Origin of the sequence: Sphingomonas sp. PP-F2F-G114-C0414, assembly GCF_003688595.1 — a bacterium.
Taxonomy (GTDB): Bacteria; Pseudomonadota; Alphaproteobacteria; order Sphingomonadales; family Sphingomonadaceae; genus Sphingomonas.
On sequence record NZ_RCWT01000014.1, the window covers coordinates 56,329 to 112,733 of the forward strand.

At 66.7% G+C, this 56,405-nt stretch carries 51 protein-coding genes and 1 tRNA gene (2 of these 52 only partly in view); 26 read left to right on the plus strand and 26 right to left on the minus strand.

Translation table 11 applies throughout. From position 1 onward, the window contains the following. A protein-coding gene (locus tag C8J47_RS16330; RefSeq protein ID WP_121886569.1) for an SDR family oxidoreductase crosses the window boundary here: on the minus strand, positions 1 to 279 show its 5' end (the start). The gene continues 495 nt to the left of window position 1, outside the view; only the first 279 of its 774 coding nucleotides appear in the window; it begins with the start codon at positions 277 to 279; the stop codon falls past the left edge of the window. Then, positions 276 to 1,700 (minus strand): coniferyl aldehyde dehydrogenase, encoded by a 1,425-nt coding sequence (locus C8J47_RS16335; RefSeq protein WP_121886570.1) that lies wholly within the window; start codon positions 1,698 to 1,700, stop codon positions 276 to 278. Before C8J47_RS16335 ends, C8J47_RS16330 begins: the two co-directional genes overlap by 4 nt. A 165-nt stretch (positions 1,701 to 1,865) precedes the next feature. Here C8J47_RS16335 and C8J47_RS16340 point away from each other — a divergent pair, with 165 nt between their 5' ends. The 6 genes from C8J47_RS16340 (at position 1,866) to C8J47_RS16365 (ending at position 10,993) form a co-directional block, all read left to right on the plus strand. Further along, entirely contained in the window at positions 1,866 to 3,101 is a 1,236-nt protein-coding gene (locus C8J47_RS16340) for an amino acid deaminase/aldolase (RefSeq protein ID WP_121886571.1), read from the plus strand. A 71-nt stretch (positions 3,102 to 3,172) separates the two neighbouring features. Next, positions 3,173 to 5,440 (plus strand): TonB-dependent receptor, encoded by a 2,268-nt coding sequence (locus tag C8J47_RS16345; protein ID WP_121886651.1) that lies wholly within the window; start codon positions 3,173 to 3,175, stop codon positions 5,438 to 5,440. Then, positions 5,437 to 6,603, plus strand: coding sequence for an MFS transporter (locus C8J47_RS16350; RefSeq protein ID WP_121886572.1), 1,167 nt, complete (start codon positions 5,437 to 5,439; stop codon positions 6,601 to 6,603). The genes C8J47_RS16345 and C8J47_RS16350 overlap by 4 nt, the downstream gene beginning before the upstream one ends. After that, the gene (locus C8J47_RS16355) at positions 6,600 to 7,871 is read left to right on the plus strand and encodes a D-arabinono-1,4-lactone oxidase (RefSeq protein WP_121886573.1); all 1,272 of its coding nucleotides are present in this window, start codon (positions 6,600 to 6,602) and stop codon (positions 7,869 to 7,871) included. The genes C8J47_RS16350 and C8J47_RS16355 overlap by 4 nt, the downstream gene beginning before the upstream one ends. A gap of 100 nt (positions 7,872 to 7,971) precedes the next feature. Next, positions 7,972 to 8,559 carry a TetR/AcrR family transcriptional regulator gene (locus C8J47_RS16360; RefSeq protein WP_162237259.1) on the plus strand — a complete coding sequence of 196 codons (588 nt, stop codon included), beginning with the start codon at positions 7,972 to 7,974 and terminating at the stop codon, positions 8,557 to 8,559. Between the two features lie 310 nt (positions 8,560 to 8,869). After that, positions 8,870 to 10,993, plus strand: coding sequence for a TonB-dependent siderophore receptor (locus tag C8J47_RS16365; RefSeq protein ID WP_183129148.1), 2,124 nt, complete (start codon positions 8,870 to 8,872; stop codon positions 10,991 to 10,993). A gap of 293 nt (positions 10,994 to 11,286) precedes the next feature. Here the strand turns inward: C8J47_RS16365 and C8J47_RS16370 are convergent, their stop codons facing one another. The 6 genes from C8J47_RS16370 to C8J47_RS16395 all read right to left on the minus strand — a co-directional run bounded on the left by C8J47_RS16370 (position 11,287) and on the right by C8J47_RS16395 (position 17,658). Further along, positions 11,287 to 12,207 carry an NAD(P)/FAD-dependent oxidoreductase gene (locus C8J47_RS16370; protein ID WP_121886575.1) on the minus strand — a complete coding sequence of 307 codons (921 nt, stop codon included), beginning with the start codon at positions 12,205 to 12,207 and terminating at the stop codon, positions 11,287 to 11,289. A 517-nt stretch (positions 12,208 to 12,724) separates the two neighbouring features. After that, positions 12,725 to 12,799, minus strand: a tRNA-Glu gene (locus tag C8J47_RS16375). Positions 12,800 to 12,846: 47 nt separating this feature from the next. Continuing rightward, positions 12,847 to 14,598, minus strand: coding sequence for a single-stranded-DNA-specific exonuclease RecJ (recJ, locus tag C8J47_RS16380; RefSeq protein WP_121886576.1), 1,752 nt, complete (start codon positions 14,596 to 14,598; stop codon positions 12,847 to 12,849). Positions 14,599 to 15,028: 430 nt separating this feature from the next. Then, positions 15,029 to 15,712, minus strand: coding sequence for a 2OG-Fe(II) oxygenase (locus C8J47_RS16385; protein WP_183129149.1), 684 nt, complete (start codon positions 15,710 to 15,712; stop codon positions 15,029 to 15,031). Between the two features lie 117 nt (positions 15,713 to 15,829). Continuing rightward, positions 15,830 to 16,792 carry an RcnB family protein gene (locus C8J47_RS16390; protein WP_121886577.1) on the minus strand — a complete coding sequence of 321 codons (963 nt, stop codon included), beginning with the start codon at positions 16,790 to 16,792 and terminating at the stop codon, positions 15,830 to 15,832. Between the two features lie 320 nt (positions 16,793 to 17,112). After that, positions 17,113 to 17,658 (minus strand): (2Fe-2S)-binding protein, encoded by a 546-nt coding sequence (locus C8J47_RS16395; protein ID WP_121886578.1) that lies wholly within the window; start codon positions 17,656 to 17,658, stop codon positions 17,113 to 17,115. A 103-nt stretch (positions 17,659 to 17,761) separates the two neighbouring features. Between C8J47_RS16395 and C8J47_RS16400 the strand changes: the two genes are divergently transcribed. Beyond that, the gene (locus C8J47_RS16400) at positions 17,762 to 19,057 is read left to right on the plus strand and encodes a sugar MFS transporter (protein WP_121886653.1); all 1,296 of its coding nucleotides are present in this window, start codon (positions 17,762 to 17,764) and stop codon (positions 19,055 to 19,057) included. Between the two features lie 79 nt (positions 19,058 to 19,136). Here C8J47_RS16400 and C8J47_RS16405 read toward each other — a convergent pair whose 3' ends face one another. The 4 genes from C8J47_RS16405 to C8J47_RS19255 form a co-directional block, all read right to left on the minus strand. Then, positions 19,137 to 20,282 (minus strand): CaiB/BaiF CoA-transferase family protein, encoded by a 1,146-nt coding sequence (locus C8J47_RS16405; RefSeq protein ID WP_183129150.1) that lies wholly within the window; start codon positions 20,280 to 20,282, stop codon positions 19,137 to 19,139. A 132-nt stretch (positions 20,283 to 20,414) separates the two neighbouring features. Next, positions 20,415 to 21,599 (minus strand): acyl-CoA dehydrogenase, encoded by a 1,185-nt coding sequence (locus tag C8J47_RS16410; protein ID WP_056055772.1) that lies wholly within the window; start codon positions 21,597 to 21,599, stop codon positions 20,415 to 20,417. A gap of 67 nt (positions 21,600 to 21,666) precedes the next feature. Next, complete coding sequence (locus tag C8J47_RS16415) at positions 21,667 to 21,993, minus strand: hypothetical protein (protein WP_220683394.1); 327 nt, start codon at positions 21,991 to 21,993, stop codon at positions 21,667 to 21,669. Then, positions 21,990 to 22,166, minus strand: coding sequence for a hypothetical protein (locus tag C8J47_RS19255; RefSeq protein ID WP_165899516.1), 177 nt, complete (start codon positions 22,164 to 22,166; stop codon positions 21,990 to 21,992). Before C8J47_RS19255 ends, C8J47_RS16415 begins: the two co-directional genes overlap by 4 nt. A gap of 89 nt (positions 22,167 to 22,255) precedes the next feature. On the opposite strand from C8J47_RS19255, the gene C8J47_RS16420 reads away from it, so the two are divergent. Next, entirely contained in the window at positions 22,256 to 22,888 is a 633-nt protein-coding gene (locus C8J47_RS16420) for a S24 family peptidase (RefSeq protein WP_121886580.1), read from the plus strand. 185 nt (positions 22,889 to 23,073) lie between these two features. Here C8J47_RS16420 and C8J47_RS16425 read toward each other — a convergent pair whose 3' ends face one another. Further along, positions 23,074 to 23,271 (minus strand): hypothetical protein, encoded by a 198-nt coding sequence (locus C8J47_RS16425; RefSeq protein ID WP_121886581.1) that lies wholly within the window; start codon positions 23,269 to 23,271, stop codon positions 23,074 to 23,076. Between the two features lie 182 nt (positions 23,272 to 23,453). On the opposite strand from C8J47_RS16425, the gene C8J47_RS16430 reads away from it, so the two are divergent. The 3 genes from C8J47_RS16430 (at position 23,454) to C8J47_RS16440 (ending at position 30,636) form a co-directional block, all read left to right on the plus strand. Further along, complete coding sequence (locus C8J47_RS16430; protein ID WP_121886582.1) at positions 23,454 to 25,454, plus strand: autotransporter assembly complex family protein; 2,001 nt, start codon at positions 23,454 to 23,456, stop codon at positions 25,452 to 25,454. A 62-nt stretch (positions 25,455 to 25,516) separates the two neighbouring features. Continuing rightward, on the plus strand, positions 25,517 to 29,596 hold the full coding sequence (locus C8J47_RS16435) for a translocation/assembly module TamB domain-containing protein (RefSeq protein WP_121886583.1): 4,080 nt from the start codon (positions 25,517 to 25,519) through the stop codon (positions 29,594 to 29,596). Positions 29,597 to 29,634: 38 nt separating this feature from the next. Next, a complete protein-coding gene (locus C8J47_RS16440; protein ID WP_121886584.1) occupies positions 29,635 to 30,636 on the plus strand; it encodes a glycoside hydrolase family 3 N-terminal domain-containing protein in 1,002 nt (333 codons plus the stop codon). Between the two features lie 314 nt (positions 30,637 to 30,950). On the opposite strand, the gene map is transcribed toward C8J47_RS16440, so the two are convergent. Both map and C8J47_RS16450 read right to left on the minus strand, forming a co-directional pair. Beyond that, a complete protein-coding gene (gene map, locus C8J47_RS16445) occupies positions 30,951 to 31,724 on the minus strand; it encodes a type I methionyl aminopeptidase (RefSeq protein WP_121886585.1) in 774 nt (257 codons plus the stop codon). 1 nt (position 31,725) lies between these two features. Beyond that, positions 31,726 to 31,932: a ParD-like family protein gene (locus tag C8J47_RS16450; protein WP_056055789.1), complete on the minus strand. Its 207-nt coding sequence runs from the start codon at positions 31,930 to 31,932 to the stop codon at positions 31,726 to 31,728. Positions 31,933 to 32,038: 106 nt separating this feature from the next. Between C8J47_RS16450 and C8J47_RS16455 the strand changes: the two genes are divergently transcribed. Genes C8J47_RS16455 through tatC form a run of 5 tightly spaced genes read left to right on the plus strand, consistent with a single transcriptional unit; the run spans position 32,039 to position 35,087 of the window. Then, on the plus strand, positions 32,039 to 32,761 hold the full coding sequence (locus C8J47_RS16455) for a ScpA family protein (protein ID WP_121886586.1): 723 nt from the start codon (positions 32,039 to 32,041) through the stop codon (positions 32,759 to 32,761). Then, on the plus strand, positions 32,758 to 33,372 hold the full coding sequence (gene scpB, locus C8J47_RS16460) for an SMC-Scp complex subunit ScpB (RefSeq protein WP_121886587.1): 615 nt from the start codon (positions 32,758 to 32,760) through the stop codon (positions 33,370 to 33,372). The genes C8J47_RS16455 and scpB overlap by 4 nt, the downstream gene beginning before the upstream one ends. Positions 33,373 to 33,407: 35 nt before the next feature. Beyond that, positions 33,408 to 33,653 carry a Sec-independent protein translocase subunit TatA gene (locus C8J47_RS16465; RefSeq protein WP_056055794.1) on the plus strand — a complete coding sequence of 82 codons (246 nt, stop codon included), beginning with the start codon at positions 33,408 to 33,410 and terminating at the stop codon, positions 33,651 to 33,653. Between the two features lie 38 nt (positions 33,654 to 33,691). Further along, the gene (gene tatB, locus C8J47_RS16470; protein WP_121886588.1) at positions 33,692 to 34,246 is read left to right on the plus strand and encodes a Sec-independent protein translocase protein TatB; all 555 of its coding nucleotides are present in this window, start codon (positions 33,692 to 33,694) and stop codon (positions 34,244 to 34,246) included. Between the two features lie 43 nt (positions 34,247 to 34,289). Continuing rightward, positions 34,290 to 35,087: a twin-arginine translocase subunit TatC gene (tatC, locus tag C8J47_RS16475; RefSeq protein WP_121886589.1), complete on the plus strand. Its 798-nt coding sequence runs from the start codon at positions 34,290 to 34,292 to the stop codon at positions 35,085 to 35,087. A 59-nt stretch (positions 35,088 to 35,146) separates the two neighbouring features. On the opposite strand, the gene C8J47_RS16480 is transcribed toward tatC, so the two are convergent. From C8J47_RS16480 to C8J47_RS16490, 3 genes are all read right to left on the minus strand, one after another. Beyond that, positions 35,147 to 35,281: an entericidin A/B family lipoprotein gene (locus tag C8J47_RS16480; RefSeq protein ID WP_056055798.1), complete on the minus strand. Its 135-nt coding sequence runs from the start codon at positions 35,279 to 35,281 to the stop codon at positions 35,147 to 35,149. 272 nt (positions 35,282 to 35,553) lie between these two features. Further along, positions 35,554 to 37,107 carry a sensor histidine kinase gene (locus tag C8J47_RS16485; RefSeq protein WP_056056072.1) on the minus strand — a complete coding sequence of 518 codons (1,554 nt, stop codon included), beginning with the start codon at positions 37,105 to 37,107 and terminating at the stop codon, positions 35,554 to 35,556. Positions 37,108 to 37,193: 86 nt separating this feature from the next. Continuing rightward, positions 37,194 to 37,403, minus strand: a complete 210-nt coding sequence (locus tag C8J47_RS16490; RefSeq protein ID WP_056055800.1) for a NepR family anti-sigma factor — start codon at positions 37,401 to 37,403, stop codon at positions 37,194 to 37,196. Positions 37,404 to 37,631: 228 nt separating this feature from the next. On the opposite strand from C8J47_RS16490, the gene C8J47_RS16495 reads away from it, so the two are divergent. After that, positions 37,632 to 38,435: a response regulator gene (locus tag C8J47_RS16495; protein WP_056055802.1), complete on the plus strand. Its 804-nt coding sequence runs from the start codon at positions 37,632 to 37,634 to the stop codon at positions 38,433 to 38,435. 348 nt (positions 38,436 to 38,783) lie between these two features. Then, entirely contained in the window at positions 38,784 to 39,437 is a 654-nt protein-coding gene (locus C8J47_RS16505; protein WP_056055804.1) for a sigma-70 family RNA polymerase sigma factor, read from the plus strand. A 19-nt stretch (positions 39,438 to 39,456) separates the two neighbouring features. Here C8J47_RS16505 and C8J47_RS16510 read toward each other — a convergent pair whose 3' ends face one another. Continuing rightward, on the minus strand, positions 39,457 to 39,708 hold the full coding sequence (locus tag C8J47_RS16510; protein ID WP_259467606.1) for a hypothetical protein: 252 nt from the start codon (positions 39,706 to 39,708) through the stop codon (positions 39,457 to 39,459). A gap of 111 nt (positions 39,709 to 39,819) precedes the next feature. Here C8J47_RS16510 and C8J47_RS16515 point away from each other — a divergent pair, with 111 nt between their 5' ends. The 7 genes from C8J47_RS16515 (at position 39,820) to C8J47_RS16545 (ending at position 47,020) form a co-directional block, all read left to right on the plus strand. Then, positions 39,820 to 42,429: a bifunctional [glutamine synthetase] adenylyltransferase/[glutamine synthetase]-adenylyl-L-tyrosine phosphorylase gene (locus C8J47_RS16515; protein ID WP_404969290.1), complete on the plus strand. Its 2,610-nt coding sequence runs from the start codon at positions 39,820 to 39,822 to the stop codon at positions 42,427 to 42,429. Beyond that, positions 42,419 to 42,874, plus strand: coding sequence for a peroxiredoxin (locus C8J47_RS16520; protein ID WP_183129151.1), 456 nt, complete (start codon positions 42,419 to 42,421; stop codon positions 42,872 to 42,874). Before C8J47_RS16515 ends, C8J47_RS16520 begins: the two co-directional genes overlap by 11 nt. A 238-nt stretch (positions 42,875 to 43,112) precedes the next feature. Beyond that, entirely contained in the window at positions 43,113 to 44,312 is a 1,200-nt protein-coding gene (locus C8J47_RS16525) for a M23 family metallopeptidase (protein ID WP_121886594.1), read from the plus strand. A 320-nt stretch (positions 44,313 to 44,632) separates the two neighbouring features. Further along, a complete protein-coding gene (gene erpA, locus C8J47_RS16530) occupies positions 44,633 to 44,971 on the plus strand; it encodes an iron-sulfur cluster insertion protein ErpA (protein WP_056055811.1) in 339 nt (112 codons plus the stop codon). A gap of 7 nt (positions 44,972 to 44,978) precedes the next feature. Further along, positions 44,979 to 45,749: an exodeoxyribonuclease III gene (gene xth / locus C8J47_RS16535; protein ID WP_121886595.1), complete on the plus strand. Its 771-nt coding sequence runs from the start codon at positions 44,979 to 44,981 to the stop codon at positions 45,747 to 45,749. A 95-nt stretch (positions 45,750 to 45,844) separates the two neighbouring features. Beyond that, positions 45,845 to 46,612 carry a transporter gene (locus C8J47_RS16540; protein WP_121886596.1) on the plus strand — a complete coding sequence of 256 codons (768 nt, stop codon included), beginning with the start codon at positions 45,845 to 45,847 and terminating at the stop codon, positions 46,610 to 46,612. A gap of 81 nt (positions 46,613 to 46,693) precedes the next feature. After that, complete coding sequence (locus C8J47_RS16545; protein WP_121886597.1) at positions 46,694 to 47,020, plus strand: hypothetical protein; 327 nt, start codon at positions 46,694 to 46,696, stop codon at positions 47,018 to 47,020. A 211-nt stretch (positions 47,021 to 47,231) separates the two neighbouring features. Here C8J47_RS16545 and C8J47_RS16550 read toward each other — a convergent pair whose 3' ends face one another. Continuing rightward, positions 47,232 to 48,383: an N-acetyltransferase gene (locus C8J47_RS16550; RefSeq protein ID WP_121886598.1), complete on the minus strand. Its 1,152-nt coding sequence runs from the start codon at positions 48,381 to 48,383 to the stop codon at positions 47,232 to 47,234. A 223-nt stretch (positions 48,384 to 48,606) separates the two neighbouring features. On the opposite strand from C8J47_RS16550, the gene C8J47_RS16555 reads away from it, so the two are divergent. Continuing rightward, on the plus strand, positions 48,607 to 49,704 hold the full coding sequence (locus C8J47_RS16555; protein WP_121886599.1) for a fatty acid desaturase: 1,098 nt from the start codon (positions 48,607 to 48,609) through the stop codon (positions 49,702 to 49,704). 63 nt (positions 49,705 to 49,767) lie between these two features. On the opposite strand, the gene lptG is transcribed toward C8J47_RS16555, so the two are convergent. From lptG to C8J47_RS16585, 6 genes are all read right to left on the minus strand, one after another. Continuing rightward, positions 49,768 to 50,865 (minus strand): LPS export ABC transporter permease LptG, encoded by a 1,098-nt coding sequence (gene lptG / locus C8J47_RS16560; RefSeq protein WP_121886600.1) that lies wholly within the window; start codon positions 50,863 to 50,865, stop codon positions 49,768 to 49,770. Continuing rightward, positions 50,862 to 52,055, minus strand: a complete 1,194-nt coding sequence (gene lptF / locus C8J47_RS16565; protein WP_183128819.1) for an LPS export ABC transporter permease LptF — start codon at positions 52,053 to 52,055, stop codon at positions 50,862 to 50,864. Before lptF ends, lptG begins: the two co-directional genes overlap by 4 nt. A gap of 110 nt (positions 52,056 to 52,165) precedes the next feature. Continuing rightward, positions 52,166 to 54,079: an ATP-binding protein gene (locus C8J47_RS16570; RefSeq protein ID WP_121886655.1), complete on the minus strand. Its 1,914-nt coding sequence runs from the start codon at positions 54,077 to 54,079 to the stop codon at positions 52,166 to 52,168. 168 nt (positions 54,080 to 54,247) lie between these two features. Further along, positions 54,248 to 55,510, minus strand: a complete 1,263-nt coding sequence (gene spt, locus C8J47_RS16575; RefSeq protein ID WP_121886601.1) for a serine palmitoyltransferase — start codon at positions 55,508 to 55,510, stop codon at positions 54,248 to 54,250. Positions 55,511 to 55,660: 150 nt separating this feature from the next. Then, positions 55,661 to 55,903 carry an acyl carrier protein gene (locus C8J47_RS16580; protein ID WP_056055832.1) on the minus strand — a complete coding sequence of 81 codons (243 nt, stop codon included), beginning with the start codon at positions 55,901 to 55,903 and terminating at the stop codon, positions 55,661 to 55,663. Positions 55,904 to 55,961: 58 nt separating this feature from the next. Next, positions 55,962 to 56,405, minus strand: partial view of an NAD(P)-dependent oxidoreductase gene (locus C8J47_RS16585; protein ID WP_121886602.1) — the 3' end only. 456 nt of this gene lie beyond the right edge of the window; 444 of the gene's 900 nt are visible here — the last part of the coding sequence; the start codon falls outside the window, past its right edge; the stop codon is at positions 55,962 to 55,964.

The window sequence follows — 56,405 nt, forward strand, 5'->3', positions numbered from 1 at the left end:
AGCGCCGCCGACGTTCATCAGCAGCAGGTCGATGCGACCGAACCGGGCGATCGTCGCCTCGACGACCGCGGCGGCTTCGTCTTCGCACAGTGCGTCGGCGGGGTGGATCATGCAGACGCCGCGGTCGAGCGCGATCTCGGCCGCGAGGCTTTTCAGTTCGCCCACCCGTCGCGCGGTCGCGACGATCGTTGCGCCTTCTGCGGCTAGCCGTCGTGCGACACCGCGGCCCATGCCGCTCGACGCGCCGACGATCAGCACGACCTTGCCCGCGAAGATCACCGGCCGTCGCCGAGCGGCTTCAGCCCGGCCACCAGCCGCATCGTCAGCCGCGCGGCGGTGCCCCAGGGCGGGCCGATCCGTTCGAACATGTTGATCGGCCCGGCCTTGTGCACCGCGCGCGCGTGGCTGAACCGGAGGAAGCCGTCGCGGCCGTGATAGGCGCCCATGCCGCTGGCGCCGATGCCGCCGAACGGCAGGCTGTGCTGCGCGACATGGAGCAGCGTGCCGTTGATCGTCACGCCGCCCGAGGTCGCCCCATCGAGGATCCTGCGCTGCGTCGCCGCACCATCCGCAAAGCAGTAGAGCGCGAGAGGTCGCGGGCGGGCGCGGACGAAGGCCAGCGCCGCGTCGAGCGTGTCATAGGGCTTCACCGGGAGCACCGGGCCGAAGATCTCCTCGCGCATCAGCGTGCAGTCGTCGGGCGCGCCGAGCACCACGGTCGGCGCGATCCGGTGCCCGGTTGGGGCTGGCGCCGGGTGGGTGAGGATCTCCGCACCACCGTGCCGCGCCTCCTCGATCGCGTCGGTCAGCCGCTGGTGGTGCCGCGCGTCGATGATGTTGCTGTAGTCGCCGTTGCGCTCGATCGTCCGATACCGGTGCACGGCCGCAGACAGCACCCCGTCCGCGAACCGGCGCGCCGAGGCGGCCGGCACCAGCGCGTAATCGGGGGCGACGCAGGTCTGGCCGGCGTTGAGATAGCGACCGAAGGCGATCGACCTGGCGGCCCGGTCGATCGCGAAATCGGGGGCGACGATCGCCGGCGACTTGCCGCCAAGCTCCAGCGTCACCGGCGTCAGATGCTCAGCGGCGGCGCGCAGGATGTGGCGCCCGACATCGGTCGATCCGGTGAAGACGAGGTGATCAAACGGCAGTCCCGACAGGGCCTGCGACACCGCGACGCCGCCCTGCACGACGGTCAGGCGATCGGCGTCGAACCGGTCCGCCACCAATCGTGCCAGCAGGGCGGCGAACGCCGGGGAGGCTTCGGACGGCTTGACGATCACGCGGTTGCCCGCCGCCAGCGCATCGATCGCCGGTCCCAGCGTCAGGAACAGCGGATAATTCCAGGGCGCGATCACGCCGATGACGCCGAGCGGCTCGTAGCGGACCCACGCGGTGCCCGGTTGCAGGCTGAGGTCGACGCGGCGCGGCGAGTCGCGCATCCATGTCTTCAGGCGCGCGCGGCTGTGGCCGATCGCGGTGATCAGCGGCACGATCTCGAGGATGTCGGTTTCGGTCCTCGACCGCCCGCCGAAATCGTCGGAGATCGCCTCCACCAATGCGGCGCGTCCCTCGATGAGCAGCCCGTGCAGCGAATCGAGCAGCGCCTGACGGATCGACGCACTTGCCGCGATGTCGTTGCGGGAGGCGCGATGTTGGCGATCGAACGCGGTTCGCAACGCCTGCACTTCGGGGGTCATGGCAATCCTTTCATAGCGTCTCGACGACTTCCTTTGATCGTATGGCGAACGCTATTCCCTAACAAGAGCGATGATCATATTTAGATATAGCTATATATATCAAGCTTGATAAGATGATCACATCGACTCGCCAAAGAGGTCGATGACACGAGGGAGAGGATCGCTATGGACGACCGCGACAGGTTCGCGCCGGCAGCGACTGGTGCGCCGACGTCCGATCCCTATCGGCGCTATGTGGATGCGCTGGGCGCGGTGCGGCTGCCAGCAGCGTTCGTCGATCTCGACGCGCTCGACCGCAATGGCGACCGTCTGGGCGTGCGGGCGCGCGGCATGCCCGTCCGGCTCGTCACCAAGTCGATCCGGTCGGTCGGCGTGCTTCGCTATCTGCTCGACCGGTTCCCCTATCTGCAAGGATTGCTGTGTTTTTCGCCGGCGGAGGCGGCCTGGCTTGCATCGCAGGGGTTCGACGATCTCGTCGTCGCCTACCCGACGGTCGAGCCGAGCGAGATCGCGCGCGTCGCGGCGGCGGTGCAGGGCGGCGCGTCGATCACGCTGATGGTCGACGATGCCGCGCAGCTCGACGTCATCGATCGCTGTGCGGCGGCGGCGGGAACCTCGCTCGCGGTGGCGATCGACATGGATGCTTCGACCAATTTCCCCGGTTTGCGCTTCGGCGTCTATCGGTCGCCGGTCGCGACCGCGAAGGCGGCGCTCGCGCTGGCCGACGCTATCGCCCGGCGACGCCATCTGCGGCTCGACGGCGTGATGGGTTATGAGGGTCAGATCGCCGGGCTCAACGACGCGGTGCCCGGCCAGCGGGTGCGCAACCGCATTATCCGGACGCTCAAGGCGCGCTCGATCCGCGACGTGCATCGGCGGCGCGGCGCGATCGTCGCGGCACTGACGGCTGCGGGGCATCGCCTGCGGTTCGTCAATGGCGGCGGCACCGGCAGCTTCGAAAGCACCGCGCGCGATCCGAGCGTCACCGAGCTGGCGGCGGGGTCGGGCTTTTATCTGCCGGGGCTCTTCGATCATTATGCGGTCACGCTGGGCGAGCCCGCGGCCGGCTTCGCGCTGCCGGTGACGCGGCGCCCGGCACCGGGGATCGTGACCTGTGCGGGCGGTGGCTATCCCGCGTCCGGTCCGATCGGCCCTGATCGCCTGCCCAAGCCGTGGCTGCCGACCGGTGCCACGCTGATCGACAACGAGGGCGGCGGCGAGGTGCAGACGCCGGTGCGGCTCGACAGCGCCGACGCGCTGCCGATCGGGGCACCCGTCTTCTTCCGTCACGCCAAGGCGGGGGAGCTGTGCGAGCGGTTCGACACGCTGCTGCTCGTTCGCGGCCACGACATCGTCGACCGCGTCGCGACGTATCGCGGCGACGGGCAATGCTTCTTCTGACCTGCAACGACAGGCGGGCCGTCGACCGGACCCGCGAGGACCGACGCCAACGCAAAAAAAAGGGGATGACGATGAAACGGTCTATCTTGCACCATAGTGTGGTCCTCGTCGCGCTCGCCCTATCGGCGGAGGCGCACGCGCAGCAGGCCGTGGCCGACCAGCCTTCCAAGCCTGCGCCGGCGGCCGGGGACGGCGATATCGTCGTGACGGCCCAGCGCCGGTCCGAACGCCTGCAGGACGTGCCGATCGCGGTCACCGCGATCACCGGCGACGACCTGCGCGAACGCCGCATCGCCGACGTGCTCGACCTGTCGGGGCGTGTTCCGGGTCTCCAGATCCGCTCGGCGGACAATGGCGCCAACCCGCGCATCTTCATTCGCGGCGTCGGCCTCAACGACTTCAACCCGGCGACGGCGAGCGCGGTCGGCATCTACGTCAACGGCGTCTACGTCGCCTCGACTCTGGCGCAGCGCGATGCGTTCTTCGATCTCGGCCAGGTCGAAGTTCTGCGCGGACCACAGGGAACGCTGTACGGCCGCAACACCACCGGCGGCGCGATCAACGTCACCACGCGCCAGCCGGGCACGACGCCCGAAGCCGACCTGTCGCTCGATTACGGCCGGTTCAACGCAGTGACGCTGCAGGGCGGGATCAGCGCGCCGGTCGCGACCGACCTGGCGGCGGTCCGCATCGCCGGTCTGTATCAGCGCGACGACGGATACATGCGCAACACGCTGACCGGCAACCGCGGCAACAACGTCGACCGCTGGGCCCTGCGCGGCAGCGTCCATCTGACGCCGTCAAGCGCAATTACCGACGATCTCACCGTCAATGCGAGCCGCTCGACCGGCGGATCGCTCCAGGCGTATGCGCGCACGCTGATCCCGCAGACTGCGGCGGCCACCGGCGCGGATGGCCTGTGCACCCCCGCCTTCTACACCTCGGGCCAGTGCACCAACATCCTGGGTTACGCCAACACCAGCCGCAATCTGTACGAAGGGGCCTATCGCTTCGAAGGGCGCGACCGGGTCAGCCTGTTCGGCACCGGCAACACGCTGTCGATCGATCTCGGGCCGGTCAGCCTGATCGCGGTGACCGGGTTCCAGCATGCCAGCCGCAACGATCAGGAGGATACCGACGCCAGCCCGGTACCGGTCGTCGCCGCCTCCTACATCAGCCGGCAGGACACGGTCAGCCAGGAACTGCGCGTGCAGTCCAACGGCCACGACCGGCTGCGCTACGTCGCCGGCGTGTATTACGCGCACGACCTGATCCGCAATGCGTCGTCGCTCGACGTGCTGCCGGTATTGCGCGCGCCGACGCCCGACAATCCGAGCGGGGTTGATCTCGTCGCGGGGATCGGCGACTTCGCGTGGCCGTCGCGGCAGGTGACGAACAGCTATGCCGGTTTCGGGCAGCTCGATTTCGACCTTACGCCGCGGCTGACGCTGACCGGCGGGCTGCGCTATTCCGCCGATCGCAAGCGCTTCGACTATCGCGCCGAGGCTGCCGGCGGAACGATCCCGTTGTTCACGTATGCCGACGCCAAGACGTTCGGGTCATGGTCGGGGCGCGCCGGGCTGCAATATCGCTTCAGCGATGCCGCCAACGTCTATGCGAGCTACAATCGCGGGACCAAGAGCGGCGGCTTCTTCAGCGGCTTCGCGCAGGACCCCTCTCTGATCGGGCCCTACAAGGACGAGACGGTCGACGCGTATGAAGTGGGGGCCAAGACGCAGTGGCTCGACCGACGGTTGGGGCTCAACGTGTCGGCCTTCTATTACGACTATGAGGATCTGCAGGTCTTCACGTCGGTGGTGCAGGGGCTGATCACCACGCAGCTCTTCACCAACGCCTCGGCGGCGCGGATCTACGGCGCCGAACTCGAACTGACCGCGCGACCGGTCGATGGCCTCAACCTCAGTGCGTCGACCTCGCTGCTCAGCGCGACCTATCGCGACTTCATCTCGCAGGGTGCCGACTATTCGGGCAACCGGTTGCCCTCGGCGCCCAAGGTCAGCGTGCAGGGGAGCGCCGAGTATCGCAAACCGATCGCGACCGGCGCGATCGTCGCGCGCGCGGATGTCTCCTATCGCAGCAAGGTGTTCTTCGACACGTCCAACGACGCGCGGCTGACCGATCGCGCGCGCGCCTTCGTCGACGGGCGGATCGGCTGGCAGTTCGCCAAGGATCGCTACGAGGTCGCGCTGTGGGTCCGCAACGTCTTCGACGTGCCGGTCATCTCGGACATCACGCCGCTGCCCGCGCTGGGCTTCGATGCGGTCGTCGTCGGACGGCCGCGGACCTTTGGTCTGTCGTTGCGGGCGAACTATCGATGATCGCGCCGGATACGACCCGTTCGGCCTATGTCGCCGCGTTCGTCGTCGGCGTGTACGGCGTCCTCATGGCGGGCCTTGCGCCATTGCTGCTCGGTACGCTGGTCGCGGAAGGGCATCTGACCGCGGCGCAGCTCGGGCTCGCCGCCACCGCCGAGCTGGTGACGATGGGGCTCGCGGCGGGCGCGGCGGGCTTCGTGACCGAACGCGTCGCGCCGCGCATGCTCGCCTTGGCCAGCGTGGTGGCGATCATCGTGCTCGACGTCGCGACCGCCAGCGCGACCGGCGGCACAGTGATCCTGCTGCGCGCGCTGGCCGGCGCGCCGAGCGGCATGCTGGTCGGCATCGTCACCGCGATGATCGTCCGAGCGGCGCAACCCGCCCGCCAGGCCGGGATGTATCTGACGATCCAGACGGTCGCGCAGCTGGCCTGCGCCGCGCTGATCAGCGGTCTGGTCGCGCAGCACCACGGCGCGGCGACGGGGTTCTTCGCGATCGCCGCGCTCGGCGTGCCGGTCGCGATCGTCGCGATGGCGACGCCGGTGCGGCTGGCACCGTTCGCCGCAAACCACGGCATGGGACTGCCCGATATCCGGGGATGGCTCGCGCTCACGGCTGCGTTCTGCTTCTTCGCCGGCATCCTCGGCATCTGGATCTATCTCGAACCGCTCGCGCATCAGGCCGGACTCTCGTCCGGCACCGGCGGCCTCGCGGTGGTGCTCGCGCTTGCCGGACAGGTCGCGGGCGGTGTCCTGGGCGCGGCCACGGTCCAGCGCTGGCCGTGCCGGTTCGTGCTGATCGGCGCGACCGCGGCGCTGATCGTCGCAGCGGCGATATTCGCGACGTTGCCCGGTCGGACCGCATTTCTGGCGACCGCGATCGGCTTCGGGATGCTGTGGGCGTTCGCGAGCCCGTATTTCACCCGGCTGCTGATCGACGTCGACCCGACGCACCGCGCGGCGATGCTCGGGTCGGCGGCACTGCTGCTGGGGTGCGCGACCGGTCCGAGCGTCGCGGCGCTGAGTGTCAGCGACGGGGACGTCCGTGGTTGCCTCACGCTCGGTGCCGGACTGCTCATCGTCACCGGCGGCATCGTGCTGATGCTTCCCCTACTCCGGCGCGTGGGGTCCCCTGCGTTTGCCGTGCAATCGAAAGACCGATCATGACCGAGTGGACCAACTGGTCGGGCAGCGTCGTCGCGCAGCCCGCCACGATCGCGCGTCCGCGCGGGCTCGACGAACTGGCCGAGGTCGTCGCGGGGGCGCGGCAGCTGCGGATGGTCGGGGCAGGGCATTCCTTCATGCCGCTGTGCCAGACCGAAGGTACGCTGCTGTCGCTCGCCGATCTCGAAGGCGGGATCGACGTCGCCGCGGATCGCCGGTCGGTCTGGGCCCCCGCGGGCTGGAGCCTCGCACGACTGACCGACGCGCTCTGGGCGGAGGGGCTGTCGCTCTACAACCAGGGCGACGTCAATCCGCAGTCGCTCGCGGGCGCCGCCGGCACCGGCACGCACGGGACCGGCGAAGCGCTCGGCAGCATCTCGACGCAGGTGACCGGCGTCCGCCTGATGCGCGCCGACGGCACGCTCGTCACGTGCGACGCGCAGACCGAGCCCGCGCTGTTCCAGGCGCAGCGCCTCGGTCTCGGCCTGCTCGGGGTCGTCGTCGGCATGCGGCTCGCGGTGCTGCCCGCCTATCACCTCGAGGAACGCGTCGAACGCTGGCCGCTCGACATGGTGCTCGACCGGTTCGACGAACTGACCGCGGCGTCGCGGCATATGGAATTCTGGGTCTTTCCCTATGCCGACCACGTGATCCTCAAGCGGCTGCATCCGGTCGAGCCCGAAGGTCCGTACCGCCATGCCAACGACGTCAACGAGGGGGCTTTCCGCCTGGCGTGCAACATTTCGCGCCGCGTGCCGGGGCTGATCCCCAAGCTGCAGCGCGGCATGATGCAGGCGATCGGCGGGCCCAAACGGCGTGTCGGCCCAGCCTATCGGATTTTCGCGCAGGAGCGGACGGTGCGTTTCGAGGAGATGGAATACGAGGTGCCGCGTGCCGACGGGCTGGCGACTCTGCGGGAGGCGCTTCGCTATGTCCGTCAGGCACGGCTGCCGCTCGCCTTCCCGTTCGAGGTCCGTACCGTCGCCGCCGACGATATCTGGCTAAGCCCGTTCCATGCCGGGCCGTGCCTGTCGATCTCGGTGCATCAATATGCCGGCATGCCGTGGCAGAAGGCGTTCGCGGCGCTCGAGACGATCCTGCGTGATGCCGGCGGTCGTCCGCATTGGGCGAAGCGCCACACGCTCGATTCCCAGGCGGCGCATGCGCTGTATCCCCGGCTGTCCGACTTCCTGACCGTGCGTCGCGACGCCGATCCCGAGGGCAAGTTCGTCAATCGCTTCTTCGACCAGCTGTTCGCGATCGGCGGGTGAACGGGCGAACGGCCAACACCGGTTTGCGTTTGGCACCGGGGTGAGCCAGAGCGGCGGCGTTATGGTCGAACCCCGCCGCCTACCCATGCAGGAGCGCAGCATGCGCCGCCGCGAGGCAATCCTCGTCGCGGCGCAGGACCTGCTCGTCACCGAGAACCCCGAGGACCTCGCGATGCGCGAAGTCGCGCGCCGCGCCGAGATCTCGATCGGCTCGCTCTATCAATATTTCCCGTCGAAGCCGGCGATCCTGCGCGCGCTGGTGCTGCGCAACCTCGACAAGGTCGGCGCGCTGCTGCGGACCGAGGTACATGCGCTGCTCGAGGATCATGGCGGCCGCCCGACGATCGCCCAGGCGGTCGACCGGATCATCGACGCGTATGTCAGCCATTACCGCAGCCATCCGGAGGCGATCGCGGTGTGGGCCGGCGCGCAGGCCGATCTCGAACTGCGCCGGCTCGACGTGATCGACACGCGCGCGACCGCCGACTTCATGGTCGCGCCGATGATGATCCTGTTGTCGTCGTCCGACCGCGACAAGATCCTGTCGGCGGCGTTGCTCATCACCGAGCTCGCCGGCCATGCGATACGGCTGGCGATCGCGCTCGAACCGCCGCTGACCGACCGGATCGTCGCGCAATTCAAGACGATGGTGATCGCCGTCCTCGAAGCCAACCGCGAGCTGAACTAGGGCTGCGAACGACCAGTTCGCCGCCGATAGCGCGTGCGGGATCGAGGTTGGTCGCGCCGTCCTGCGAGTGGCGCCGCGTGAAATGGCGATGTCGTCGAGCAGGCGAAGTCGCGCCGGTCGTTCGCGCTCCGGTCACGGACAGTGGCAACCCTGCCAACCTGGGCGCGCAGGCGTCTGAGCACCGCCCGCATCATTCTTCATGATCGTGTCACCATAGTTTCATCTTGCGCCACTCCCTCCGCCGTTTATGAGACGATGTATCGTAACGCGAAAGCCTAAGAGCTTTGCGTTTCTGCATGAGATTGGAACAATGGTGGTCAGGGCAGTGTCTAACGTCGCGCGCTATTCGGAGCGAACGCGCTCGTCACGCCGGAGCCGCGTCGCGCGTGCCGCGCTCTGCGCGATAGCCTGTTCGGGGACGTCGGCGTTTGCGCAGGACGCGGGGCAGGGGCGAGATCCGACGGTGGACGACATCGTCGTGCTCGGCCAGCGTCGCCTCGATCGCACCAGCGGGTCGGACATCGTGACCGAGCTTATGTCGCAGGCCAGCATCGCGCTAGATCGCAGTATTCTGGACGACTACGGCGTGCGCCGCCTGGCCGATGCGCTGGAGCTGGTCAGCGGTATCTCGCAGCAGAACAACCTTGGCGGCCTGCGCGACAACTACGCGATCCGCGGTTTCCTCGGCACGCCGGACACGGGGGCCGAGTATTTCGTCGACGGCTTCCTCGCCAATCGTGGGTTCGGACCGCCGCGGGATCCCGCCAACGTCGAACGGATCGAGGTGCTCAAGGGGCCGGTGGGTGCGGTGTTCGGATCGGTGGATCCGGCGGGTGTGATCAACGTGGTCACCAAGAAGCCGCGATTTCGGAACGGCGGCAACGTGACGGCGAGCGGGGGCTCGTTCGGCACCTATCGGCTCGAAGGCGATGTCGAATCGGCGCTGTCCTCAACGTTCGCGATCCGCTTGGTCGGCGCGATCGAGAACAGCGACGGCTTTCGCGACCATGTCGATCTCAGGCGGCGCCTGTTCGCACCATCGGTAAGCTGGCGGCCAATGAACGGCACCACGCTGACGTATCAGGGCGAATATATTCAGTTCCGCGCGCCGTTCGACCGCGGCATCCCGGCGATCAACGGGAATAGCGAGGCCGTCCCGCGCGATCGCTTTCTCGGAGAACCCGGCGACGGGCGGGTATCCTCCAGCAACTGGCGACACGAACTGACGCTGGAGCAAAGTCTGGGCGGCAGCTGGACCTTCGTCGGCGGAACGGCCTATCGCGACGCTCGCATCCGGGGCTTCTCCAGCGAAGCGTCGACGCTGCTGGCGGATGGAACGGTTCGCCGTCAGCGCCGCTTGCGCGACTGGAACCTGACCGACTGGTCGGGGCGGGCGGAAATCCGTGGCACCGTCACCGCCTTCGGCACGCATCGACCAAGCGTGGGCGTGACGCTGTACGATCTCGACTTCGACACCTTCCAGACGCGATTCCGGCCGACCGCTGCCCAGCCTTACCCGATTGACGTCTTCGACCCGGTCTACGGGGGCGTCGCCGGGCCGCTGACGCCGTTCACCGCGACCAACGAACGCCGGAAAGCCGTCGCCGTCTATGGCCAGGATATGTGGGACCTGACCGACTCGCTCAGCGTGGTCGGAGGCCTGCGCTACGAGCACCTCGACCAGCGCATCGACAATCGACTGTCCGGGCAGCTGAGCCGTCTGGAGCGTGATCCGATCGAGTTTCGCGCCGGCATTCGCTACCGTCCCGATCCCCGGTTCGCCTTCCATGCGAACTGGGGCGAGGGCTCGCGCGCCAATTCGAGCGTCGGACGACTGGGCGACGCGTTCGCGCCCGAAACCGGCCGTGGCTACGAAGTCGGCGCAAAGCTGGTCCTGGCATCGCTGCGGGTTGGGGCCAGCTGGTTCGATGTCTCCAAGCGCAACATCCTCGCGACCGATCCAGCCGACGTGAACTTCCTCGCGACGGTCGGACGGATCAGGTCGCGCGGCGTCGAACTCGATGGCGAAGTCGATCTGGCGCCACGCGTGCGGCTGATCGGCAACTACGCCTTCACGGACGCTGCCGCCCGCGATCCTGCATTCCCGAGCGCCGACGTGCTCAACGTGCCGCGTCATGCCGGCACGCTGCAACTGTTCGCGACGGTTCCTCTCGCAGCCCGCGACCTCGCTCTGAGTGCGGGCGGAACCTATGTCGGCGCGCGTGCCGCTGCGCTCGATGGCGGCAACCTGCGATTGCCGAGCTATGTGAAGGCCAAGGCGAGCATCGCGTATCCGCTGACGAAAAGGCTGACCGCTCGCGTCGAGGTCGACAACATCCTCGACCAGACCTACGCGCAGAGCAGTTACAGTACCTTGTGGATTTCCCCCGGGGCGCCCCGATCGGTCCTGTTCTCGCTGGCGGCACGGCTCTGAGCGCTGGTCAGGGGAAATCGCTCGAGAACAGCAACTGCGCACGGCTCACGATAGATCCCGCATAGCGCGCAGCCTGTCACGTCGCGTGCGCGGTCAGGTTTGCCTCGATCCATGCGGTCACGTCGGTGACCGGAATGGCATGCGCTCCAAGGTCGCTGTCTCCCGAATTGATCGTATTAGGAACGCCAGCGAAGCTCGCTATCCGAACGCAGCCGGGCCGTCATCCGCGCTCTGAGGAGGCCGTGAGGGAACGACTCAGCCTCTCGGCATCAGCGACGGTTTGCAAGGACAAGTCATCTCGCAGGTCCGACGAACGCAGCGAGTTGCTGCCCGGACAGCCAGGCGGCTTCGATCCGCGGACCGAGCAGCCAGTCGCCGCACGCGCCCAGCCGAATCTCGGCGTTCCAGAACGCACCGCGCGCCGACGTCCCGGTCTTCGCATACCGCCAGCGGTGGACGCTGGTCGCGATGATGGTGGGCGAGAGGGCGCCGATGTGATCCGCGAACGCCGCAAGAAGCGCCCGCGCGATCATGTCCGGCTCGTCTTCGATGTGCGCACGCGACCAGCCGGCACTGGCCTGTAGCACCCAGGCCTCCGGTCCGGTCCGTCCCGGCTTGGCCGAGTTGCGGACGGCGGATCCGATGATCCCGATATCCGCAAATCGATCGCAATCGGTCGGCACCGGGCCATCGAACGCTGCCATGACGGTCCAGCACGGATCGGAAACCGCGGCGCGTGCCGCATCGGCCAACGCACCGTCATGGTCCGCGACCAAGGGCGCGACCTGCTCCGCCGGCACCGCGACGATCGCGGCGTCGAACCGTTCGTCGCCGATCCGCCATCCACCGTCATGGCAGAGACCGGCGATGGCGGTGTTCCAACGAACGTCGCACTCGGCCGCCATCGCGCGGATCGGCGCGTTCATCGCCGGTGTCCCGACCCATGCGTCGGGCCCTGCGGGCGACCAGCGCGCGACGTGGCGGTCCTGCGCCCAGCGCTCGACCTGCGCCACGAACGCGGGATCGCGCGCCGTCAGATATTGCGCGCCGTGATCGAACGCCGCCTCGCCCAGCGGTGTATCGACCCGGCGCGTCGACATCCTGCCACCCGGCCCGCGACCCTTGTCGAACAGGACCGGGTGATGACCCTGACTGCGTAGCGCGTGTGCGCAGGACAGGCCGGCCATTCCCGCACCGATGATTCCGATCCGCATGATACCCCCGTGCCGGCGTGCCGCGACAGAACGTGCCGCTGACCGGACACCCTCAAACGCGACGCGTGTCGATTGGAGCCGGACGGGTACAGATTTTTGGTGATATCCCAGGCCACCAGCCAGACCATCTTGCCTTGGCCTTGGCCTTGGCCCTGGACCCTTAGCCTTAAACATCGCTGCGACCGAAGATGATCTGGTTCCGCGCGACAGGATCGAACAGGCGTAGAGAAACGGCAGGCTGCCACCGCTCACCGCATCGAGCGTGGCACTCCGGCGTAGGTGAAGGCTGACTGCGGCGACATGGTTGGTCACCTGTTCGGGCCGGCCCACGCCCGCGCCGCTACCCGCTCCGATGATCAGCGTCGCGAACCCATCGCGGATTACGAGAAGCTTTATCCATCACCCGCAGCGAACTGCGCCTACCTGGCGGGAGGCGTATTTGGCCAACATCGTCTGGGAAATGAAACCATGAGACACGCTCGTTTCACCCACCAATCATTGCTTGAAAAGCCGATGATGGTGACCCCTACGGGAATCGAACCCGTGCTTCAGCCGTGAAAGGGCCGCGTCCTAACCGCTAGACGAAGGGGCCTGCGTGGTTGGAGGCGCCTAAAAGGAAGCCGCTTTGGCGTCAACCCCTCAATCAGCCCAGGCGGCGTCTTCGACGTGTAATTCCGCCGACGGCCGCGAGGACCAGTCGTCGATCTTCGCGCGGCCCGCCAGCCAGAGTTTGCGGTGGGGGGCGGCCCCTAGCAGCGCCTGGCCTAGCGCGCTTTCGGCCGAGCGGAACGCCATCGCCTTGATGCTGCGGCCGTCGTCGCCGGCGACGATCGTGCGGACGTGGCCGTTGCCGACGACGTCCGCCTTGATCACGCGGACCGGGCCCATCGCGACGCGGGGGGCTGGCCAGCCCATGCCGTAGGGGCCGCCGGCTTCCATCGATTCGACGAGGCCGGGGTTGACGCCGCCGGCTGCCAGCACTGCGTCAAGCAGCAGCGCGCGGTCGCCGTTCGAGCGCTCGACCGCGGCGGCGAGGCGCTCTTCGAGGAAGTCGGTGAAGGCAGGGATCGCGGCCTCGCTGATCGTCAGGCCGGCCGCCATCGCGTGGCCTCCGCCCGCCATCAGCAGTCCGTGTTCGCGCGCAGCCATCACCGCGGCGCCGAGGTCGACGCCGGGGATCGAGCGGCCCGAGCCCTTGCCGATGCCGTTCTCGTCGATCGCGATGACGATCGCGGGGCGGCCGAGTTTCTCCTTGAGGCGGCCGGCGACGATGCCGATCACGCCGGGGTGCCAGCCGTGGCCGGCGACAACGGCGACCGCGCGGTCTCGGCTGGAGAGGAGGTCGGCGGCCTCCTGCACGGCGGTTTCGATAGCGCGGCGTTCTTCGTTGAGGCGGTCGAGTTCGGTTGCGATCGTTCGCGCTTCGTCGGGGTCTTGCGTGGTGAGCAGGCGGACGCCGAGATCGGCGCGGCCGACGCGGCCGCCCGCGTTGATGCGCGGGCCGAGCGCGAAGCCCAGGTCGGTGCAAGTCGGGTTGCGGGTCAGGCGCGAGGCCTCGATCAGCGCGGCGACGCCGATATTCTTGCGCGCGCCCATGACCTTGAGGCCCTGCGACACGAACGCGCGGTTGAGGCCGCGGAGTTGCGCGACGTCGGCGACAGTGCCGAGCGCGACGATATCGAGCAGGTCGATCACTTTCGGCTCGGCGCGGTCGTTGAAGAAGCCGCGCGCGCGGAGCGTGCGAACGAGCGCGGCGGCGGCGAGGAAGCACATGCCGACCGCGGCGAGATGGCCGTGCGCAGCGCCTTCGGTCTCGTCGAGACGGTTGGGGTTGACCAGCGCGAGCGCGTGCGGGAGCGCGGTCGAGCATTTGTGGTGGTCGATGACGATCACGTCGACCTGCGCGTCGCGGGCGACGTCGAGCGCGTCGAACGCCTGCGCGCCGCAGTCGACCGTGACAATCAGCGTGGCGCCTTCGTCGGCGAGGCGGACGAGCGCTTCGCCGGACGGGCCATAGCCTTCGAGCAGGCGGTCGGGGATGTAGGGGCGGGCTTCGATACCGAGATCGCGCAGGACGAGGACCATCAGCGCGGCGGAGGTGGCGCCGTCGACGTCGTAATCGCCGAAGATCGCGACCTGTTCGTGCGCCTGCACCGCGTCGGCGAGGCGTTCGGCGGCGCGGTCCATGTCGCGGAAGATCGACGGGTCGGGCATGAATGCGCGGATCGACGGCGTGCGGTGCGCGTCGAGCGCGTCGCGGGGGCAGCCCCGGGCGAGCAGGAGCTGGGTGACGAGGTCGTCGCCGGTAAACCCGTCCCGGCTATCGGCAGCGAGTGCACGCCAGCGCCAGGGTTGGCCGAGGATCGAAGAGGTTACGCCGAGAACTGTCATGCCTCGGACGTAGTGGTTGCGGGGGGATTGTCGAGCGGGGAGGGGGCAGGGCGGTTGCTCGTACCGTCATCCTGACGAAAGTCAGGATCCAGAATTACGGGAGACGGGCGCTCATGGCTCTGGATCCTGACTTTCGTCAGGATGACGTGAGGGGGGCGTCGTTGGTAGGAGGCTGAACGAGGGCGAAGTCCCCGACACCCCCCGTTTGTGCTGAGTAGCGACCGAGAGCTTCGTAGAAGCGTATCGAGGGCGCGTATCGAAACAGGGTTCCGCGCGCCAACCTGTCCTTCGATACGCCGTCTCGATACGCCGCCTTCGGCGCCTACTCGACGGCTACTCAGCACGAACGGGGGGGGCGAGATAGGGAATCCGCGCCGGGCGGATCCGCAAAAGGGGATAGGCGAGCGATGTTGGAGTCGGTTTGCGCCCCTTACTTGATCCACGGTCGCTCGCGAAACCACTTCGTCACGATATACTTCACGCCCTCGACCACCGGCATGCCCTCGTGCAAAGTCAGCCCGTTCGGCGTCCCATCCGGGTTCATGTTGTTCCACGCGAGCAGCATGCCGCGTTTCGGCGCGATCTTGACGCCGGCCTGCGGGAACCACGTCGCGCCGCCCTCGGGGACGTCGTTGAGGAACACCATCGCGGTCCAGGTGCGCTGGCCGCCCTGCTCCTGCATCTTCGCCCAGTAGCTCTCGGACTCGTGGAAATAATCATGGTGTGCGCGGAATTGCTGGCCGGGGGCATAGCGCTGGCCCTGCATCGTCTCGCCGTGGAGCAGATCGATCCCGAGCAAGGTCGCGATCGCCTCGTCGGTCGGCTGCACCTCAGGCGACCAGCGATCCATGTCGCAGCTCTCGCTGGTGCGGAAATTGCTGTTCGGGCGATCGGAGAGCAAGGTCGACGGCCGCCGCTTGGAATCGATCATCGCGATCAGCTGCTTGCAGGTCGCGGGATCGAGGAACTTGTCCTGGTAATAGAATTGCACCGTGTCCATCGCGATGCGCTGCACCGCGGGATTGGCGTCGAGGCGCGCGGCGGCCTGCGATCCGAAGGCTTGGCGAAGCGCCGCGGCCGGATCGACCTTCTTGGCTTTTGAAAAGATACCCACGCCGCAGGATTTGGCGAACTCGCCCCGAAAGGCAAGAGGGGTAAACGCAAGAGCCCCGCGGCGATCTGGACCGCCGCGGGGCTCTCCCCCTGTTACCTCGTGCTGGCAAGCGGGAGCCTACCAGAAGATGTCATATACCGTGTCGACCACGCGGCCGCTGTCGAGATCGACTAGCAACGCGTCGTTGTAATAGCGCACCCAGCGATACGGGCCGTACGCCTCGGGCAGGCGATAGGTGTACGGGTCCTGGATCCAGTAGGACTGGTTGTAGAGAATCCGGTTCAGTGAGAAGCCGACGTTGAAGCGACGGTAGCCCGATCCCCAGCCGCTCGGTGCATAATAGCGCGGGAGGCGATAGGCGCCGCGGTTCGACGCGCGGTAGTTGCTCCAGGCGTAGCGGTTGTCGTTGCGCCAGCCGCGGTTCCACGCGCCGCCCTGGTTGAACCGGCCTTGGTCGTAGCCGCGCCGGCCAAAGCCTTGGACGTTGCCGTAGGCGCGGTTGGGCTGGCGGTTCTGATAGCCATCGCGGCCGTCGTTGCGCCAGTCGCCGCGGTCATTGCGCCAATCGCCGCGGCCGCCGTTGCGATCGAACTGGTTGCGATCGGCCTGCTGGTTGCCGCGATCGAAACCGGGGAGTCCCTGGTCGCGGTTCCAGTCGGGGCGGTTTTGGCCGGCCCGCGGGTCGGGACGGGTTTGGCCGTTCCAGCCCTGACCGTTGCCACGTTGGTCGTTCCACGCCTGACGGTCGGCACGCTGTCCGCCGCGCTGCCCGTTCCAGTCGGGACGGCCTTGCCCGTCGGGACGGTCGCCGCGGACTTGCGGTTGCGTGCCGAGATCGGCGCGTTGCGGACGCTGGCCTTGGTCGGGCGCGGCGGGGCGATCGGGGCGCTGTTGCTGGAAGGGTTGCCCGTATGGGCGCGGGCCGCGATCGCCGCGGTCGGGGCGCTGGCCACGATCCGGGCGTTGTCCGCGGTCGCCACGGTCCTGGTCGACCTGCTGTGCGGTGGCGGTCGTAGCCATTGCCACTGCCGGCACCAACGCGGAGGCCGCCATCAAGAGTTTGAAAAACTTGCCGGTCATCGCGGATGTCCTCGACTGCCGGCGCACGAGCCGACTCCTATGATATGTCGGGTATAGGCGCCGCGGCGTGTGGAGAGGCTGAATAGGTTCGTCAGTGATTAGACAGGTTGGGAGAGGGTTGGGCAGTAGTCGCCGCCAAGTCGTCTCTTGCCAATCCCGTAGCGCCCACCCCGGCGGAGGCCGGGGCCCAAGTGGGGACGGTAAGTAACGAAGCGCGCGCTTTATTACCTTGGACGTTCCAAATTGGGCCCCGGCCTTCGCCGGGGTGGTGGAAACCGCAAACGTCTTCATGGAGAACAAGCTTGGTTTTGAGGAAGCGCCTACCGCGCTGGCCGCGGCACCAGTGCCGGCACCAGCCGTGCGGAATCCGCCGGATCAATCCCCGGTCGCGGCCCGGCGGGGATCACCTCTTCCCCGCGCATCGCGCGCCCGGCGCGCTGGATCGCCTCGACCACGCGCGGATACACCCCGCACCGACACAGGTTGGTGATCTGCTCGCGGATCAGCGCTTCGCTCGGGTCTGCATTGCGTTTCAGCAACGCGGCCGCCGCGATGATCATCCCGGGAATGCAGAACCCGCATTGCGGCACCGACTCCGCGATAAACGCCAGCTGTACCGGGTGGTTACGCTCACGCGACAGCCCCTCGATCGTCGTGACGTACGCCCCCTCGATCGAGCCGATCGGCACGCGGCAACTCGGCATCGCGCGCCCATCGATATCGACCGTGCACGCGCCGCACTGCCCGGTGCCGCAGCCATATTTCGTCCCCGTGAGGTTCGACGCATCGCGCAGCGCCCACAGCAGCGGCGTAGCATTGTCGAGCTTGTATTCGATCGGCTCGTTGTTGACGGTGAAGCGGCTCATGCCGTCGTCCTAGCCTGACGTGACGGATCGCACCACGCGGCATTGCCACGCGTCGCCACCCCGGCTTATGTCGCGCGGAAATACCGCGAGAGGGCGCAATACGATGCACGTCGATACCAAATCCACAGCAGCAGCCGGAGGCGATGCCAGCCACGGCTATGACGCGCCCGACCTGCGCGTGTTCGTGTTCGCGCTGTTCTTCATCTTCGGCGGCATCACCTCGCTGAACGACATCATCATCCCGAAGATGAAGGAGCTCTTCACGCTCGACCACGCGACCGCGATGTTGGTCCAGTCGGCGTTCTTCCTCGCCTATGCGCTGTTCTCGATCCCCGCCGCCGCGATCGTGCGCAAGGCCGGCTACATGCGGACCGCCTCGATCGGCCTCGTGACGATGACCGCGGGCTGCCTGTTGTTCATCCCCGCTGCCGGGCAGGCGAGCTTCGGCATGTTCCTGTTCGCGCTGTTCGTGCTCGGCGCCGGGATCACCGTCGTGCAGGTCGTCGCCAACCCGCTGATCTCCGCGCTCGGCCATCCCAAGTCCGCCTCTAGCCGGCTGACCTTCGCGCAGGCATTCAACTCGCTCGGCACCACGATCTTCCCGTATGTCGGCTCCGCGCTGATCCTCGGCGGGCTGGCGACGGTCGACTCCTCGAAGCTCACCGGCGCCGCGCTCGACGCGTATCGGACCGAATCGTCGCGGACGGTTGTGCACACCTATATCGGCCTCGCGATCGCTCTGCTGATCGTCGCCGCGGTCGTGTGGACCCGCCGCAACCGGCTCAACGAGGAGCAGGACCAGACCGGCAGCATCTTCCACGCGTTCACGTTGCTCAAGCGTCCGCGCTTCGCGATGGGGACGGCGTGCATCTTCCTGTACGTCGGCGCCGAGGTCGCGGTCGGCTCGCTGATCGTCAATTACCTGATGCAGCCAAGCGTGATGGGCCTGACCGACGTCGCCGCGGGCAAGCACGTGCCGTTCTACTGGGGCGGCGCGTTGGTCGGCCGGTTCATCGGCGCGTACGTGCTGAACAAGGTGTCGCCGGGCAAGGTCCTCGCTGGCGTCGCGACGGGCACGCTGGCGCTGATCCTGATCTCGGCGAACACCGAGGGCGCGCTGTCGGGCTGGGCGTTGCTGGCGATCGGTCTGATGAACGCGGTGATGTTCCCGACGATCTTCAGCCTCGCGTCCGAAGGTCTCGGCAAGCGTGCGGCGGAAGGCTCGGGCGTGATCGCTACGGCGATCGTCGGCGGCGCGATCGTCCCGTATCTGACGGGCATGCTGGCGGACAAGTCGGGCAGCCTGCACTTCGCGCTGCTGCTCCCGGCGATCTGCTACGCGCTGATCCTGGCGTATGGGTTGTATGCCCGGAAGCCAGTGGCGGAGGTCGCGGCCTAACCCCATCCGTCATCCTGGGCTCGACCCAGGATCCAGAGCCAAGAACGCTAGCGCACGTGGCTCTGGATCCTGACTTTCGTCAGGATGACGGTGGTTTTGGCAGCATTGGCGCCGCCCGCCCGGTCGCGAGATCGGCATCGGAAAACCGGATCGGCGTACGCAGCCCCGGAACCAGAGACCCATCAGGCCGCGCGACGTCTATCGCCATCCCCCGCGCGACGACCTGCGGATCCTTGAAAGCCTGCGCCACCGTATTGATCGGCCCGGCCGGCACACCCACCGCCTCCAGCCGCGCCAGCAACTCGAGCTTAGGCACCCGAGACGTCGCCGCCTCGATCCCCGCGAACAACACATCCTTGAACGCCAACCGCCCGGCATTTGTCGCGAACCGCGGATCCTCGCGCATCTCGGGCAAGCCCATCGCGTCGCAGAACCGCCTAAACTGCCCGTCATTCCCGACCGCCAGGATGAACCACCCATCCGCGCACGGAAAGACCGCATACGGACACACGTTCATATGCGCATTCCCGACCCGCGTCGGCGACACGCCGCTGGCGAACCAGTTCATCGCCTGGTTGGCGAGCACCCCGGTCATCGTATCGAGCAATGCCATGTCGATCTGCTGACCCTTGCCGGTCCGCTCGCGCATTGCCAGCGCCGCCTGGATCGCGATCACAGAGTACAGCCCGGTCATGATGTCGGCGAACGCGACACCGATCTTCTGCGGCGCGCCATCGGGCTCGCCGGTCAGGTCCATGATCCCGCTCATCCCCTGGACGATGAAGTCGTAACCCGCGCGGGGGGCATAGGGGCCATCCTGGCCAAACCCGGTGATCGAGCAATAGACGAGCCGCGGATTGATCGCGGCGAGCGTGGCGTAGTCGAGCCCGTATTTCGCGAGCCCGCCGACCTTGAAATTCTCGATCACGACATCGGCGTCGGCAATCAGGTCGCGGACGATCGTCTGGCCTTCAGCGGTCGTAAAGTCGGCAACGACCGATCGCTTTCCGCGGTTGGCGGCATGAAAATACGCGGCGTCACGCGTGCCGTCAGGGTTGTCGATAAACGGCGGGCCCCATGTGCGGGTGTCGTCACCGGCGGGACTCTCTACTTTGACCACGTCGGCCCCGAGATCGGCCAGCACCTGCCCAGCCCAAGGACCCGCAAGGATTCGCGCCAGTTCGACCACCTTCAACCCGGCGAGGGGGGAGGGTTTGCTTTCCACGTTAGAGCACCACCCCGGCGGAGGCCGGGGCCCAATTGGAAAGGTCGGAGTAACAACGCGCAGCGTCAGCCAATACGCGTTCCCCAATTGGGCCCCGGCCTCCGCCGGGGTGGTAGGACGTCGGGGTTGAACTCAAAACGCAGCGATACCCGTGATCGCCCGCCCGAGGATCAGCGCGTGCACGTCATGCGCACCCTCATACGTATTCACCGTCTCCAGGTTCATCAGATGGCGCATCACCTGATACTCCCCCGAAATCCCGTTGCCGCCATGCATGTCGCGAGACATCCGCGCGATATCGAGCGCCTTGCCGACGTTGTTGCGCTTCACGATCGAGACCATTTCCGGCGCGAACCGGCCCTCGTCCATCAGCCGTCCGACGCGCAACGACGCCTGCAACCCGAGCGCGATCTCGGTTTCCATGTCGGCCAGCTTCTTCTGGAACAGCTGCCGCCCGGCCAAAGGCGTCCCGAACTGGTTGCGATCCAGCCCGTACTGCCGCGCCGCATGGAAACAGAACTCCGCCGCGCCCAGCGCTCCCCAGGAAATCCCGTACCGTGCGCGGTTGAGACACCCGAACGGCCCCTTCAGTCCCTGCACGTCGGGCAGCAGCGCATCGTCGCCGACCTCGACCTCGTCCATCATCACCATGCCCGTGATCGACGCGCGCAACGACAGCTTGCCCTCGATCTTCGGCGTCTCCAGCCCCTTCATCCCGCGCTCCAGGATAAAGCCGCGGATGCCGCCGCCATGCTCGTCGGACTTCGCCCAGATCACGAACACGTCGGCGATCGGCGAGTTCGAAATCCACGTCTTCGCGCCCGAGATGACATAGCCGTTCGCCGTCTTCTTCGCGCGCGTCGTCATCCCGCCCGGATCCGACCCCGCATCGGGCTCGGTCAGCCCGAAGCAGCCGATCCATTCGCCGGTCGCAAGCTTGGGCAGGTATTTGCGCTTCTGCTCCTCGGATCCGAACGCGTTGATCGGGTACATCACCAGGCTCGACTGCACCGACATCATCGAGCGATAGCCCGAGTCGATCCGCTCGACCTCGCGCGCAACCAGCCCGTAGGCGACATAGGACGCGCCGACGCCGCCATATTCCTCGGGAATCGTCGGCCCGAGCAACCCGAGCGCGCCCATCTCGCGGAAAATCGCGGGATCGGTATGCTCGTGCTGGAACGCATCGATGATCCGCGGCGCGAGCTTGTCATCGGCATAGGCCTTCGCGCTGTCGCGGATCATCCGCTCGTCCTCGCTCAACTGATCGTCGAGCAGGAACGGATCCGCCCAGTCGAACTTGCCCATCCCGGCCATATGAATCTCCTTCGTTGACCGCCGACTTCGTGGTTCGGCCAGCGAAAGTCCACCCCTGACGAGACGTTTACGCGTCGATCAGCGTGAGTACCGCGATCGTCACATGCTCGCGGTCGCCGATCGACTCGATGCCCTCGACCACCAGATCGGCGACGATATGCCCGCGCATCGCAAACTCCGCGTCGGGCAACGCGTCGATCCAGTCTCGAAGACCGGGTACGGGCATCGCCGTGATCGTGAGCCGGTGCAGCGTGCCGACGAACGTCGCGCTGGCCCAGGGTGTGCACGCGATCGACTCGACGTGCATCGTCAGGCCTGTCGCCCCAGCATGGCCCCGGAGTGCGCGGATCAGCAGCGTGCCCGCATCGGGGCCGCGGATCGCGTCCATCCTCATGATCCGTTCCGCGCGATGAACGACTCGATCCGCGCCACCATCGGTTCGCGCGCCTGCCGACCGCGGCGCAGGTCGTGCACCAGCCGCGGATCGCCGACCGCCAGCCGTCCGAACTTGGTCATCGGCATGCCCGTCTGCCGCAGATATCGATCGATCTTCATCAGAATCGTCACCGTCGTTCCTCCCGAGTCCCTTGTTCTGTTCTTGATCTGTTCCGTCAAATCCTACTTGTCTAGGAAATTTCCTGCGCTAGGGTCGCGTGATGTCGAAAACCGCATCCGATCCCGATCCGAGGACCGCGCTGGCAACGCTGGCGGCGGCGCGGGGCGACAGTCTGGCGGCGCTGTCGGCGATGCTCGGGCGCAACGCGGCGTATCTCCAGCAATATGTCCGTCGTGGATCGCCGCGCATCCTGGGTGAACGAGACCGGCGATTGTTGTCCGCCTATCTGGGCGTGAGCGAGACCGTGCTCGGCGCTCCACCCGATCGCGGGACGGGTTTCCGCATCCGCAAGCTCGACATCGCCGCGTCAGCAGGGCCTGGCGCGCAGGTCGACGGCGAGATCGTGCTCGGCACCGACACGCTAGACCCCGGCCTCGCGCGGAAACTCGGGCTGAGGGACGGGCAGGCGGCGATCATCCGTGTGCGTGGCAGTTCGATGGAGCCGGGGCTGTTCGACGGCGATCATATCGTGGTCGACACTGCCGACCGGACGCCGCGCGCGAAAGGCGGGGTGTATGTCATCCGGATCGACGACGCGGTGATGGTGAAGCGCGTCGTGCTGGCCGGCGGGACGCTGATGGCGACGAGCGACAACCCGGCGGCGGGACCGATCCCGGCGGGGCGGATCGCGGTGATCGGCCGCGTGGTGTGGCAGATGCGCGAGCCGCGTTAGGAGTGGCTACCGCCCTTCCCGTTCGTGCTGAGTAGCGACCGAGTAGCTCCGTCAGGAGCGTATCGAGGGCGCGTTCGAAGCATCGGTTCTGTGCGCCACCCTGTCCTTCGATACGCCGCCTGCGGCGACTACTCGACGGCTACTCGGGACGAACGGAAGAGGGGCAGACGAGCGGGACGAGCCCTCTACCGCCGGTCCCGCAACCACACCAGCACCGCCGCCAGCACGCCCACCCCGGTCCCGATCAGGAACCCTGGCGTCGCTTGGCCGACCGCAAAGCCGACACCCGCGCCGCCCAGCATGCCGAGCGCCACGAGGAACCCGCCCGCGGCGCTAGGGTCCTTGTGGGGAGGAAGGGTGTCGCGGGAAGTAGGGTCGGCCATCGCCCCGTCCTGCCACGCACCGCGCCGGGATGCCAGCCGCGCGCCGCGTATGTTCGCCCGCCTGCCCGGATCACTAGCGTTCCGACACCCCGCACCAGCGCAATCCCCCGCCCGGACGAAACGTGGCGGAAATGCGGCGTTAGATACTGTTCCGCAACGACAAGCCCGGCTAGGAGCCTGACATGGTGTTCCGCGTCGGGCGAGCCGGGCCGGCCGCCGCCTTTTTCGTTCTGACGACAGCGGGGGCGGTTTCCGGTGCCGGCGCATCTGCCGCGCGTGCCCAAACCGCACCAGCGCCCGCGCCTGCACAGACACCGGCCCCGCCGACCGCGGACACGCCGATGTCGCTCGACCCCAATTCGCCGCTCGCCGCGCTGCCCGATATCGGCGTCGCGTGGCCCGATCTCGCGAACTCGCCGATCGATCCGGCCGCCACGGTCGCCGCGGTCGATGCCAATACCGAAAGCCGCTATGCGTGGCGGATCGACGGTATCGACGGGATCGACGACACGCTGCTGCGGCAGCGGTTCGCGGCACTTTCGACGCTCGACGCGAACGATCACCAGGCCGCCAACGCCGCGCAACTCGATCGCCGCGCGCGCGAAGATGCCGACCTGCTCAACAGCCTGCTCCGCGCGCAGGGCTATTACGACTCCAACGTCGTCACGCGCGTCGAACCGGGCGCAAAGCCGATGGTCGTGTTGTCGGCCACCCCCGGCACGCTCTACAAGTTCAAGGGCGTGACGATCGACGGCATCGCCGCGGCGGGCGACAAGGCGCCGGGGCTCGCTACCGAGTTCGGCGTGAAGCCCGACGACCCCGTCAATTCGGATGCGATCGTCGCGGGCCAGGCCAAGCTGACGACGCAGATCGGTCGCGAGGGCTTTCCGTTCGCCAAGGTCGGCGATCCGGCGATCGTCGTCGACCACGCCACCCGCACCGCGACGCTCGACCTGTCGGTGCAACCCGGCGGCGCGCGCAAATTTGGGACGATCCGCGCGCTGCCCGGCAACCGCGTGTTCGGCGCGGACCATGTCGCCGAGATCGCGCGCTTCTCGCCCGGGGACCTCTATGATGCAGCGAAGCTCGACGATCTGCGCCGCGCGTTGATCCAGACCAGCCTCGTGTCCGCGGTCGACCTCAAGCCGGTGCAAGGGTCGACGCCCGATACCGTCGACGTCGCGGTGAAGCTCGACCCGGCACCGCCGCGCACCGTCGCGGGCGAGCTCGGCTACGGCACCGGCGAAGGCGCGCGCGCGGAACTCAGCTGGACGCACCGCAACCTGTTCCCGCCCGAGGGCGCGCTGACGGTACGCGGTGTGCTCGGCACGCAGGAACAACTCGGCTCGGTCGTGTTCCGGCGCAACAATTTCGAGGGCCGCGACCGGGTGCTGACGTTCCAGGCGTCGGGCGTGCATACCAACCGCGACGCGTATGACGCGAAGACCTTCACGCTCGCGGGCAGCCTCGAACGGCAGACCAACATCTTCTTCCAGAAAACCTGGACCTGGTCGGTCGGTGCCGAACTGCTGGCGTCGGACGAGCGTGACGTGATCGTGTCGACCGGCGCACCGCGGCGGCGGACGTTCTTCATCGGCGCGCTGCCGACGACGCTCAACTATGACGGCTCGGACGATCTGTTGAACCCGACCAAGGGGTTCCGGCTCGGCGCGCGGCTCAGCCCCGAGGTGTCGTTGCAGAACTCGGTGTTCGGCTATGCGCGCACGCAGTTCGACGGCAGCGTCTACCAGCCGTTCGGCGACCGCGTGGTGCTTGCCGCCCGCACCCGGCTCGGTACGATCGTCGGCGCCCCGCGTGACGAGGTTGCACCGTCGCGGCGCTTTTATGCCGGCGGCGGCGCGTCGGTGCGCGGTTATGGCTATCAGTCGATCGGCCCGCGCGATCCCAACAACGACCCGATCGGCGGGCGCAGCCTGACCGAATTCTCGATCGAGGCGCGGGTGAAGGCGTTCGGCAATTTCGGCATCGTGCCGTTCCTCGACGCGGGCAACATCTACACCTCGCCGCTGCCGAAATTCACCGGGCTGCAATACGGCACCGGCATCGGCGTGCGCTATTATTCGAACTTCGGCCCGATCCGCCTCGACGTCGGCACGCCGATCAACCCGCAGCCGGGCGACAGCCGCGTCGCCGTGTACGTCTCGCTGGGGCAGGCGTTTTGAGCGAGGCGGCCGCTCTTCCAAAGCGCCGGATCGCGTGGTGGCGCTGGATCGCCAGCGCGGTCATGGCGCTGCTCGTGATCGTCGGCACCGCGTTGCTGATCGTCGACACGGGGATCGGCCACCGCTTCGTTGCGGACCGCATCGCCGCGATCAGGGCCGCCAACGGGCTGCGCTTCACGGTCGGGCGGATCGAGGGATCGCTGTACGGCGATACGCGGTTGGTCGACTTGCGCGTGTACGATCTGGAGGGGCTCGTCTTCCAGGCGCCGAATGTCGAACTCGACTGGTCGCCGTTCGACTGGTTCTCCAACCGGCTGGAGATCCAGCGGCTGATCGTCGATCGCGCGATCCTGACGCACACGCCGCGTACCAAACCGTCCAGGACGCGTGGCCCGATCCTGCCTGATTTCGATATCCATATCGGCAAGCTGTCAGTCGGGCGGCTGACCTTGGCAAAGCGCGTGCTGGGAACGCAGCGGATCGGGACGCTCGAAGGCCGCGCCGACATCCGGTCGGGCCGAGCATTGGTCGACCTCAAGGCACGCGTCGCTGGCAGCGACGACCTGAAGCTCCGGATCGATGCCGAGCCCGCACGCGATCGCTTCGACCTCGACGTCGCCGCGAAGGGGGCCGCGGGCGGCGTGCTCGCGCGCATGGTGAAGGCGAAGGGGCCGGTCGCACTCGCGGTTACCGGTGACGGTAGCTGGGCGAAGTGGAACGGCCGCGCCAACGGCATCGTCGGCACGACGCGCGTCGTCGATCTCGCGCTCGCGCAGGTCGCCGGGCGCTACACGCTGTCGGGCACGCTCTCGCCGTCGTCGCTGCTCAAGGGGCGGCTGCAACGGCTGACGGCACCGCGCATTCTCGTCAACGGCAGTGCGGAGTTCGCCAACCGCCGGCTGGACGGGCAGCTCTCGCTCCGCACTCCCGCGCTGGCGATCGACACGACCGGCATCGTCGATCTCGGTGCGAACGCGTATCGTGACGTCCGGATCAAGGCGCGGCTGCTTCGCCCGCCCGCGTTGTTCGACAACATGACCGGCAACATGGTCGAGCTTCGCGCGATCCTCGACGGCCCGTTCGCGACCGCGGCGTTCGACTACCGCCTCGATGCGAGCCGGTTCGCATTCGACCAGACCGGGTTCGAGAACGCGCATTCCGCCGGCAAGGGGCGGCTATCCGCTGCGCCAGTGACGGTACCGATCCGCTTCACCGCCGCGCGCGTCACCGGAGTCGGCACGGTGGCGGGCGGGATCCTGCGCAACCTGTCGGTCGACGGCCTGCTTCGCGTGACGCCGACGCTGCTCACCGGCGACGCGCTCAAGCTCCGGTCGGACAAGCTCACCGGCAGCATCAATCTCGCGGTCGACCTGCGCAACGGCCAGTTCGAGGTCGGCATCAACGGCGGGCTCGGCCGCTATCTGATCCCCGGCCTCGGCATCGTCGACGTGAAGTCCACCTTGCGCGTCGTCCCCGGCCCCAACCGCCACGGCACGCGCGTCATCGGCCAGGGCAGCGCGCAGATGGTGCGGCTCGACAACGCGTTCTTCCGCAGCCTCGCAGGCGGGCTGCCGCGGATCACCACCAACCTCGAACGCACCACCGACGGCGTGCTGCATTTCACCAACCTCGTGCTCACCGCGCCGCAGATCCGGCTGACCGGCAACGGCTATCGTCGGCGCGACGGGACCTTCCATTTCGAGGGCGGCGGACGCCAGCAGACTTACGGCCCGGTTACGCTGAAACTCGACGGCCAGATCGAAAAGCCGACGCTCGACCTCGTCTTCGCCAGCCCCAATGCGACGCTCGGCCTGTCGAACGTCCGCGCGCATCTCGATCCGACGCCGCAGGGGTTCGCGTTCACCGCAGCCGGCGGATCGCGGCTCGGGCCGTTCACGACCAATGGCGCGATCCTGTTGCCGCCGGGCGCCGATGCAACGATCCAGGTCGCTGCACTGAACGTCGCCGGCACGCGGGCGAGTGGGAACATCGCGGTCGTCGATGGCGGCTTCAACGGCGCGCTCGCGGTTGCCGGCGGCGGTATCTCGGGCGAACTTCTGTTCCGTCCGGTCGGGACCGTTCAGCGCATCGAAGGCCATCTCGCCGCCAAGGCCGCGACGCTCGACACGGTCGCGCTGCGCGCAGGCAAGCTTGATTTCGTCACACTGCTCGACCCGGCAGGCACCTCGATCGAAGCGACCGCGACCGGTTTGGGCCTCCGCCACGGCGCGCTCAGCCTCGCCCGGTTCAACGGCGCGGCGTCGCTCAGAGGCGGCGTCGGCACGATCAAGGCGTCGATCGCCGGCTCGCGTGGCCGCGCGTTCGATATCCAGAGCGTAACGCAGGTCACCGCGACCAGCTACGCGATCTCCGCGCAGGGCACGCTCGACGGCCGCCCGCTGAAACTGCTCACCCCCGCGGTCTTGACCCAGGCCGAGGACGGCTGGCACCTCGCGCCCACCAAGCTCAGCTTCGGCGGCGGCGAGGCGCAGGTCGGTGGCCATTTCACCGGCACCAGCACGGCGGTCGACGCCAGCCTGACGCGCATGCCGCTCGCGCTGCTCGATATCGGGTATCCCGGGCTCGGGCTCAGCGGTTCGGCATCGGGCCGTTTCAACGTCGCCACCGCGAACGGCGCCGCGCCGACCGGCAAGGCCGATCTCACGATCCGCGGGCTCAGCCGCGCCGGGCTCGTCCTCTCGTCGCGCCCGATCGACGTCGGCGTCGCAGCGGTGTTGTCGCCCGACAAGCTCGGCTTGCGCGCGGTGATAGCGTCTGCCGGCAAGACGATCGGCCGCGCTCAGGCACAGCTTGCGCCGCTGGGGCAGGGGGACTTGGCATCCCGGATCAGTAACGCCCGCCTGTTCGGGCAGCTTCGGTACAGCGGTCCGGCCGATACGCTCTGGCGGCTGACCGGGGTCGAGTTGTTCGACCTGTCGGGTCCGGTCGCGATCGGTGCGGACGTCGTCGGCACGCTCGCCAACCCGACGCTGCGCGGTATCGTCCAGGCGAACGGCGCGCGGATCGAGAGTGCGACCACCGGCACCGTCCTCACCAACGTCCAGGCGACCGGGCGCTTCGGCGGCTCGCGGCTCGTGATCGACCGGTTCGGCGCGGACGCGGGCAAGGGCGGCCGCGTCACCGGCACCGGCCAGTTCGAATTCGCCGCCGCTGCGGGAGTAGGGCTCGACCTCAAATTGCAGGCCGACAAGGCGGTGATGATCAACCGCGACGACATCGGCGCGACCGTCTCGGGCCCGCTGACGTTCAAGTCGAACGGCTCGGGCGGCACGATCGCGGGCGATGTCGTGCTCGACAAGAGCCGCTACCGCCTCGGCCAGGCCACCGCTGCCAGCGCCGTTCCCCAACTCAACATCCGCGAGATCAACCTGCCCGACGGCGGCGAGGAAGTCGCGACGCCGACCAAGCCCTGGACGCTGGCGATCAAGGCGCGCGCGCCGAACCAGGTGATGGTCAGCGGACTCGGCCTGACCAGCGAATGGTCCGCCAATCTGCAGATCGCCGGCCAGCCCGAGAACCCGGCGATCACCGGCCGCGCCACGCTGATCCGCGGCGACTACGAGTTCGCCGGGCGACAGTTCGAGTTGGCGCGCGGCGTGATCCGCTTCGACGGGCAGGTGCCCGCGAACCCTGCTTTGGATATCGAGGCGAATGCGGACTCGACGGGCCTCAGCGCATCGATCCGCGTTACCGGCTACGCGCTCAAACCCGAGATCGGTTTCACCAGCACGCCAGCCTTGCCCGAGGACGAACTGCTCTCGCGGCTGTTGTTCGGCACCTCGATCACCAACCTGTCCGCCCCCGAAGCGTTGCAACTCGCAGCGGCGGTGGCGGCATTGCAGGGCGGCGGCAGCGGTCTCAACCCGATAAACGCGGTGCGCCGCGCCGCCGGTCTCGACCGCCTCCGCATCCTCCCCGCCGATCCGCAGACGGGGCAGGGCACCTCGATCGCCGCGGGCAAATACGTCACCCGGCGCCTGTATGCGGAGATCGTCACCGACGGTCAGGGCTATTCCGCCACGCAGGTCGAGTTCCAGGTCACCCGCTGGCTGTCGTTGCTGTCGAGCATCTCCACGCTCGGCCGCCAGAGCGCCAACGTCCGCGTGTCGAAGGATTATTGAAGGATGATCCTTCTGCGGCGCTGGGATAAAGACGAGACATGAAGCCCGTCATCTTCGGCCTGTCCGGCCCCGTCCTCACCCCCGCCGAACGCGCGTTCTTCGCCGAGTGCGAACCAGCCGGCTACATCCTGTTCAAGCGCAACATCGTCGATCGCAACCAAGTTCGTGCGCTGACGGACTCGCTCCGCGCGCTGGCCGGACGCCAGGACCTGGCGATCCTGATCGACCAGGAGGGCGGCCGCGTCGCGCGAATGGGACCGCCCGAATGGCCCGCATTCCCTGCTGGCCCGGTATTCGATGCAGCCTATGAACGCGCACCGATGACCGCGATCCAGGCAGCACGCGCCAACGCGCATGCGCTTGGCGTGATGCTCAGCGAAGTCGGGATCACCGTCGACTGCCTGCCGCTGCTCGACGTGTCGCAGCCGGACACCACCGAAGCCGTCGCCTCGCGCACGTTCGGCTCCGATCCCATGCGCGTCGCTGCCCTCGGCCGCGCGACGCTCGAAGGGCTGGCCGAAGGCGGCGTCGTCGGTGTCGTCAAGCACATGCCCGGCCACGGTCGCGCGAAGGTCGATACGCACCACCACCTCCCGACCGTCACCGCGACCGACGCCGACCTCGAGATCGATCTCGAACCCTTCTGCACGCTCAACCAGGCGCCGATGGGCATGACCTCGCACATCGTCTTCGACGCCTGGGACGCAGATCGCCCCGCGACGCTGTCGCCAATCGTGATCGACGAGGTCATCCGTCGACGGATTGGCTTCGACGGCCTGCTGATGACCGACGACATCGACATGAAGGCGCTGTCCGGCACCGCTGGCGACAAGGCGGCGGGCGCGATCGCGGCCGGGTGCGACCTGGTGCTCGACTGCTGGGCGCGTATGGACGAGATGGTCGAGATCGCCGGGCGGCTTGGGGAAATTTCGGAAGCGTCTCGCGCGAGGCTGGATCGAGCAATGGCGTCGGTCGGGACGGGCAAGGGTGACCTCGCGGAACTGATCGCGACGCGGGACGCGCTGTTGGCGCGTGCCTAGGCCGGTTTGGTATCGGCAGCGCGCTGTCCAGTGCACCTCCCCGGCGAAGGCCGGGGTCCAATTGGAGAGGTCGCAGTAACGGGGCGCGATCCCCAGTTACCACCGTCTCCCAATTGGGCCCCGGCCTCCGCCGGGGTGGTGTTGGTGGAGGGGCCCCCGTTCGTGCTGAGTAGCTGCTGAGCTTGGCGAAGCGGCGTGTCGAAGGACGCGCGGGGAACCTGTCCTTCGATACACGCCTTCGGTACGGCTCTGCGAGCCTGCTCAGTCGCTACTCAGCACGAACGGAATGGAATGAACGGTTGCGAACCTCGCGATCACCCCAACCCCCGATCCCGCTCGTCCCCGCGCAACGTCAGCACCTCGACCCCGCCCCGCGTCACCGCCACCGTATGCTCGAATTGCGCCGAAAGCTTGCCGTCGTCGGTGACCACCGTCCACCCGTCATCCTCGGTCGAGACCTTGCGCGTCCCCTGGTTGATCATCGGCTCGATCGTGAAGACCATCCCCTCGCGGAGCGTCATGCCGGTCCCCGCGCGCCCGAAATTGAGCACTTGCGGTTCCTCGTGCATCTCGCGGCCGATGCCGTGCCCGCAATAGTCGCGCACCACTGCATAGCCGTGCTTCTTCGCGTGCCGCTCGATCGCGAAGCCGATGTCGCCGAGATGCGCGCCTGCCCGGACCTGCCGGATACCCTGCCACATCGCCTCATGCGCGACCCGCACGAGGCGCTTCGCGGCGGGCGGAACGGTCCCCACCATATATGTCTTGCTCGAATCGGCGATGAAGCCGTTCTTCTCCAGCGTGATGTCCAGATTGACGATGTCGCCGTCGCGGATGACGTCGCGAACGTTCGGCACGCCGTGGCAGACGACATGGTTGATCGAGCTGTTCAGGACGTATTCGAAGCCATATTGCCCCTTGCTCGCGGGCCGCGCGGCGAGGTCGTTAGTGATGTAGCGATCGACCATGTCGTTGACCTGCAACGTCGACAGCCCCGCCAGATCCTGCACGTCGAGCATCTCGAATACCGACGCCAGCAACGCGCCCGATACGCGCATCAGCGCCAGTTCGGCCGGCGTCTTCACCATCTCAGGCTGCCGTTTTGTCGGCGACGCGCACCGACGCGGCGGCGAGTTGCGCAGTGACGATATCATTGAACGACAGCGTCGGGTTGGCCTCGGCGAGCATGCCGATCTTCATCCAGAACTCCGCCTGAGCGTTGATCGACCGGCACAGCACCTGGCTCGCCCGCCGCGCGTCCTCGTGCAGCGCGTCGTCGATCTTCACGATACCCATTCAAGCCTCACATTCACCGTGACCATATGAAACGTTTACGGTCCGTATGGTCAATCGTCAAACGTTGAGGGTGGATGCCCGGCAGCGTGCGCTGTAGCGTCAGGCGATGGACGACGCGCAACTGACCCTGGATCTCGACGGATGGGAGGGGCCACTCGATCTGCTGCTCTCGCTCGCACGCGGGCAGAAGGTCGATCTGCGAAAGATCTCGATCCTCGCGCTGGTCGAGCAGTATCTGGCGTACGTCGACTCCGCGCGCGCGCTGAAGCTGGAACTCGCGGCCGACTATCTCGTGATGGCAGCATGGCTCGCCTATCTGAAATCGGCGCTGCTCCTGCCCCGCGACCCACTCGCCGAGCCCGACCCGGAGGAACTCGCGCTGCGGCTTCAACTGCGGCTTGAACGCCTGAGTGCGATGCGCGAAGCCGGTGCGCGGCTGATAGCGCGCGATCGCACCGGGCGCGACGTGTTCCTGCGTGGTGCATCCGAGGGTCTGCGGACGGTGCGCAAGGCCGCATGGCAGGCCGAGATCTTCGACCTGATCGCCGCGTACGGCCGCATTTCCGCGCGGACGCGGCCGGTGATGCACGTCGTCGCCGACCGCGAGGTGATGACGCTGGAGGCGGCGCTCGAGCGCGTGTCGATGCTGGTCGGCGAGCGGATCGAGTGGAGCGTGATCGAAAGCTTTCTCCCCGAAGCGGGCGAGCGTCTCCGGCGGTCGGCGCTGGCATCGAGCTTCGTCGCAGCGCTCGAACTCGCGCGGCAGGGAAGGATCGAACTACGCCAGGCGTCACCCTTCGCGCCGCTGTATCTGAGAGCCCGCGCGTGACCCCACCGGACGACTTCATGCGCGCTGTCGAGGCGGTGCTGTTCGCGGCCGAGACACCGCTGACGCTCGACGGGATTCGCGCGCACGTCGGCACCGGCGACGTCCGCGCCGCGCTCGATCAGCTAACGGCCGACTATGCCGGCCGCGGCATCGCCATCGTCCGGCGCGGCGAACGCTGGCAGTTCCAGACCGCGCCCGACATGGCACACATGCTCCGCCGCGACCGCGAGGAACTGCGCAGGCTCAGCCGTGCCGGGATCGAGACGCTGGCGATCATCGCGTACCACGAGCCCGTGACGCGCGCGGAAATCGAGGCGATTCGCGGCGTGCAGATCTCGAAGGGGACGCTCGACGTCCTGATGGAGGCGGGCTGGGTGAAGCCGGCCGGACGACGCGAAGTGCCGGGACGCCCGCTGATGTTCGCGACCACGCCTGCATTCCTCGTCCATTTCGGGCTCCAGAGCCGCCGCGACCTGCCTGGGATCGACGATCTGCGCGCCGCGGGACTGCTCGACCCGGTCGATCTGGCGTTCGATCGCCTGGAAGGCGACGGCGATGGTGACCGCGACGCGGACGCCGATGGCGAGATGGCTGGCAATGAGACGGGATGAGGCTTAGATAGGGTCCAGTTTCCAGGAGAATTGCTATGGGCGGTTTTAGCCCGATTCACTTGCTAGTCCTCGCGGTCGTCGCGATCCTCCTTCTCGGCGGTGGCCGATTCTCGAACCTGATGGGCGACGTCGCCAAGGGCGTGAAGAACTTCAAGAAGGGCATGTCCGAGAACGACGACGAGACGCCCGCCAAGCCATCGGCCCGGATCGAAGCGCAGAAGACGGCCGATCCCGCGTTCGATCGCGACGGCAATCGCGTCCGCGACGACCGTCCTGCCTGAAGCCGGCAAAGTTGACGACCCTAGATAGGCGCGGCTGAATGTTCGATATCGCGCCCTCCGAGTTTCTGCTCGTGGCCTTCGTCGCGCTCGTCGTGATCGGTCCGAAGGACCTGCCCAAGGCGATGCGCGTGGTCGGCTATTGGGTCGGCAAGGCGCGCGGCGTCGCGCGGCAATTTCGCTCGGGCTTCGACTCGATGGTCCGCGAGGCCGAACTCGAAGAGATGGAAAAGCGCTGGGCGTCGGAAAACGAACGCATCATGCGCGAGCATCCGCAGACGGGTGGCGATGCTACGGCCGATACCACGCAGGTAGTGCATTCGCCGGAGACGGAGGAGCACCGTCGCGATTATCGGTCGCTCGACCACGCGGACGATCATACGGACGAGCCGGTGATGGTCGAGAAGCCGGTCGTCGCCCCCGCCGCGCCCGTTGATGCTTCGGGTCATGATGGCGGTCACGGCGATCGGCCTGGCATGGCCGCACTTTCGCCGGAACGCGCTCCCGACCTGTTCGATACGCAGACGCCGCCGCCGGTTGCCGCGCCAAAAGCGATCGACGACAAGACCGGCAAGTCCGACGTCGCGTCGTCGTGATCGGCCTCAATCTCCGCGCCCTCGTGGCGGCTGAAAGCATAACATGAGCGAGATCGACGCTAGCCGGGCACCGTTGCTCGACCATCTGATCGAGTTGCGGCGGCGGTTGCTGTACTGCATCGCCGCGCTGGTCGTGACGTTTGCGATCGCGATGTATTTCGCCGAGGATATCTTTGGGTTTCTGGTCCACCCGCTGCTCGCGGCGGGGCAGAACAAGGTGATCTATACCGAAATATTCGAGGCGTTCTTCGTCCAGATCAAGGTGGCGTTCTTCGCGGCGATGATGCTGTCGTTCCCGGTGATCGCGAACCAGCTCTGGCAGTTCGTCGCGCCCGGGCTCTACAAGAAGGAGAAGCGCGCGCTCCTGCCGTTCATCCTCGCGACCCCGGTGCTGTTCCTGACCGGTGCCGCTATGGCGTATTACGTCGCGATCCCGATGGCGCTGCACTTCCTGCTCGGGTTCGACGGGATGGTCGGCGGCATCCACCGCGAGGCGCTGCCGGGGATCGGCAACTATCTGTCGTTCACGATGCAGTTCCTGTTCGGCTTCGGCATATCGTTCCTGCTGCCGGTGCTGCTGATGCTGCTCGAGCGGGCGGGCATCGTCACGCGCAAGCAGCTGATCGGCGCGCGGCGTTATGCGATCGTCGCGGCGTTCGCGATCGCTGCGGTGCTGACGCCGCCGGATATCGGCTCGCAGCTGCTGCTCGCGATCCCGCTCGTCATCCTGTACGAAATGGCGCTGATCGGCATCTGGTTCACCGAGCGGAGCCGCGCGCAGGCGCAGGCGATGGACGGTGAGGACGAGACCGAGGCCGGTACCGATATCGTCGAGCGCTGATACGAAAACGGGGCCCGGTGCATGTGCACCGGGCCCCGCATTGCAATAAGCGTGAAGGCTTACTTGGCGTTGTCTGCGGTCTTCGCGACGGTCTTGCCGGCCGAAGCCACGTCCTTGCCTGCACCCTCGACGGTGTTGCAGGCCGATACCATCAAAGCGCTAGCCACGATCGCCAGTCCAACCAACTTACGCATAATACTTCCTCCAAGGGCTTGAATGCCACCGGAGATGCAATGTTCGGGCGGGAATTTCGTTCCGGCGGCGAAACTCGGCAACGCAGCGGTTTGGATAAATTAAAGGCCCGACAGCATCACCGGGGGGGGAAGGGTGATGCGGCCGGGCCTGTGTTCGGGATAGCGAGAGCGGGGGGCATAAATTCGCTATCCGAATTATCAAACGGTGGTCGCGGCACTCGGTTCCCAGTTTTTCCGAATTTTATCCTGCGAACCGGAAATACCGGGTTCGCTCAATCGCGACCGGTGACCGCGAAGGCGATCTCGTACGCGCCGACCAGTGGATCGTGATGGAGCGGCGAGCGCAACTGGCGCGAAAGACCCTCCATGACGCGCCCATAGCGCGAGACGGACTCGCGCAGCGCGTCGCTCTCGACCAAGGCGCGCGACACGACGCGCAGCAATCCGCGGTCGGGTTTGTCGGCGATCTTTTCGGCAGGTTTCACGACGATCCGGATCTGCGCGACCGGATCGCAACTGATCGCCAGCTCGATCATCTCGGTGACCAGGAACGCGATGGCGACGGCGACATCCTGATTAACGAGATACGGGTCGATATCGAGCGTGATGCCGAGGCCGTGCGACCGTTCGGACGCGGTCGCGCGGATGTTGGCCGACAATTCGCCGATCATCGTGCGCAGGTTGAGCCCGCGATTTTCCTCGAGCTCGGCAAAATGATTGCGGTGCACCACCGCCAGCGCATCGACGCGGCGCTGGATCGAGGAATAGGCCGCGGTCGCATCCGCGCTGGGGGCGCTGCGGGCGTGAAAGTTGATCAGGCTGGATATCACCTGGAGGTTGTTCTTAACCCGGTGATGCACTTCGCGCGTCAGCTTGGTCTGTCTGACTAGACCCTCGGCGAGCCCCGCTTCGTGCAACGCGACCGTTCGGCTGATCGACTGGAACGTCTCGCCGAGTTCGCGGATTTCCTGCGCGGGCAGCGTGCTGACGACCCCGAAATCGAGTTCCTCGCCCGGCGTGAACGCGGCGACCGCGCCGCGCAGCCGGCGCAACGGCCGGATCAGCAGTCGGTCGACCACGAACCAGGCGATGCTGGCGGCCGCTAGCCACATCAGCAGCGGCAACAGCATCGCGACGATCAGTGACGACGTGACCGGCGCGCTGCGGACGCTCGTGCGCAGTGCGAGGCCTGCGACGCCCAGGTCGGTACGGGTCGTCTCCATGCGATCGAGCGGCCGTTCGTCGGGGATGGTTTCGAGGTGGAGCGCCTCTTCGTCGAGGACGATCGCGCTGCTGACCGCTGAGGCGCGCGTTGACGGCGTTGCAATCTTTTCGAGGAACGCGCGGGGGAAATAGGCACGTGCGGAGGTGCCGCCGCGTCGGCCGGACGTGGGGCCGGAAATCGCCAGCAGCAGCCCGGTGTCCGGCACGATCGCCGCCGAGATCGGCATGTCGTCGCGGCGCAACGTCACCGGGTTGGGGAGCGCGACGCCGCACAGCACGTGGCCGGCGCGGTCGGTGATGATGAAGCGCGTCCCGGCCGAGGACTGCTGGGCGAAGACGCCCTGCGCGCGTGCGCAGCTCGGTGCATCGGCAGGATCATTGCCGAGTGCGTTCACGGCGACGCGCAACGCCGTCATGTCGCCCACCAGTTCGATCGCGATCGCACGCGCACTTTCGTTGGCGGTGACACGGAGCCGTGCCCGCGCTTCCTGATCGGCCAGCCGCGTGGTCTGCAGCGTCGCGAAAACCGCGATCAACGCGAGCGGCAGTAGCGCCGCACTAAGAATGAGGAAGAGTTTCGCACCGGTCGGCAGCCGCCGCATCGTTGCAAACAGTCGATGTTCGGGGAGTTCTGCGAGCGGCGATCGCTCGTCGGACAAATCGATCGGCGAGGCCATCCGGCCCGCCGTCAGTCTAGCTTGCCGAGAAGATCGAGCAGATCGTCCGGAATCGTCTCATCGACAGTTTTCTGGTAGACCGAGCGCAAGGCCGACCCCATTTGCTGATCCTTGTTGGGGATAGCCTTCGGAATCTTGGCAGACGAAGTCTTCTCCGTGTCGTGGCCCAAACTCAAAACTTCCCCCTGCACGACGCATACCGATGGTGTGGTTGCGAGCATGGCACGATCCCTGACACAGGTCGCCTACTCACAAAAAGCTGTTCGTGAAACCAAATAGCATCTCGATAGTTCCGTGTTCGAGCGAAATTTCCCCGTCTCCGTACAACGTTGTCATATGTTAAGACGATCGGGCGACGGATCCGGGCCATTTTCGACCGACGCCATTGTAATGCTGCGAGCCGCCCGACACATGAGGGGCCGCATAGGATCAGGGAGTATTCGTTACCCATGTCGCTTGGACAGCAACTCGCACCGCACCTTCCCTTTTTGCGGCGCTATGGCCGGGCACTGACCGGTAGCCAGATGCATGGCGACAAGTATGTTCGCGCCACGCTCGAGGCCATCGTCGCAGCCCCCGAGGAGTTTCCTCGCGATGTCGATCCTCGCCTCGGCCTGTACCGGATGTTCCAGGCGATCTGGAATTCGGCCAATTTCGACGAGGTCGCCGACGAGGGTGTCGACGAGGCGAAGGGTCATGAAGCCGTCGCGCGTGCGCGTCTGGCCCGCATGACCCCGTTGTCGCGGCAGGCCCTGTTGCTGACCGCGATGGAGGGTTTCACGCCCGAGGATGCCGCGTATCTGATCGAAGTCGAGCCGAGCGAAGTCGACGATCTCGTCGCCGATGCGCTGTCCGAGATCGAGAACCAGACCCGCGCGAAGGTGCTGATCATCGAGGACGAGCCGATCATCGCGATGGATATCGAGACGATCGTGCGTGATCTCGGCCATGACGTGACCGGTGTCGCGGTCACCCGCGACGAAGCGGTCGCGTTGGCGATGGAAATGCGGCCGGGCCTCGTGCTCGCCGACATCCAGCTTGCCGACGACAGTTCGGGTATCGATGCGGTCAAGGACATCCTGGCCGAGTTCGAGGTCCCGGTGATCTTCATCACCGCGTTCCCCGAGCGCCTGCTGACCGGCGAGCGGCCCGAGCCGACCTTCCTGATTACCAAGCCGTTCCAGCGTTCGACCGTCAAGGCGGCGATCAGCCAGGCGCTGTTCTTCGATCAGGCGACCGTCCCGGCAAACTAAATCGGTTGCGTCCGGGGCACTCAACGCCTTGATTAGGGCGTATTTATAATTCAGTATGGGTTCGTGTTCGTTACGGCTGCGGACCCAAAACTGTTCCCGGGGGTTAAACATATCATGGCTGACCCGAACGATCGTATCCACGTCAAAACCGACGACGCGCGCGCTGGGGCAACGCCTCATATGACGCGGTATATTCTGGCGATCTCCTTAGTGTTGGTGATCGTGATTTTCGGTTTTCTCGTCCTTCGTTAACTTTTGTTGGGTGCGCGTTGTTGGTAATGGCCACAGCGCATCCTTATGCTTGTCACGTGTCGACGGCATCGCTCCATCGGGATTGATCGGATTACCATGACCCAGCCTGCTCCACGCACCGATGTCGACGACGATATCGACGAAGTCGTCGTGCCGGTCGAGCATGTCTCGTTGTCGGATGCCGAGTTCAAGGTTCAGTTGGCGCAGGTGATCCCGCACCTGCGCGCGTTCGGTCGTTCGCTGTCAGGTAGCCGCGATCTAGCCGACGATCTGGTGCAGGAAACGCTGCTCAAGGCGTGGGCGGCGCGTCTGCGGTTCCAGGCCGGCACGAACATGCGCGCGTGGACGTTCATCATCCTTCGCAACCTGTATCTGTCGCAGATGCGCCGCGCTCGCTTCAAGGGCGAGTGGGACGATCTGGTCGCGGATCGCATCCTGGCAGCACCTGCTAGCCAGGACCGTCATGTCGAGCTTGGTGACATGCAGCGGGCACTGATGCACCTGCCGCAGCCTCAGCGCGAGGCGCTGATCCTGGTTGGCGCGGGCGGGTTCGCCTATGAGGAAGCCGCCGAAATCTGCGGTGTCGCGGTCGGGACGATCAAGAGCCGGGTTGCCCGTGGACGTGTGGCGTTGGAGACGATCCTCAACGACGGGTCGCTGCCGTCACGTCGCGATCATGAGACCGATACGACCAAGACTGCGCTGGATTCGATCATGGGCGACGTCGAGGAACTCAGCCGCGGTCGGTGATCGCGGCTGACAGATATCGTCAGTGCAGGCGACTGGGAACGGTGTCCAGTCTGTGCAGCAACTCTGTGAAGTCTGACGGCGTCCCGTTCGGTTCGTCGAATGCGCCGCGCAACGCATAACCGATCACGTCGGTGACCCGCGGACGGTACACGGTCTGTCGACCGTCCTCTTCGCGCTTGATCGTGAGAAATGCATAAGACATAGACTGATAACGGCCAAAAGTGCTTTTTGTTGCTTTGTAGTTACAGGTTGTCGCCGCGGTCTGTATCATTCCGACATGGCCGAAACATTCTCCGACCCTACGCGCGCTGAGCGTTCCGCTCCCGCTGATCGTATCGTCGACGCGACGAGCCGTGCCCGACACTGGTCGCCGTTCCTGTCGATGGTACTCGACCGCGAGCCGGTGCTGGCGACAGCGCTTGGTGAAGGGCGGCTCGATTTGTCGCTGTCGAGCGCCGAACCCGATATGCCGACCGCCAAGCGATTGCGGCTCGAACGTCGCGCGATGGCCTTGACGGTCGCGGTGGGCGATCTGTCAGGCGTCCTCGATCTGACCGCGGTGACGGGCGCGCTTACCAGCTTCGCGGACTATGCGCTCGATACCGCGATCCGTGCGGCGATCGAGGAGCGCACCCCTGGCGCCGAGGTCCGCGGCTTCACCGCGATCGCGCTTGGCAAGCAGGGGAGTAACGAACTCAATTACTCGTCGGATATCGATCCGATCCTGCTGTTCGATCCCGCCACGCTGCCGTGTCGTCCGCGCGAGGAGCCCGACGAGGCGGCGGTGCGGATCGGCAAACGGGTCGTCGAACTGCTGCAGGCGCGCGACGGCGACGGGTATGTCCTGCGCGTCGATCTGCGGTTGCGACCGTCGCCCGAGATCACGCCGATCGTCCTGCCGGTGGAGGCGGCGATCGGCTATTACGAGGCGCAGGCGCTGCCTTGGGAGCGGGCCGCGTTCATTCGCGCGCGCGCCGCGGCGGGGGATATCGCGCTTGGGACGAAGTTCCTGGAGACGATCCGCCCGTTCATCTGGCGGCGCGCGCGCGATTTCGGTGCGATTCGCGAAATCCGCGGCATGTCGCGACGGATCCGCGATCATCATTCGCAGGGGCAGGCGTTCGGCCCGGGCTATGACCTCAAGCGTGGGCGCGGCGGAATCCGCGAAGCCGAGTTTTTCGCGCAGATTCACCAGCTGATCCACGGCGGGCGCGATCCGGCGTTGCGGGCACCCGCGACGCGCGACGCCTTGGCGCGTCTTGCCGAGGCGGGCTGGATCGCGGCTGACGAAGCGACCGCGCTGATCGACGGCTACACGCTGCTCCGCACGATCGAGCACCGCGTGCAAATGATCGACGACCGCCAGACGCACATGCTGCCGACCGGCGATGCGCTCGACCGGGTGGCCAAGCTCCACGGCGTGCAGGATGCCGAGGCGCTGCTGGCGCTGCTCCGCCCCCGCGTGACCGAAACCGGGCGGATCTACGACGCGCTCGACGACACCGTGCGGCCCGCATTCTCGCACGATCCGGTCACGCTCGATGCGGATCTGACGCTCGCGGGATACGCCGACCCAGAAGCCGCACGACGCCGGATCGAGGCGTGGCGTGGCGGTGCCTATCCCGCGCTGCGCAGTCCTGCTGCGCGCGAGGCATTGGAGGCGGTGCTGCCGACGCTGGTGCCGGCGCTGGCGACCGCGCCCGAGCCGCAGTCCGCGCTGCTCAGGCTCGACGCGCTGCTCGAACGGCTGCCCAGCGCGATCAACATCTTCCGCCTGCTCGAGGCACGACCGGGGCTGGCGACGCTGCTTGCCGCGATCCTCAGCCATGCGCCGACGCTGGCGGGCGATCTCGGGCGACGCCCCGGTCTGCTCGACGGACTGATCGATGCGACCGCGTTCGACGCGGTCGGCGATGTCGCGGCGCTGGAGGCGATGATGCGCGCCGGCGATGCGGGCGCCGATTATCAGGCGCGACTCGATCATGTCCGCCGGGTGGTCGGCGAAATGCGGTTCGCGCTCGGTGCGCAGATCATCGCCGGAACGTCCGATCCGCTCGCCGTCGCGGCGGGCTATGCGCGGGTTGCGGAGGCGGCGATCGGCGTGCTCACGCGTGCGACGATCGACGAATTCGCCAAGGTCCATGGCCGCGTGCCCGACAGCGAACTGGTCATCCTGGCGCTGGGTCGGATGGGCGGGGCGATGCTGACCCACGCTTCCGATCTCGACGTGATCTATCTGTTCACCGGTGACTTTTCCGCCGAGTCGGATGGTGCGAAGCCGCTGGGGGCGACGCTCTACTACAACCGGCTGGCGCAACGGGTGACCGCGGCGCTGTCCGTCGCGACGGCGGCGGGGCCACTCTACCAGATCGACACGCGATTGCGGCCGTCGGGCGGGCAGGGGCCGCTGGTCGTCACGCTCGACAGCTTCGCACGCTACCAGCGCGAGGACGCGTGGACCTGGGAGCATATGGCGCTGACCCGCGCCCGGCCGGTGTTCGGATCGGCAACCGCGCGAAAGGCGGTGGCGACGATCGTACGCGATGTCCTCGCTGGCGACCGGCCGGCGCGCGACGTGGTGGCCGATGCACGGTCGATGCGCTCCGAGATGGCCGCGCACAAGCCGGCCAAGGGCCCGCTCGACGCCAAGCTGTTGCCGGGCGGGCTGGTCGATCTCGAATTCGCGGTGCACGTCGTCCAACTCGTCCACCATACCGGGTTCGACCCCAACCTCGGCGCAGCGATCGACCGGCTGATCGAGGCGAAACTGATGCCCGCGACGATGCGCGCGGCACACGATGTCCTGACCCGGCTGCTGGTGACGCTGCGGCTGGTCGCGCCCGATGCCACCGCGCCGGGGGCCGCGACCGGAGCGCTGATCGCGCGCGCGATCGGCGTGGCGGACTGGCCCGCGGCGATTGCCAAGCTCGACTCGACGCGGCAGGAGGTCCGCGAATTTTGGATGCAACTCACGGGAGACCATGATGGATGACGGTTCGCCAATCCCCGACGTGACGGTGACGATCGACGACACGGCGGTGTCGCTGGCCAGCCTCGGCGTGCCGCTCGTGGTCTATTTCTATCCGAAGGACGACACTACGGGCTGCACCACCGAGGCGAAGGACTTCTCCGCGCTCGCGGTTTCGTTCGCGGCGGCCGGCGTCAGTGTCGTTGGCATCTCCAAGGACACGCCCGCCTCGCATGCGAAGTTCACCGCGAAACACGCGCTCACCGTGCGCCTCGCCAGCGATGTCGACGGCGTGGCCTGCGAGGCGTTCGGCGTGTGGGTCGAGAAGGCGATGTACGGCAAAAAGTACATGGGGATCGAGCGCGCGACGTTCCTGTTCGGCGCCGACGGTACGCTGGCCAAGGCGTGGCACAAGGTTCGTGTGCCGGGCCATGCGGAGGCCGTCTTGGCTGCCGTCCGCGCGCTCTAAAAAGACCGCGATAACCCGCGAAGATCCGCGCATTTTTCCGGTCGTGACGTCACTGTTCCATCGACTCGCCGTACCGACGCGGCGCTCCGCCGCGCGGTGGGCCGCGTGCTATTGCTGAAATCCATTGTATCCGGCCTAAACCAAACTGTCTGACGCGCGGAGGGGCTGCGAATCAGGACCGCGTTTCGGAGCCGTCCGCTTGGGGGCGAACGGCCCTGTATTATTTTGTCGGGGACCAATGGTCGAAATTTCCGCTGCCGCTCTCGGAACGCGCCTCAAGGCGCTGTTCGCACCGCGCGATGTTCTCTTTCACAATGGTACGACGCTGCGGCGCATCCGCTTCGGCGGCAAGCGCCAGGCTGCGATTGCCGCCATCGGTGCCGTCACGCTCGGCTTTTCCGGCTATGGCGCAGCGCAGGCGGCCCATGACGCGGCTGCGGCAACCGGCGTGGTCGTCCCGCCGACCGCCGATATCAAGCTCGCCCAGATGCAGCATCAGATCGGGCAGATGCGCGAGCGCGTCGCGACGATCCGCGAAACCGCCGAGGCACACGCCAAGCGTATCGAACAGCGTCAGGCGCTGATCACCGCCGCGCTGACCGGTAGCGGCGATGCCAAGGCGCTGTCGCTCGCGACGCCGTCGATCGATCCGGCTGCCGACAAGCTCGCCGCCGAAATCGTCAAGCCGCTGGTCAAGATCGAGGGACGCCAGGTCAAGCTGGCCAGCGTTGCGCAGGACCTGCTCGATCAGCGCTATGCCGAGACGACCGCGACCGTGCGCAAGCTCGGTCTGCGTCCCGAACGGATCGCCAAGCGGACACGTGGAGCCAGATCGGCAACGGCGATGGGCGGTCCGATGATCGCCGCCAACAGCGAGGAGGCCTCGGCCGATCTCCGCGCCGATGCACAGTTCCGCACGCTGTTCCAGACTTGGAAGAAGCTCGACACGTTGCAGCAGGGCGCGATCGCGATCCCGTCCGTCCAGCCCGTGCATGCGCTGTCGTTCACCAGCAATTTCGGCATCCGCTCCGATCCGTTCCGCGGTACCGCGGCGATGCATGCCGGCGTCGACATCCCCGGCCCGATCGGCACGCCGATCTACGCGACCGCCGACGGCATCATCGCGCACGCGGGTCGCCAGGGCGGCTATGGCAACATGGTCGAGATCAACCACGGCAAGGGCATCGCGACGCGCTACGGCCATCTCTCGAAGATCCTCGTCGCGGATAATGCGCGCGTGACTCGCGGCCAGCTCATCGCGCTGATGGGCTCGACCGGGCGTTCGACCGGATCGCACCTCCATTACGAGGTGCGGATCGATGGCCATGCGGTGAACCCGGTGCCCTTCCTGACGACCGCCGATTACCTGCTCGCGGCGCAGGATCGCTCGGTGAATGCCATCCCGGTGTCCACCACCGGCCCCGCCGCGCAGGATTGATCTGATTTTGCTCCCCTCCCTGATAGGGAGGGGCTGGGGGTGGGTCGGTTTCCGCAAGCCGTGATCGTGGTGGCCAAAGCGGGCCTACCCACCCCCGACCCCTCCCTTCCAGGGAGGGGGGAAGCAGCCGATGAAAACAAACGTCGGTTTCAGCCACACCCCCGTCATCCCGGCGAAAGCCGGGACCTCGACCCACGGGGACGGACTCACAGTATGAGATCCCAGCTTTCGCTGGGATGACGGGGGTGGCGGCGGTTGCGGAGTTCGGCAGCGTCGCCCTTACGGTTGCCGCGGGTAGCGCGACCGCCTATCTCTCAGCCATGGCAACGCTGGCACCCGACATCATCCTCACCCCCTCCGCAGCGGCGCGCGTCGCGGCGATCGCCGTCAAGCAGGGGAAGCCCGCGATCCTGCGTCTATCGGTCGACGGTGGTGGCTGTTCGGGGTTCCAGTACAAGTTCGGGTTCGCCGATTCGGTCGAATCCGACGACGTGATCGCCGAGCATGACGGCGTCCGCCTCGTCGTCGACAGCGTCAGCATCGACCTCGTCCGCGGATGCGCGGTCGATTACGTCGAATCGCTCGCCGGCGCCGCGTTCAAGGTCGAGAATCCCAATGCCGCGTCGGGTTGCGGCTGCGGCTCCAGCTTCTCGGTCTGACCGCCGCATGAAAATCGTCACGTACAATGTCAACGGCATCAAGGCGCGGTTGCCGCGGCTGATCGAGTATCTCGTCGAAGAACAGCCCGATATCGTCTGCCTCCAGGAGTTGAAGTCGAGCGACGACACCTTCCCGATCGCGGACATCGAGGCGGTCGGGTACGGCGCAGTCTGGCACGGGCAGAAGGCGTGGAACGGCGTCGCGATCCTCGCCAAGGGGCGCGTACCAGAGGTGCGGCAACGCGGCCTCGACGGCGAACCCGATGACGAGCATAGCCGCTACATCGAAGCCGATGTCGACGGCTTGATCGTCGCCGCGCTCTATCTGCCGAACGGCAACCCGCAGCCGGGCCCCAAGTTCGACTATAAACTGCGCTGGATGGACCGCCTCGCCGCACGCGCGCGCGTCCTGCTGGACGAAGAGAAGCCAGCCGTTCTCGCGGGCGACTACAACGTGATCGCCAACGACGACGACACCTTCTCGGTACGAGCGATGCAGGACGATGCGCTGATGCAGCCCGAAAGCCGCGAGCATTACCGCGCGCTTGTCGCGCAGGGCTGGACCGATGCGCTCCGCACGCAATTTCCTAAGGGCGGCGTCTGGACGTTCTGGGACTATCAGGCGGGAGCTTGGCAGCGCGACGCCGGGTTCAGGATCGATCACCTGCTGCTCAGTCCCCAGGCGGCCGACCGGATGATCGATGCAGGCGTCGACAAGGCGTATCGCGGTCGGGAAAAGGCCAGCGATCATACACCAACCTGGGTTCGGTTGCGCTAGCAATCCCCATCGCCGACGCGCATGACGCTCCGAACAGGGGAGCGTTGGCGTTGGGACAGTTTGGGATAAGGGCCGTTTGCTGGACGGTGGCAGCGATGGTCGGCGCGGCACCGGCATTCGCGCAGGATGATCCGACATTCTGCCCGAACCGGCCCAGTCTGGGATCGTCCGCCTGCATCACCGCACCGGGGCATGTTCAGCTCGAACTGTCCGCGCTCGACTGGCAGCGCGACGACACTTCCGACGAGCGCGAGGACACGATTCTGGCGGGCGATTTCGAGGCTCGGTTCGGCGTCGCCAAGACGACCGAGCTTCAGCTCTCGTGGGCGCCGGTGGGCCGCGTGCGGACGCGCGACAAGACGACCGGCATGATCGACACCACGACCGGCATCGGCGACGTCCGTCTTGGGTTGCGGCAGAATTTTCGGAATCCCGACGGCAAGGGGCTGTCGTTCGGCGCGGAACCGTTCGTGACGCTGCCGATCGGTCGCGATCCCGTCGGGGCGGGCGACTGGGCGGCGGGTATCGTCCTGCCGGTCACGTACGAGGTGAGCGAAAAGGTCCAGCTGTCCTTCACCGGCGAAGGCGACGCGGCGGTCGACGACGACGGCGATGGGCGGCATCTGGCGTATAGCGGCATCGTCGGCGTCGGTTATTCGCTGACCGAGACGGTGACCGCGACCGCCGAACTGTTCGTGCTGCGGGACGATGATCCGATGGGGCACCACACGGAGACGGCGACTGCCGGATCGGTCGCATGGCAGCCGCGCAAGAATCTGCAGCTTCACATGCTCGCGGTGGCCGGGTTGAACCACGATACGCCGGATGTACGGGTCGTAACCGGCGGCGCGGTGTTGTTCTGAGCCGGCCTCGGTTTCACGCGGCTGTAGGGGTTGCCCGGTCACGCTTGACTTGATCCGCGTTAGGCCGTTCCTTCGGTTTCGATGCTCGCGATCCTGATCTTCCTGCTCCAGTCGGTGGCCGGGCCACCGGTACCGCGCGAGTTGCGCAAACCAACGCCGCGCGTCGCGATGCCGTGCCCGGTCACTCAGCCGGGCGAGGAGATCGTCGTCTGCGCGCGTCCGACCGATCAGCGGATAGCCCCGCTGCCCGCACCGACCCAGCCACCGCGCGGTGATCCGCTCTCGTTCCGGCTACCCGGTGGTGGCCGGGGTAACGTGCATATGATCCGAACCGAATTGCCGGGTGCGAGGGGGCAGGGCGCGGCAGTCACGCTGAAGATCCCGTTCGGCAAGGGTAAGCGCGACTAAGCGCGATTGCGGTGGGTCGACGGTCGAGCCGTCCACAGCGCCCCCCCTCCCTGGAAGGGAGGGGGGGCGGGTTCCGCACTACCGGACGTCGGCGGCACAAGCGGACCAACCCACCCCCGGCCCCTCCCTTCCAGGGAGGGGAGAGATTGCCGATTGCCAGCCCCATTCCTGGGAGTGGAGAGGATAGTCGGCCCCACCCCATCTAGCGCGACTAGAGCGTCTTCTCGTACACCTGGTACACCTTGTTGACGCGGCTCTCGATTGTTTCGGCGATCGAGCGCATTCCCTGGTTGTCGTCGAGGATCCAGCCGATCTCGCCGCGCACCGCACCGTAATGCTCGACCGAGGCGCGGCGGATGTATTCGATCATCATGAAGGCGAGCTGGCTGGCAAGCCGCGACGCCTGGAGTTCCTTGACCACCCCCATCAGCGGCACACGTACCGTTTTTGCCTTGGGTTTGCGCAACCACAGTAGCAGTTTCGCCCAGCCGAACGGCAGCAGGCTGCCGTTGAGCGGCTTGATCGCTTCGTTCAGGTCGGGGAGCGTGATCATGAACGCGGCGGGCTTGCCGTCGACCTCGGCGATCCGGATCAGGTCGTTGTAGACGATCGGCTTCAGCTTGACGCCGACATCCTTGACCTCGGGCGGGGTGAGCGGGACGAATCCCCAATTGTCCTTCCACGCGTCGTTGAGGATCGCCAGGATGATCGCCGCCTCTTCCGCGAACTTCGTCTTGTCGACCTTGCGGATGACGATCCGGGGATTCTTTTCGCCCGACTTGATGATCCGCTGGACGATCGGCGGGAACTGCTTCGTGATATCGACTTCATAGGTCAGCAATTGCTTGATCGGGCGATACTGCGCCCATTCGATCCAGCCGCGATATTCGGGCTTGGCATGCCCCATCATGATCGTCGGCGCGTGATCGTAACCGTCGATCAACAGGCCGGGCTCCTCCCAGATCGACATGCTGATCGGTCCGACCGCGCGTGTCATGCCCTGGTCGCGGAGCCATTGCTCGGCACGATCGAGCAGCGCCTGGAAGACGTCCTGCCGTTCGGCCTCCATCAGGCCCCATTGGCCGACACCGGGCCCGAAGCCCTGCTCGGGCGGCATCGTCAGCGCGAGCGTGTCGATATGCGCCGAGATGCGGCCGACCACGCGACCGTCCTCCTCGGCCAGGAACAACTGCGCCTTGGCATGGCTGAACCAGCCGTTCTTCTCCGGCGTGATCAGGCCGAGCGCCTCGGACTTCAGCGGCGGCACCCAGTTGGGATCGTCGGCATAGAGGCGGAACGGCAGATCGATGAAGATCTTGCGATCCTTCCTGGTCTTGACCGGTCGAATGGTAAGCTTGGCCATGTGTCGTTCCTGTGTGCCTGTCGCGCGTGTCTAGCCAGCCACAGCGACAAAGGCGAGCGACTCGCACGATGTCCGGGGCGCGTCCGAGAAACGGTCCGAACGGGGCCGGGATCGGCCATCGCCGCATGCGGTCACGGTGATCGCCTTTCCCGCGGAACTGGTGCATTCCCGGTGACTGTAAATGCCACGCTGCGGCCACTATGTTCGGACAATGGATACGCCCATGGACACTTCGCTCAGCCTGCCTCGTGGCACGGCCGCTCAAGCCTCGCCGGTTGCGGCGGTCAGCACCGTACGGATCGCCGATGACAAGGCGATGCTGCGCGCTGCCGCTGATCTCACCCGCGACCTCGTGAAGCCGCGACCGGCGGTCTATTGGGCCGATCTGATCGGCTCGGTCGTCATCGGCTATGGTGCGATGGTGGTGGCGGCGACGTCTGGATCGACCGCGGTCGCGATCGTCGCCGGGATCGTGGCGATGCTCGGGCTGTACCGCGGTCTGAGCTTCATCCACGAAGTCAGCCACATGAAGCACGCCGCGGTGCCGAATTTCCGGCTCGGCTGGAACATCCTGGTCGGCGTGCCGCTGCTGACTCCATCGTTCATGTATGAAGGCGTTCACAACCTGCACCACGCCAAGACGCGATACGGCACGGTCGAGGATCCGGAATATCTGCCACTCGCGCTGATGAAGCCGTGGACGCTGCCGCTGTTCATCGTCGTGTCGGCGCTGGCTCCGTTCGCGCTGCTGTTCCGCTATGCGGTGCTGTCGCCGCTGTCGCTGCTGTCGCCCAAGCTGCGGACGATGGTGGTGGAGCGTTACTCGGCACTCGCGATCAACCCGCAGTTTCGTCGTCGCAGCCCCGAGGGGGACGCGAAGGCGTATTGGAACCGGCTCGAGGTCGGTGCGAGCGTCTGGGCACTGACCTTGATCGGGCTCACCGTCAGCGGCGTGCTGCCGTTGCGCGCGTTCCTGACCTTCCTCGGCGTGGCATCGGCGGCGGCGGTGATCAACCAGGTCCGGACGCTGGTCGCGCATCTCTGGGAGAACGACGGCGAAGTGATGACGGTCACCGCGCAGTATCTCGATACGGTCAACGTGCCGCCGCCTGCGTTGCTGCCGGCTCTGTGGGCGCCGGTGGGGCTGCGCTACCATGCGTTGCATCATCTGCTGCCGGGCCTGCCGTATCACGCGCTGGGCGAGGCGCACCGGCGCATTTCGGCGGAGCTCGATGCGATGTCGCCGTATCACAAGGCGAGCTATCCGGGGCTGCCCAGTCTGGTGAGCAAGATCGCGCGGAGCACGATGACCCGCCGCTGACGCTCTATCGTCGGGTGGACTGAGAAGGAAAGGGACCGCGGCATCATGTCGCGGTCCCCTTTTTTATTCCTCAGAGCGGATGAGGACCGCTTCGCCGATCAGGAAGAACAGCAGGAACGGCGCCCACGCGGCGAGGAACGGCGGGTAGACGCCGAGATTGCCCATCGCGAGCGCGAAATTGTCGGCGACGAAGAACGCGAAACCGAGGCCCATGCCGATCACCGCGCGGACGAACAGCTTGCCCGACCGGGCGATCCCGAATGCCGCGACCGCGCCGAGGAGCGGCATCAGGACGGCGGACAACGGTCCCGAAAGCTTGTGCCAGAGCGAGCCTTCAAGCCCCTTGGTCGGCCGGCCGGCGTCGGACAGATCGCCGATCGCGGACTTCAGCGCGCCGAACGACAGCCCGTCCGCATCGACCGAGGCCAGCGTGAACTGATCGGGACGCACGTCCTTGGCGACCACGACCGAACCGAGGTTGGTCACGGTGCCGTGCGCCACCTCGAACCGCGTCGCCGGCCCGACCAGCCAGCCATTCGCGACCCGCCGGCCATGATCCGCCCGCAAGATCGCGACCAGATTGCCGCCGGTGCGATCGTACAGCGTAATCCCGCCAAGTCGCGTCGCGGTCCCGCGTCCGCGGATCTGCGCCACTTCGATCAGGTCGTCGCCGTCGCGCACCCAGACGTTCGCCCGGTCGCCACGATCTATCGGCAGCTTGCCGTAATTGACTTTCTGCCACTGGTTGAGGGTCGCGGTCGCGCGCGCGACGACGTGGTCACTAAACACGAAGCTGATCACCGCCACGCCGAGGCTGGCGACGAGAAGCGGCGCGAGCACCTGGTGCGCGGACAGGCCGGAGCCCTTCAGCGCAACGATCTCGCTGTTCTGGTTCATCGTGATCAGCGTCAGGATCGTCCCGAGCAGCACCGAGAACGGCAGGAACCGCGCGATGATCTGCGGGATGCGCAGCGAGACGTAGTGCCAGATCTGCGCATCGCCATTGCCGGGGAAGGCGAGGATGTCGCCGGACTCGCTCAGCAGGTCGAGCGCCTGCAACACGAGCACCAGCGCGGCGAGGACGGCGAACGTCCGGAGCAGGAACATCCGGCCCATGTAGATCGCGACGGTTCGCGACGGGAAGAAGCTGGCGAGTTTCATGCGACGCTGGCCTTGCGGCGTCCGGGCATACGCTTGGCGATGGCCTTGAAGGACTTGGAGAAGACGCGTTCGAGCGCGCCGATCGGCTGACCGCCGGGGACATAGGCGATCGTGTAATACATCCACAGCACGAGGCCGGCGAAGATCGTGAACGGCACCCACAGCGCGACGATCGGATCGATCCGCCCGAGCTCGCCGACGTCGGCCGCGTACTGATTCACCTTGTGATAGGTGACGATCATCACGATCGAAAGGAAGACGCCGAGCGCCGATGTCGATCGCTTCGGCGGCACGCCCAGCGCCAGCGCGAGCAGCGGCAGCAGGAACATCGAGGCGACCTCAGCCAACCGGAAATGAAACTCCGAGCGGCTGCCTTCGCGTTGTTCGAGCGTGGCGCCGCGTTGGCCCTGCCGGGCGAGTTCGGGCAGCGTATATTCCAGATTGCGACCGCCCCGCACGCGGAAGCTCTCGAACTTGGGCAGATTGATCGGCAGGTCATGGCTGCTGAAGGTCAGCACGCGGGGCGTCTTGAACTCGGGCCGATTGTGGATCAGCGTGCCGTTCGCCAGCCGGAAGATGATCACGTTGGGATCGTCGGTCGCGAGGAACTTGCCGCGCTCGGCGGTCACCCCCAGCCAGTCGCCATTCTGACTCTGGGCGTGGACGAAGATGCCCGACAGCTCGCGGCCCTTGTCCTTGCTCTCCTCGATCCGCAGCGTCATGCGGTCGCCCAATTGGGTGAACTCACCGACCTTGATCGATGCCCCCAGCGCGCCGGTCCGCAGTTCGAACCGCAGGCCTTCGTAATAATAGCGGGCGATCGGCTGGACATAGCCGACGATCGCCAGGTTCAGCAGGGCCAGCGCCATCGTATACATGTACGGCACGCGCAGCAGCCGATTGTAGCTCATGCCGACGCCGCGCAGGACATCGAGCTCCGACGAGGTCGCCAAGCGGCGGAATGCGAGCAGGATGCCGAGCATCAGTCCGATCGGAATCCCGAGCCCGAGATATTCCGGCAGCAGGTTCGCGAGCATCCGCCAGACGACGCTGATCGGGCCGCCCTGCGTCGCGACGAAATTGAACAGTCCCAACATGCGATCGAGCACGAACAGCATCACCGCGATCAGCAGCGTCGACAAGAGCGGCACCGCGATCAGCCGGGCCATGTAACGGTCGATGGATTTCATGCGGAATTGGGGCTCGGGCTGCTGGGCTGGCGATGGTCAGGCGGGGTATAGGCGGGCGCACGCTAGGCGTCATCCTCAATCGCACCGTGCCCGCGGCGCGCTACGGGGCATTATTCGGCGGCGATCAAGTCGCTTGCGCTCGGTCGATCGGAGGCCATCGCGGTCGCGACGGCGCGTTCCAGCCCGGTCAGCGTAAAGGGTTTGCGCAACACATCGTGGCCGCCGAACTGCGCGACGTTCACCTCTCCCGCGAACCCGGTCACGAACAGGACCGCGATATGCGGGTAAAGCGGGCTCAGCGCGGCGATCATCTCGGGGCCGGTTTGGCGCGGCATCAGCACGTCGGAAATGATTAGGTCGATCGCCCCGTTCGCGGCGAGCAAAGCGGGCGCGGCCAGCGGATCGTCGCAGGGGATCGCGCGGTAACCGAGTTCCTCCAAGGCATCGATCGTTGCCGCGAGAACGCGAGGATCGTCCTCGACGACGAGAATTTCGCGCTGGGTGGGCGGTACCGGCGCGGCTGTAGCGGCGGCTGTAGCTGGACCGGCGGGCAGGATCTCAGCCGGTGAGCCCGGCAAGGCCACGACATCCGCGGTTCTTGGCAGGTACAGCGTCACCGCGGTACCCTCGCCGGGCTCGGATGCGATCGCAACCGCACCGTGCAATTGCTGGACCAGCGCGAAAATCTGGCTGAGGCCCAGCCCGGTGCCCTTGCCGACCGCCTTGGTGGTGAAGAACGGCTCGAACACGCGATCGGCGACGTCAGGCGTCATGCCGCAGCCATCGTCGGCGACCGTGATCGTGACGTGCTCGCCGGCCGCGCATTCGCCGATTTGCTGCGCTTCCAGCATGGCGCTCCCCGTGACGATGGTCAGCGTGCCGCGGCCGTTCATCGCATCGCGCGCGTTGACTGCCAGGTTGAGGACCGCGTTCTCCAACTGGACCCGGTCGCCGCGAATGCAACAGTCGGTCGCATCGCTCCGCGTGACCAGCGTGATCGCATCGCCCAGCGTGCGGTCGAGCAGGTCGGACATCTCGGCGACCAATGCGGCGGCATCGATCGTCTCGGGTTTCAGTGCGTCTTCCCGGCTGAACGCCAGAAGTCGGCGGGTGAGCGCAGCCGCCCGGTTGGCACCCTCGGTGGCGCTGTCGATATGCCGCCGCGTGGTGGCCGGATCGCTCGCCAGGTTGCGGCGCGCCAGTTCGAGCCCGCCTAGCACCACGGCCAGCATGTTGTTGAAGTCGTGCGCGATGCCGCCGGTAAGCTGGCCGACCGCCTCCATCTTCTGGACCTGGCGGAGCTTGGCCTCCTGCATGCGCAGCTCGGCGGTCGCCACGGCGACGGCGGCGGTCAACTCGTCGGCACGCTCGCGTTCCAGTTCGGCGTCGGCCAGCGCGGTCGCGCGTTCGCCGACGGCGCGGATCGTCAGCCAGCCGAGCATGATCGCACCCAGCACGATCAGCACGCCAAACACGGCGAGCACGCCTGCGACCCAGCTGGAGCGCTCGACCGATCCCATCGCCGCTGCGGTGCGGTCGTCGAGCAGCCCGCGCTCCCCTGCGATCAGCGTGTCGAGGGTCGTGTTGATCTCGGCGAGCGTCGGTGATTTTCGCGACTGATAATAGCGTGCGAGCGCTTGGCCGTTTTTGCCGTAGCTCGTGTTGAGCGCGGTCATCGACAGCTCCTGGCCGCGCGAATCATAGGCAGCGCGGAGCCGGTCGACTCGCGACTGCTGCTCGGGATTGTCATTGGTGATCCGGTCGAGCCGGTCGATCTGCGTGCCCGCCAGCAGCCATTCGTCGAAATAGAGCTGACCGAGCTGCTTGTCGCCGCTGATGACGTAGCGCCCGAGCGATGCTTCGGACTGCGCGATCGTGCCCGACAGCGTGCGGGCGAGGATCATCACGTCATAACTGTGCGCCTGCAGTTCCAGCGCGCGATCGCGCTGGCGGTTGGCGTTGCCGAGAGTCACGATGAGCGCGACGAGCACCGCAGCGCCGAGCAGACCCATCGCGACGAGCATGGCTACGCGCCACCTTTCCCCGCCCCGCTGGGCCGCAGTCTCGACCTCGTCATGGTTCACGAGCGGCATCCTAACGCGTCGTTGCCAACGCGCAATGACTCGGAGGACCGGTGCGGCCCCAACATTTCACCGGTGTTTCAATCCTCCACTTTAGAGGAGGAACGAGGCTTAGCCGATCACGCCGACGACGCGGCCAGCGGTCTCGAACATCCCGAGGATCGTCGTGATCTGCTCGTCGGTATGTTCCGCACACAGTGAGCACCGCAGCAGGAACGTCCCCGCCGGCGTCGCGGGCGGGCGCGCCATGTTGACGTAGAGACCACCCTCGAGCAGCGACTGCCAGATCGCGATCGCCTGTTCCTGGTCGGTCAGGATCACCGCAATGATCGCCGAATCGGACGTCTCGGTGCCGAGCTTGAACCCCATCGCCTTGAGCCCGCCGTGCAGCCGGCGCGCGTTCTTCCAGAGCTGCGCGCGCTTGTCGTGCGCGGTCATCAGCTTGCGGATCGAGGTCGCCGCGGTGGCGACGACCGACGGCGGCAGCGATGCGGTGAAGATGTACGGACGGCACGCGAACCGCACCATCTCGAACTTCGGATGGTTCGACACGACGAACCCGCCGACCGTGCCGACCGACTTCGAGAAGGTGCCGACGACGAAATCGACCTCGTCGGTGAGGCCCATCTCCTCGTACACGCCGCGACCATTGGGGCCGAAGAAGCCCATCGAATGCGCCTCATCGACCAGTACCATGCAGCCATGCTTCTTGGCGACCGCGACCATCTCCTTCAGCGGGGCGATGTCGCCGAGCATCGAATAGACGCCTTCGAGCACCACCAGCTTGCCGGCGTCCTTCGGCAGGCGGCCGAGCCGCTTGTCGAGATCCGTGACGTCGTTGTGGCGGAAGCGGACGATCTCGGCATTGCCCTGCTTGCAGCCGTCGTAGATCGACGCGTGGCTGTCGGCGTCGAGGATGACGTATTCGCCCTTGCCGGCGAGCGTCGAGATGATCCCGAGATTGGCCATGTACCCGGTCGAGAACACGATCGCGCCGGTCACGTCGTAGAATTCGCGGAGCGCCTGCTCGACGTCGATGTGATCGTGGAACGTGCCGTTGAGCATTCGGCTGCCGTTGGTGCCCGACCCGAACGCGTCGAGCGCATCCTTGCCCGCCTGGATGACGTCGGGATCGAACGTCATGCCCATGTAATTGTACGTGCCGAGCAGAATCGTGTCCTTGCCGCGGATCACCGCCTCGGTCGGCGACTTCACCTCGTCCATCACGATCGCGAACGGATTGCGCACGCCACTGGCGATCAGCGCCTCGCGTTCGGCGATCAGCGCGTCGAATTTCGACATGAGGTCGCGTTCGGGGGCGACCTCCGGCGCGTCGACGGGGAGGGCGTGGGCGGTGGTGGCGGCTTCGGTCATTCTAAGGATTCCATGAGGTTGGAATGTGTATCCTAACCGTTCGTCCCGAGTAGCCGTCGAGCGTGTCGAGATGGCGTATCGAAGGACATGTACCTCGATACGGGATCTCGGCTACGCTCGATCCCTACTCGGCACGAACGGCAAGGGGGGTCAGGCCTTCAACTTCGCGACCGCGTCGACCAGCTGGCCGACCGTCTCGATCTCGGCCTGCATGTTCATCGTGATGATGATGTCGAACTCATCCTCAATCGCGGCGACGAAATCCATGACGGTTAGGCTGTCCCACTCCAGGTCGCCCTGGAACGTCGTCGCATCGGCGAGGGCAACGCCCTTTTTGTTGAACGGCTCGATCTGCGCGGTGACGGTGTCGTAGATCTGCTGACGGTCGCTCATGATAATCCCTTCGGTGTCGCAGCGATCCCTGACAGGGAATTGCGGCGGCTTTTCGGCGCTATAGCAGCCCGGCGGCGCGATACCACGCCGCGGTTTGCACGAGCGCCTGCGGGGTCGGGACGGACGGCGTCCACAGCGCGGCCGACGGCGGCTTGTGCGAGACCCAGTCGGGGTGGCAGAAATAGCTCACCCGGTCGCGCGTAAGCTTCGCCTTGCGACGCCGGACGAGCCGGTCGGCGGCGGAGGCGAGTTTGAGCAGCGCGCGAGGTGTCGAGAAGACCTTGACCGACTTGCCGACTGCCACGCCGATCGCACGCGCGAAGTCACGGTTGTCCCAGCCGTTCGGCACGCCGTCGTCGGGCTCCATGATCGACGGCGCATCGACACTCTCGGCGAGCGCGAGCAGCAGCGCGGTCAGGTCCTCGACGTACAGCAGCGAGACGCGCGTGCCGGCCGGGGGCATCGGGATGTAGCCGGAACGTGCCGCCTTGAAGACGTCCAG

What these genes read in the sequence shown, in the direction of transcription:
- C8J47_RS16465 (WP_056055794.1), top strand. Translation starts at nt 33,408, where the DNA reads ATGGGCGGTTTTAGCCCGATTCACTTGCTAGTCCTCGCGGTCGTCGCG.
- C8J47_RS16415 (WP_220683394.1), bottom strand. Translation starts at nt 21,993, where the DNA reads ATGAGGATGGACGCGATCCGCGGCCCCGATGCGGGCACGCTGCTGATC.
- C8J47_RS16515 (WP_404969290.1), top strand. Translation starts at nt 39,820, where the DNA reads ATGGTACTCGACCGCGAGCCGGTGCTGGCGACAGCGCTTGGTGAAGGG.
- C8J47_RS16540 (WP_121886596.1), top strand. Translation starts at nt 45,845, where the DNA reads ATGGTCGGCGCGGCACCGGCATTCGCGCAGGATGATCCGACATTCTGC.
- map (WP_121886585.1), bottom strand. Translation starts at nt 31,724, where the DNA reads ATGGTGAAGACGCCGGCCGAACTGGCGCTGATGCGCGTATCGGGCGCG.
- recJ (WP_121886576.1), bottom strand. Translation starts at nt 14,598, where the DNA reads ATGACAGTTCTCGGCGTAACCTCTTCGATCCTCGGCCAACCCTGGCGC.
- tatB (WP_121886588.1), top strand. Translation starts at nt 33,692, where the DNA reads ATGTTCGATATCGCGCCCTCCGAGTTTCTGCTCGTGGCCTTCGTCGCG.
- C8J47_RS16360 (WP_162237259.1), top strand. Translation starts at nt 7,972, where the DNA reads ATGCGCCGCCGCGAGGCAATCCTCGTCGCGGCGCAGGACCTGCTCGTC.
- C8J47_RS16555 (WP_121886599.1), top strand. Translation starts at nt 48,607, where the DNA reads ATGGACACTTCGCTCAGCCTGCCTCGTGGCACGGCCGCTCAAGCCTCG.
- erpA (WP_056055811.1), top strand. Translation starts at nt 44,633, where the DNA reads ATGGCAACGCTGGCACCCGACATCATCCTCACCCCCTCCGCAGCGGCG.
- C8J47_RS16355 (WP_121886573.1), top strand. Translation starts at nt 6,600, where the DNA reads ATGACCGAGTGGACCAACTGGTCGGGCAGCGTCGTCGCGCAGCCCGCC.
- C8J47_RS16545 (WP_121886597.1), top strand. Translation starts at nt 46,694, where the DNA reads ATGCTCGCGATCCTGATCTTCCTGCTCCAGTCGGTGGCCGGGCCACCG.
- C8J47_RS16395 (WP_121886578.1), bottom strand. Translation starts at nt 17,658, where the DNA reads ATGAGCCGCTTCACCGTCAACAACGAGCCGATCGAATACAAGCTCGAC.
- C8J47_RS16510 (WP_259467606.1), bottom strand. Translation starts at nt 39,708, where the DNA reads ATGATACAGACCGCGGCGACAACCTGTAACTACAAAGCAACAAAAAGC.
- C8J47_RS16485 (WP_056056072.1), bottom strand. Translation starts at nt 37,107, where the DNA reads ATGCGGCGGCTGCCGACCGGTGCGAAACTCTTCCTCATTCTTAGTGCG.
- C8J47_RS16350 (WP_121886572.1), top strand. Translation starts at nt 5,437, where the DNA reads ATGATCGCGCCGGATACGACCCGTTCGGCCTATGTCGCCGCGTTCGTC.
- C8J47_RS16450 (WP_056055789.1), bottom strand. Translation starts at nt 31,932, where the DNA reads ATGGGTATCGTGAAGATCGACGACGCGCTGCACGAGGACGCGCGGCGG.
- C8J47_RS16505 (WP_056055804.1), top strand. Translation starts at nt 38,784, where the DNA reads ATGACCCAGCCTGCTCCACGCACCGATGTCGACGACGATATCGACGAA.
- C8J47_RS16335 (WP_121886570.1), bottom strand. Translation starts at nt 1,700, where the DNA reads ATGACCCCCGAAGTGCAGGCGTTGCGAACCGCGTTCGATCGCCAACAT.
- xth (WP_121886595.1), top strand. Translation starts at nt 44,979, where the DNA reads ATGAAAATCGTCACGTACAATGTCAACGGCATCAAGGCGCGGTTGCCG.
- C8J47_RS16525 (WP_121886594.1), top strand. Translation starts at nt 43,113, where the DNA reads ATGGTCGAAATTTCCGCTGCCGCTCTCGGAACGCGCCTCAAGGCGCTG.
- C8J47_RS16440 (WP_121886584.1), top strand. Translation starts at nt 29,635, where the DNA reads ATGAAGCCCGTCATCTTCGGCCTGTCCGGCCCCGTCCTCACCCCCGCC.
- C8J47_RS16400 (WP_121886653.1), top strand. Translation starts at nt 17,762, where the DNA reads ATGCACGTCGATACCAAATCCACAGCAGCAGCCGGAGGCGATGCCAGC.
- C8J47_RS16340 (WP_121886571.1), top strand. Translation starts at nt 1,866, where the DNA reads ATGGACGACCGCGACAGGTTCGCGCCGGCAGCGACTGGTGCGCCGACG.
- spt (WP_121886601.1), bottom strand. Translation starts at nt 55,510, where the DNA reads ATGACCGAAGCCGCCACCACCGCCCACGCCCTCCCCGTCGACGCGCCG.
- lptG (WP_121886600.1), bottom strand. Translation starts at nt 50,865, where the DNA reads ATGAAACTCGCCAGCTTCTTCCCGTCGCGAACCGTCGCGATCTACATG.
- C8J47_RS16455 (WP_121886586.1), top strand. Translation starts at nt 32,039, where the DNA reads ATGGACGACGCGCAACTGACCCTGGATCTCGACGGATGGGAGGGGCCA.
- C8J47_RS16425 (WP_121886581.1), bottom strand. Translation starts at nt 23,271, where the DNA reads ATGGCCGACCCTACTTCCCGCGACACCCTTCCTCCCCACAAGGACCCT.
- tatC (WP_121886589.1), top strand. Translation starts at nt 34,290, where the DNA reads ATGAGCGAGATCGACGCTAGCCGGGCACCGTTGCTCGACCATCTGATC.
- C8J47_RS16435 (WP_121886583.1), top strand. Translation starts at nt 25,517, where the DNA reads ATGGCGCTGCTCGTGATCGTCGGCACCGCGTTGCTGATCGTCGACACG.
- C8J47_RS16420 (WP_121886580.1), top strand. Translation starts at nt 22,256, where the DNA reads ATGTCGAAAACCGCATCCGATCCCGATCCGAGGACCGCGCTGGCAACG.
- C8J47_RS16365 (WP_183129148.1), top strand. Translation starts at nt 8,870, where the DNA reads ATGGTGGTCAGGGCAGTGTCTAACGTCGCGCGCTATTCGGAGCGAACG.
- C8J47_RS16345 (WP_121886651.1), top strand. Translation starts at nt 3,173, where the DNA reads ATGAAACGGTCTATCTTGCACCATAGTGTGGTCCTCGTCGCGCTCGCC.
- C8J47_RS16390 (WP_121886577.1), bottom strand. Translation starts at nt 16,792, where the DNA reads ATGACCGGCAAGTTTTTCAAACTCTTGATGGCGGCCTCCGCGTTGGTG.
- C8J47_RS16495 (WP_056055802.1), top strand. Translation starts at nt 37,632, where the DNA reads ATGTCGCTTGGACAGCAACTCGCACCGCACCTTCCCTTTTTGCGGCGC.
- C8J47_RS16410 (WP_056055772.1), bottom strand. Translation starts at nt 21,599, where the DNA reads ATGGCCGGGATGGGCAAGTTCGACTGGGCGGATCCGTTCCTGCTCGAC.
- C8J47_RS16430 (WP_121886582.1), top strand. Translation starts at nt 23,454, where the DNA reads ATGGTGTTCCGCGTCGGGCGAGCCGGGCCGGCCGCCGCCTTTTTCGTT.
- C8J47_RS16570 (WP_121886655.1), bottom strand. Translation starts at nt 54,079, where the DNA reads ATGCTCGTCGCGATGGGTCTGCTCGGCGCTGCGGTGCTCGTCGCGCTC.
- C8J47_RS16520 (WP_183129151.1), top strand. Translation starts at nt 42,419, where the DNA reads ATGATGGATGACGGTTCGCCAATCCCCGACGTGACGGTGACGATCGAC.
- C8J47_RS16550 (WP_121886598.1), bottom strand. Translation starts at nt 48,383, where the DNA reads ATGGCCAAGCTTACCATTCGACCGGTCAAGACCAGGAAGGATCGCAAG.
- C8J47_RS16480 (WP_056055798.1), bottom strand. Translation starts at nt 35,281, where the DNA reads ATGCGTAAGTTGGTTGGACTGGCGATCGTGGCTAGCGCTTTGATGGTA.
- C8J47_RS16580 (WP_056055832.1), bottom strand. Translation starts at nt 55,903, where the DNA reads ATGAGCGACCGTCAGCAGATCTACGACACCGTCACCGCGCAGATCGAG.
- lptF (WP_183128819.1), bottom strand. Translation starts at nt 52,055, where the DNA reads ATGAAATCCATCGACCGTTACATGGCCCGGCTGATCGCGGTGCCGCTC.
- C8J47_RS16370 (WP_121886575.1), bottom strand. Translation starts at nt 12,207, where the DNA reads ATGCGGATCGGAATCATCGGTGCGGGAATGGCCGGCCTGTCCTGCGCA.
- C8J47_RS16490 (WP_056055800.1), bottom strand. Translation starts at nt 37,403, where the DNA reads ATGCTCGCAACCACACCATCGGTATGCGTCGTGCAGGGGGAAGTTTTG.